The sequence below is a fragment of the Cryobacterium tepidiphilum genome (genome assembly GCF_003716325.1).
In the GTDB taxonomy this organism is placed as follows: Bacteria; Actinomycetota; Actinomycetes; order Actinomycetales; family Microbacteriaceae; genus Cryobacterium; species Cryobacterium tepidiphilum.
Genome location: NZ_RDSR01000002.1, coordinates 1 through 56524 on the forward strand (window position 1 = coordinate 1; position 56524 = coordinate 56524).

The window sequence follows — 56524 nt, forward strand, 5'->3', positions numbered from 1 at the left end:
CCCCGTCGTCGCGCGCCCCCGTCGTCGCGCGCCCCCGTCGTCGCGCGCCCCCGTCGTCGCGCGCCCCCGTCGTCGCGCGGGCTGAACGCCGCTGCGCGGGTTGAATTCAGCCCGCGCAGCTCAGGAGGAGGAGGAGGAGGGTCGGCTCAGGAGGAGGAGGAGGGGTCAGCTGAGCTGCACGGCCAGGTCGACGAACAGGGCCGCCGACCAGCCGAAGGAGGTGGTCGCGGTCAGGGCCTTCTGCCCGGTGAGCGGGTTGAAGTACTCGTGCGGTCCGCCGCCGTGCAGTACGAGCGCCACGGTGCGTTCGGCGAGCTCCGTCGCCTCGGACGCGAAGCCGGAGCGGCGAAGCCCGTCGACGAGCAGCGCGTTGATGTTGAGCCAGACCGGGCCCCGCCACATCCGCTCGGGTGAGAAGTCGGGGTCGGCGGTGGCGACGGTCGGCACGCCCCAGGGCGTGCCGAACTGGCGCGGGTCGGAGAGGGCGGCGACGAGCCCGTCGGTGAGCGCGGCCGGGAGGTCCCCGGTGAGCAGGGGCAGCAGGCTGACGGCCGTGTACGAGCGGATGCGCTGGTCGCCGGAGTGCGCGACGAACTGGCCGAGCGCCGGGTCCCACATCTGCAGCAGCCGTGCGAGCGTGGCATCGGAGCGCGCGGTGTGGCGGTGCGCCGCCTCCGCGTCGCCCGCCGCGGCGTAATGCCGGGCGAGCTCCCTGTCCTGCAGCACGAGGTAGGCGCCGAGGTCGGGCGTGGCCAGCGGCAGCGGCCCGTCGAAGATCGGGCTGTCGTCGAGCCCCGACGAGTAGGGGTGCCCGTACTCGGGCATGCCGTCGCCGTCGCTGTCGGCCTCGGCGAACCACCAGGCCTGGGAGCGCGCGATCGTGTCCCAGGCCGCGTCGGCCCAGGCTGGATCGGCGTCGGCGTCACTATCCGAAGCGGATGCCTCGAGCACCTTGGCGAGCGCCCACGCGGCCAGCGGTGGCTTGGTCAGCGCGACCGGCACGTCGGGGTCGGCGACGGCGGAGCCGTGCCGGCGGAGGGTCTCGAGGTCGTGCGGGGGCAGGTCATCGCTGGAGGCGAGCACGCCCTCGTCGTGCACCACGTCGGGAAGCTGGCCATTCGCGGACGGGAACCGGAACGCGAGGTCGAGCTGCTCCCGCGCCAGCTCCGGGTCGCCGTGGCGGAGGCCCACGGCGATGAAGTAGGCGTCCCACTGCCAGAGGCCCACGTAGCCGATCTTCGAGGGCACCACGGCGCGGGCGCTCCCCTGCCCCGGCAGCTCGACGATGTTGGCGCCGAGCACCCACCAGCAGAACGCGGTCATGGCCTGGAGGTCGTCGCGCACCCGCGGGCAGCGCGCCAGCCAATCGGTCCAGAGGGCCGCGGTCTTCTCCTCGTGGTCCGCATGCTGCGTCGAGGGAACGATCGTCGCGCGGTCGGCGAAGTCGATGAGAACGGATGCACCGGGGCCGATGGGCACCACTTGTGCCGCCGCGCCTCGCGGCGTGGCCCGGAGCTCCAGGCTCGCGTCCCCGGGCGTGCCGATGCTGAGGGCATGCGGCCCCGCGAACGTGAGGGTGGCCGCGCCCTCTCCGAATTCGATGCGGTGCGGCAGCACGCGCGTCACCGGCAGGGGCCGGCCCTGCCCGTCGATCACCGACAGCTCCTCGAACACGGTGCACTCCGCGAGGGAGCGCTCGTATTCGGCCAGGCAGATGCGGAGGCTCGTCGCGCCGAGTCCGGCGGCGCCGGGCTGGGCGAGCACCAGCACGCGGGAGCGCGGGAGGGTGAACGGGGCCGCGACGAGGTCGAGGAAGGGGCTGACCTGCGCGAGCGGGGCATCCGTTGTCTCGCCGGCGACGGGCGCGGTCATCGGCCGCCGAGGCCGGAGGCGGCCATGCTGCTGATGATCCTGCGCTGGCCGATGACGAACGCGACGAGCATCGGGATGGTGGCGACGGCGGACGCGGCCATCACCAGGCCGTAGTTGATGGAGCCGAACTGGCCGCGGAACGACGAGAGCAGCAGCGGCACCGTGAACAGGTCGGGGCTGTTCAGGAGCACCAGCGGGAACAGGAAGGAGTTCCACACGTCGAGGGCGACGATGATGCTGAGGGCCCCGAGGCCGGGGCCGAGGTTCGGCAGGATCACGCTCCAGAAGATGCGCCACCGGCCGGCGCCGTCGACGATGGCGGCCTCCTCGAGCTCCTTCGGCAGCGAGAGCACGAACTGTCGCATGAGGAACACGGCGAACGGGTTGACCATCATGGCCGGGATGATGAGCGACAGGTGCGAGTCGACCCAGCCCAGCCGGCTCATCAGCAGGTAGAAGGGGATCAGGGTGACCTGCTTGGGGATCATCTGCGTGGCGAGGAACACGATGAAGAGCACGCGGCTGCCGCGGAACCTGATGCGGGCGAAGGCGTAACCGGCCATCGAGGCCGTCACGAGGGTGCCGACGACCGCGAGCACGGTGATGTAGATGCTGTTCGCGTATGCCCGCGCGAACGGGGCGGCGTTCCACGCGTCGACGTAGTTGTCGAGCGTCCACGGCTTCGGCCAGAAACTCAGCGGGTCTTGCAGCAGCTGCGGGAGGGTCTTCAGCGAGGTGAGCAGCATCCACACGAACGGGAACACCATGGCGATCCCGACGATGATGAGCGCGAGGTGGATGAGCGAGTTGCGCGTGCGGATGCCGGCGAGGCCGGGCCGGCGGCGCTTCTCGAGTTCCGGCCCGGGTCCGGTGCCGTCGCCGGTGAAGCGGGCGCCGATGGCGGCGTCGGCACCGATGGGCGATTGCGTTGCGGTCATGCGGCACCGTCCTCGTAGTGAACGAACTTCTTCTGGGCGCCGAACTGGATCGCGGTGATCACGAGCGTCAGTGCGAGCAGGATGACGGCCGCGGCGCTGGATGGGCCGAACTCGAAGCGGCCGAAGCCGAGGTCGTAGATGTGGTAGACGATCGTGCGTGTGGCGTTGTCGGGGCCGGCGTTGGAGGTCAGCACGAAGACGACGTCGAAGGTCTGCAGCGAGCTGATGAACGCGATGACCGATGAGAAGAAGATGATGGGCGAGAGCAACGGCAGGCGGATGCTCCAGAACAGCGTGAACGCGCCGGCGCCGTCGATCTTCGCGGCTTCGATCACCGACGGCGAGATGTTCTGCAGGCCGGCGAGGAAGATGATGACGTTCAGGCCCATGGAGGCCCAGATCGACACGATGCACACCGAGATCAGGGCGAGCCGGGGGTCGCCGAGCCAGTCCGGTGGGGCGATGCCGAAGGTCTTCGCGATCGTGCTGCTCAGCACGCCGTCGGCGCGGAGCATCTGCTGCCAGATCATGGCGACGGCGACCGTGCTCGTGACGACAGGCGCGAAGAACAGCACCAGGTACAGCGTGCGGGTCTTCAGCTTCTCGAGGGCGACGGCGATGATCACGGCGAAGCCGAGGCCGATCGGCACCGTGATGAGTGCGATCAACAGGGTGTTGACGATGCTGCGCAACAGAAGCGGATCCTGCAGCTGCGCGACGAAGTTGTCGAAGCCCACCCAGGTGAGTTCGGTGAGGCCGTCCCAGGAGGCGAAGGCCAGCACCAGGCTGCCGATGAACGGCAGGAGCACGAAGATCGCCATGCCGACGACCTGCGGCCCGATGAAGAGGTAGCCCCACCGGCGGTCCCTGCGCCGCCAGGCGGACTCCTTCCGGAGTCCGCCTGACGTGGGCCGCTCGGTGAGGGAGCTGCGCACGGTGGTCATGAAACAGCCTTACTTGGCGCTCTTGCTGGCGATGAGGTCGGCGGCCTCGTCGAGGGTGGCCTGCGCGTCGCTCTTGCCCTCATAGAGCTTCAGCATAAGGTCGCTGACATCGGTGGAGAGGCCGGGAACCTTGGCCTCGGTCGCGTAGTCCTCGAAGCCGATGTCGCGCATGTCGAGGAACGTCTGCGCGTGGGCCGGGTAGTTGTCCTCGAGCACGACGTCGTCGGCGCCCTTGATCGACGGCACCGCGTTTCCGCCGCCCTGGAGGCGGAAGGTCTGGCCCTCGGCGCTCAGGAATTCCGTCCAGAAGGTGAATGCGGCATCCGTCTTCTTGGTGTTCTTGTTGATGGCGAGGTACGAGGTGGCGACGCCGGTGGGCGCGGCCTTGCCGTCGGGCGTGGGCCAGCGCACGATGTCGTAGCCCGAGCCGTCACCGGCGGACTTGACGGTGCCGATCGTGTAGCGGCCCTGCGAGAAGAAGCCCGCCTTGTGCGACACGAAGACGCTGTCGGCACCGGCGCCCTCGGGGAGCGTGTCGGCGACCACGAACGTCTTGTCGGCGAAGTTCTTGCCGAAGACGTCCATGGCGGCAACGGATGTCGGGTCGGTGTTGGCGACGAAGGTGCCTGACTCGTCGAAGGCGGTGCCGCCCTGCGAGGAGATCCAGCTCCAGTGCGTGGCCCAGTAGTTCCAGAACATGGAACCGGTGAGGCCCGCCTTGGCGAGCTTCGCGTTCATGTCGAGGTAGGTGTCGGTGGTCCACTTTCCTTCCTCGGCGAGCGTGGCCGGGTCCTCGGTGATGCCGGCGGCCTTGAGGGCCTCCTTGTCGTACCAGAGCACGTCGGGGTTCGAGTCGTTCGGGGCTGCGTAGATCTCGTCGCCGGTCTTGGCCGCGCCGTAGAGGCCCGGGAAGAAGTCGTCGGGCTTGGTCTTGCTGGCGTCGGACTCCATGAGCTTCGTCAACGGCATGAGAACCTTGGCGTCGACGAACTGGCCGATCTTGTCGTCACCGATGTAGAAGACATCCGGCGCCGTGTTGGAGGTCAGCTGGGCCAGCAGCTTGGAGTGGTAGTCGCTGTAGGAGGCGACGGGCTGGAGGACGACCTTGATGTCCTCGTGGCGCTTCATGAACTCTTCGTCGAATTCCTTGAAGCGGGTGAGTTCCTCGGGGGTTCCCCAGGTCGACCAGACGACGGTGTTCTGGTCGGAGCCGCCGCCAGCGCCGGAACCGCTGCACCCGGCGAGGGTGAAGGCCACGGCGGATGCGGCGAGGATGGCGAGGGCTCGTTTGGTAGTGACTGCACGCATGTGAATGCCTCTCAGAGCGGGAATGGTGAGTGCTTGTATTCTGTATACAAAATGCCGTCGTGTCAATAAGAAAATCTCGACTGCTCTCCTCCTCCCCGCGTCATCCTCGCCACGCGGGTTGAACGCCGCTGCGCGGGTGGTGTGCCACCCGCGCATCGGCGTTGAACGCGCGCGACGCGAAAAAGGGCGCGGGCCCGTGTCCGCTACCCGGCCCGGCCACGGATGCGCCGGGACACCTCGCTGGCGGTTCGGCCGACCTCGGCGGCGAGCTTGGGCCAGCGCTCCCGCGGCACGTCGTCGCTCCGGAACGTGACGGCGATGCCGGCGGCGGGCCAGCCGACGTGGTCGAGCACGGCGACGCCGACGGATGCGATTCCCTCGGTGATCTCCCCGTCCTCCACCGAGTAGCCCACCTCCCGGGTGCGTGCGAGGATGCTGCGGAGCTGCGAGTACCGGGTGGGCTCCCGGCCGTTGCGGTCGGTGAAGGCGGCCGGGCCGGGGAACAGGGCGCGCACCTGCGCCTGCGGCAGCGCGGCCAGCAGTGCCCGCCCGCTCGCCGTGAGTGGCGCCGGGAGCCGCACCCCGACATCCGTCACGAGCGAGGGCCGCCGCCTGGCCCGCTCCTCCACGATGTAGAGCACGTCGCGCCCGTGCAGCACGGCCAGGTGCGCGCTCTCCCCCACCCGGTCGACGAGCTGCGCGATGAGCGGCGCGCCCAGGCGCGACAGCGGCTGCTGCCTCGCAAAACCCGACCCGAGCTCGAAGGCGGCGACGCCGAGCCCGTATCGCCGCTCCTCGGGCAGGTGGGTGATGAACCCGTGCTCCTGCATGACCGCCAGCAGGTGGTAGACGCTCGAGCGCGGCAGCTCGAGCGCGGCCGCGATGGTCGACGCGGCGACCGGCCCGCGCTGAGCGGCGAGGTAGGCCAGCACGCGGAGGGTGCTGTCGGCTGCCGGAACCGAGGATGCCATTACTCCCCCTTGTCTGGGATACCAGACACATTAGTGCAGCGGATGCGCCTGCCGCCGTCCCCGACGGTGTGGGATCGGATCATGCCAACTCCTGTCACCGTCTCTGCCGGCCCGCTCTCGTTCGCCGACGTCGTCGCGGTCGCCCGCACCGGCGCCCAGGTCGCGCTCGACCCCGCGGCCCTCGACGGCGTGCGCGCCACCCGGGCCGTCATCGAGAACCTCGCCGAGGACCCGGAGCCGCACTACGGCATCTCCACCGGATTCGGCGCGCTGGCCACCACGTTCATCGCCCCGGAGCGCCGCGCCCAGCTGCAGACGAGCCTCATCCGCTCCCATGCCGCGGGCAGCGGCCCCGAGGTGGAACGTGAGGTCGTGCGCGCCCTCATGCTGCTGCGCCTGTCGACGCTGATGACCGGGCGCACCGGCGTGCGGGCCGAGACGGTCGAAACGTACGCCGCCATCCTCAATGCGGGCATCACGCCGGTGGTGCGCGAGTACGGCTCCCTCGGCTGCTCGGGAGACCTGGCGCCGCTCGCCCACTGCGCCCTGGTGGCCATGGGCGAAGGGGAGGTGCGCGACGCCGGCGGTCGCCTCACCGACGCCGGTCCTGCACTCGCTGCCGCCGGCATCCGCCCGCTCGAGCTGCGCGACAAGGAGGGGCTCGCCCTCATCAACGGCACCGACGGCATGCTCGGCATGCTCGTGCTCGCCCTGCACGACCTGGGCCGGCTGCTCGCGACGGCCGACATCGCCGCGGCGATGAGCGTCGAGGGGCTGCTGGGCACGGATGCGGTCTTCGCCGCCGACCTCGCGGGCCTGCGCCCGCAGCTGGGGCAGGCGGCATCCGCTGCGAACCTGCGCCGGTTACTGGACGGCTCGCCCATCGTGGCCAGCCACAAGGGGCCGGAGTGCACACGGGTGCAGGACGCATATTCGATGCGGTGCGCGCCGCAGGTGCACGGCGCCGCGCGCGACACCGTGGCGCATGCCGCACTCATCGCAGAGCGGGAGCTGGCGGCGGCCGTCGACAACCCGGTGGTCACGGTCGATGGGCGGGTGGAGTCGAACGGCAACTTCCACGGCGCACCGGTGGCGTACGTGCTCGACTTCCTGGCGATCGCCGCCGCCGACGTCGCGAGTATGTCGGAGCGGCGCACCGACCGCTTCCTCGACGTCGCCCGCAACCAGGGGCTTCCGCCGTTCCTCGCCCACGAGGCGGGCGTCGACTCGGGGCTCATGATCGCGCAGTACACGGCGGCCGGCATCGTCTCGGAGCTCAAGCGCCTGGCGGTGCCCGCCTCGGTCGACTCGATCCCGTCGTCGGCCATGCAGGAGGATCACGTGTCGATGGGCTGGGCGGCCGCGCGCAAGCTCCGCCGCGCCGTCGACGGCCTCGGCCGGGTGCTGGCGATCGAGGTCATGACGGCGGCGCGCGGCCTCGACCTGCGCGCGCCGTTGATGCCCGGCCCCGCAACGGGTGCGGTGGTGCAGGTGCTGCGGCAGCGGGTGGCCGGACCAGGCCACGACCGGTTCCTCTCGGCCGAGATCGAAGCCGCGGCGGAGCTGGTGGCGAGCGGCGCGGTGATGGATGCCGCGGCATCCGTCACCGGCCCGCTCAGCTGAACGAGGGCGCGATCAGCGACCGCCGGCCGTCCGTGTCGCCACGTGCTGCCCGCGCCGCCTCCGCCGGCCGCCGACCACGAGGGCGGCACCCAGGCTGAGCAGCAGGAGGGCTGCCGCCAGGAATGGCGCGCTCTCGGTGCCGGTGTGGGCGAGCTGGGCGCTGTCGTCGGCGGCGGGCGCTGTGCTCGCGGCCGGGGGAAGCACCCGGGCGCGGAGGACCTGGGCGATCGCCGTTCCATCGGCGTCGTATCCGTAGAGGGTGACCGCGGTGGCCGTGCCGATGAAGCCGTCGGCGGGCGTGAACTCCACCCGGTCGCCGCTGATGGCGTAGACGCCCTCGGGCACCCGGAGCGTGTCGACCCGGGCGCCACTGCCGTCGATGAAGTACAGGCCAGAGTCGGCCATCGGGTCAAAGGTGACGACGGATCCGAAGGAGGACTCGTCCTCCGCGGCGGGCACGACGTCGGCGCCGATCGTCACCGTGAGCGAGCCCTGGACGGTGAGGCCGGCGGCGTCGCTGATCTCATAGGGGACGGTAGTCGCCTGCCCGGTGAAGCCGGCCGCGGGGGTGAACGTGATCTGGCCGGCGTTCGGTCCGACGACGTACTCTCCTTCGCCGGGGACCGTCAGCGTCAGCCGGTCGGCGGCGAGGACGGCGCCGCCGACCGCGGGAGCGGCGAGCCGGAGGCTGCGGCGGTCGAGGGCGGTGCCGCCGTCGACGCCCGGGCGGTCGTTGCCGGTGACGTCGATGGTGACGGACGTGCCGGGAGCGGCGGTGCCGGTGTCGGCAATCGCGCGGGGGGCGACCGGTGTGACCGTGACCGTGAGCTCAGCCTCGGCGGCGGTCCCGTCGACATCCGTCACCCGGTAGCGTGCCGCGGTCGTCTGGCCGATGAACGAGGGTTCGGGCGTGAACGTCACGGTACCGTCGGATGCGACGCGGTAGAAGCCCTCGCCCGCGACCGTGAGGGTCGCGCCGGCATCGGAGACCGTGCTTCCGGGAGATCCGAGGAGCACGACGCTGCCCGCGTCGAGAGGCGTCGCGGCGTTGCCCGGCCGGTCATTGCCCAGCACCGGCACGCCGACCGCGCTGCCCTGGTCGGTGGATGCGGCATCCGCGACGGCCGTCGGCGACACCGCGGTGACCGTGACCGTTACCGTGGATGCCGAGACCTCTGCGTTCTCGTCGGCCACCTGGTAGCGGACCTGGGCGGCGCCGACGAAGCCGGGCGCGGGAGTGAAGGTGACGTCGCCCGTGTCGGTGTCCACGGTGAACGTGCCATTGGCGGTCACCAGGCTGGTCACCGGGTCACCGTCGGCGTCGAGCAGGCGGAGGGTGGTCGGGTCGAGAGCCGTTCCGCCGTCGACGCCGGGGCGGTCATTGTCGGCGGGGGCGATGGTCACGGCCACGTTCTGCTCGGTCGCAGCGGTGTCGGCGGTCGGGCGCGGAGCGACCGGGCCGACGGTCACCGTGATCGTCGCGTCATCCGTGCCGCCGTCGATGTCCGCGACGCGGTAGGTCACGGCCGTCGCGGTGCCGGTGAAGGCGGCCGCCGGCGTGAAAGTCACCGTGCCGTCGGCAGCCACGCGGTACACGCCCTCCCCCGCGACGGTCAGCGTCTCGCCGGCGTCGGAGACGACGCCGGCGGTGGAGCCCAGGAGCACCACGCCGGCCGGGTCGAGGCGCGTCGCGGCGTTGCCGGCCCGGTCGTTGTCCAGCACCGGAAGGGTCACGGCGCTCCCCTGGTCGGTGGATGCCGCGTCCGCGACAGCGACCGGCGCCACAGCGGTGACAGTCACGGTCAGGGACGAGGCGGAGACCTGGGCGTTCTCGTCGGCGACCTGGTACGGAACCGCGCTGGTGCCGACAAAGCCCTGCGCCGGGGCGAACGTCACGTCACCCGAGTCGGTGTCGACGGTGAACGTGCCGTCGGTGGTGACCACGGTCGTGACGGGGTCGCTGGTGGCGTCACGGAGGCGCACGGTGGCCGGATCGACGGCGGCTCCGCCGTCGACGCCCGGGCGATCGTTTCCGGCCGGCGAAGCAGTGACGGGGGTGTTCTGCTCGGTGGTGGCCGTGTCGGCGGTCGCACGGGGAGCGACGGGGTCGACGGTGATGGTCAGCGCGGCGTCATCCGTCGTCCCGTCGGCGTCCGCGACGCGGTAGGTCACCGGGGTGGCCGTGCCGGTGAACGACGGATCCGGCGTGAACGTGACTGTGCCGGTGGCGGCCACGCGGTACACGCCCTCACCCGAGACGGTCAGCGTTTTGCCCGCGTCCGAGACGACCGCGCCGCTGGAGCCGAGGAGCACCACGCTCGCCGGATCGAGGGGCGTGGCCGCGTTGCCCGGCTGGTCATTGCCCAGCACCGAGACGGTGCGCGCACTGCCCTGGTCCGTCGACGCGGCATCCGCTACTGCGACCGGTGCGACGGCGGCGACCGTCACGGTGAGCGTCGACTCGGCGAGCTGTCCCTCCGAGTCCGCGACCCGGTAGGTGACGGGGGTGACGGCGCCGGAGAAGCCGGCTGCCGGCGTGAATGCCACTCCCCCGGTCGACGGGTCGACGCTGAAGCTGCCGCCCGCCACAGACAGGCTCGTCACCTCGGTCGACGTGCCGGGGTCGATCAGTCGAACGGATGCGGGGACGATGACGGTCGTGACCGGGCGGCTGGGGTGCACGGTGTCGTTCGCCGCCGGGTCGAGCGTGACCGCGGTGTTCTGCCCGGTCGACGCCGTGTCGGGGTTCGCGGTCGGCGTCGGCAGTTCCACCTCGAGGGTGTAGTCCTCCGCCTCGCCGGAGTTGGCCTTGCTCGAGGCGAGGTCGATCTCACTGGCAACGAGCGCCGTGCGAAGGCGCAGGTAGGTGGGCGTGCCGGTGGAGTTCACCGTCGCGGTCGGCACCGTCCAGGAAAGCGGCGCCTTGGACGCGCTGCAGGAGGCGGTGTTCGAGCGTTCACCCGCGTCGGCGAAGTCGCCGTCCCGGTTCCAGTCGACCCATCCGGCGACGTATCCGCCCTCACAGCTGGGCGTGACGGAGTAGGTGTCGCCGGGGAGAACGACGGCACGGCCCAGGGCGGCGAGCGCGTCCTCGTCGTTCGTTGCGACCGTGGCGCCGGTGGTGTCTGCGGTGTCGTCGCCGGTTGCCGTCGTGCCGGCGGCCGCGTTGATCTCGGAATCGGTGACAGCGCCGAGGCGAACAGCGGGGGCGGACGGCGATGCGAGGCTCATCGACGAGCTGAACAGGCTCGTGGTCGCCGTTCCCGCGGGCAGGTCGCCGCCGGTCCAGGTGGTCTGCACGAGGTGGCCGGCGTCGCCGTAGCCGGCCGGCGCGTCGCCGTGGTCGGTGGAGATCATGACGCCCAGCGCGAGGGCGCTGATGCCGCCACCCTGCATCTCCACCTTGGCGGAGGAGGATGCGCCGTCGAGGAACAGCACGGTGGAGGGGCCGCCGCTCGCGCCGCAGTTGGCGTTGTTGCTGATGGTCAGCGTGTTCGAGGCATCCACTGTGGCGTTGGTGGTCGTCGAGGCCGCGCAGGCGGGCGCCTTGAAGCGGTCGATCAGGCGCCAGACCGCGCCGCCGGGCGCCTGGGCGGAGATGTACTCGCCGGTGCCGTTGAGCTGTTCGGCGTCGGCGATGACGAGTCCCTCAAGCGGGAAGGGGCTGCCGCCGGAGGACGCGGAGCAGTCGAACGGGAAGGAGACGGTGTCGGAGTTGTTGGTGGCCAGGCCGTTGACGAGGGTGTTGGCCGCGCCGGAACCGCCGACGTTGTAGAGGTCGTCGAGTCCATCGCCCGACCAGCTGGCCGAGCGATACGCGGTGAGGTGGTCGCCGGCGCTCGTGCCGGTGACCGTGCCGATGGTGCAGGTGAGCTGCACGATCTGGTCACCGAGGGTGAAGGTCTCGGTTCGGGTGGCCCCCGCGTTGTCGATGCCTGCGCCGTTGGCGCCCCACGTCATCCACTCGATCGCCCCCACGTAGCGGCCGCTGCCGCCCGTGGCCGTCTCGGCGGAGGCGCTCGCCGGCACCGCGACGAGGGCGGCGGAGGCGAGGAGCGCGGCAAGCAGCACGCGGAGCAGGGCCGGCATGCGCCGTGGGCGAGACGAACGAACAGAGGATGAGGCGAACGCCACGAATCTCTCCTGACAGCGAGTGGGTGGCCCGGGAGTGAACGCGCCGGCGCGGCAGGGGCCGGGGGTCCCTCCGATCTTGACAGTTGCGACAATCAACGGCCAGTTTCCCCGGTCCCCACTTACGGGGACATCCCTTTGGGGGGCAATCGCCGATCAGCAGGGGGAAGAACCGGTCAGGCAGCGTGCTCGAGGGCTAGCAGGGCCGCCTTCGCGTCGAGGCCGCCGATGTAGCCGCCCAGGCTGCCGTCGGTGCGGAGCACGCGGTGGCACGGCACCACGACGGGCAGCGGATTGGTCGCGCAGGCGCTGCCGACCGCCCGCACGGCGTTCGGATTCCCCACGATCCCCGCCACCTCCTTATAGGTCTGCGTGCGTCCGTACTCGATGGACGGCAGGTGCCGTTGCACCGTCTGCCGGAAACCGCTCGACAGCGCGAGGTCCAGCGGCAGGTCGAACGTCGTGCGCGCCCGGGCGAAGTATTCGTCGATCTGCCGTGCCGTCGCATCCAGCCGCCGTGGCGCGTCGAGGATACGGGGGCTCAGTCGGGCGGCGAGGGTCTCGAGCACCGCCTCGAACCCCTCCCGCTCGTACGCGACGCGCACGAGACCGCGGTCGGTGGCGGCCAGCAGCAGGCGGCCGACCGGGGTGTCCATCGTCGTGTAGGCGATGTCGAGGAGGCCTGCGCGGTCGGCGGATGCCTCGAGCCGGGCATGCAGGCGCTTCAGCTCCGCCGCGCCCGGGTCGCCGAGCCGCCCGAACAGCTCCCTTTCAAACGACTCCTCGTCCATGGCGGTCATCGTCCTTCCCCTTCCCGTGCGTCCACGCGCTCGTAGTGCGCGCGCAACTGGCGCACGCCGTCGGCCGCTGCCCGGCGGGCGGCCGCCGGCGTTCCGCCGAGGAGGCCGGCGACGACGTCATACGGCAGGCCACCCAGATAGTGGTACGCGACGCTCTGCCGCTGCTTCTCGGGCAGCGCCTTCACGGCCGCCCACAGGTCCAGGTCGCTTCCGTCGGGATGGCCGATTGCCGTCGCCTCGTCGGGCACCTCGCCGACCGGCAGCGGGCTCCGCCGCCGGGCTCGGGTCACGTCGATGGCCTTCCGGTGTGCGATCGTCACCAGCCATGCCTCGACGTTGGCCTCCTCGGCCAGTCCCGGGTATGCCCGCATCGCGGCGAGGAACGTCTCGGACCACGCGTCGTCGGCGTCGGTGTGCACGCCGAGCACCGCGCGGCAGACCCGCAGCACCAGTGCGCCGTGCACGGCCACGACCCTCTCGAACGGCTCTTTCATGTTCATCACCCGGTAGACGCGCCGGGTCACGGGAATGTGAGATCGACGATGCCGCAAGTTTCGCAGGTGCGGCCCTCGCGAGCACACCCAACGCCGCTTCTTTCCATTCAGTGGATGCCGCATCCCACTGGTTGGTATGGTCGAGCCATGACGAAAAGAGCGTTGTCGGTCGATCCGTTGTGGCCGCGGACGGGCGCCTGGCCCTCCCCGGACGAGTTCGAGCAGGATGCGCTCTTCGACGTCGCCCTCCTCGGCATCCCGACCTGGCGCACCTCGCTCTCGCACACCGGGGCCGGCGAGACACCGACGGCCGTGCGCGACGCGCTCCGTTACTACAGCGCCTTCCGCACGCCGGACCGCTCGGCCCCCGCCACCGGGAGGGCGATGGCCGACCTCCGCATCGCCGACTTCGGCGATGCGACGGAGCCCGACGGCGAGGAGGGCGAGGCTCGCGCCATCGCCCTCGTGGCGACGGCCGCCGCCCGCAGCAGCGTTGTGATCGCCCTGGGCGGAGACAACGCCCTCACGGTTCCGGCGGCCCTCGGCGCCTGGGGCGACCGCACGGCATCCGCCGGCCTCGTCACCCTCGATGCCCACCACGACATCCGCGACGGCGTGAGCAATGGCTCCCCCGTGCGGCGCCTGCACGAGGCGGGCCTCGACGGCCGGCGGATCGTGCAGATCGGCATCGGCGACTTCGTGAACTCAGCGGAGTACGCGGCCCGCGCAGCTGACATGGGCATCACCGTGGTTCACCGCGACGAGCTGCACCGCCGGCCGATGACGGATGTGATGGCGGAGGCGTTCGAGATCGCGGGCTCCGCCGGTGGCCCGATCCACGTCGACCTGGACGTCGACGTCTGCGACCGCTCGGTGGCGCCGGGCTGCCCGGCCTCCGTGCCGGGAGGCATCTCGGCCTACGAGCTCCGGCTGGCCGCGCGGGCCGCCGGCGCCTTCCCGGCGGTGGTCTCGGTCGACACGGCCGAGGTCGACGCGACGGCGGACACGGCGGACATGCGCACCGTGCGCCTCACCGCGCAGTGCGTGCTCGAAGTTCTGGCGGGCGTCGCGTCCCGCCCCTGACCCGCGCACCCTTCGCGAAACCGTAGTCGCGTTGCGTTGCGGCGGGGTGCCTCAGGCGACGCGGTCGCCGTCCTTCCAGACGCCCGCGACGAGCGGCACGCCGGGGCGGTACGCGAGGTGCACGTAGGAGTCGGCGCGCAGCCGCACGAGGTCGGCCCGCGCGCCGGCGACGATGCGGCCGACGTCGTCGCGGCGCAGGGCCGCGGCACCTCCGGCGGTCGCCGCCCAGAGTGCCTCGGCCGGCGTCATGCGCATGTCGCGCACGGCGACCGCGATGCAGAACGGCATCGACGACGTGAACGACGACCCGGGGTTGCAGTCACTCGCGATGGCGACAGTGACGCCCGCGTCGATGAGCCGTCTGGCGTCGGGATACGGCTGCCGGGTGGAGAACTCCACGCCCGGCAACAATGTGGCCACCGTCTCGCTGCCGGCCAGCGCCTGCACGTCGGCGTCGTCGAGATAGGTGCAGTGGTCGACGCTCGCCGCGTCGAGCTCGACGGCCAGCCGAACGCCGTCGCCCACGCCGAGTTGGCCGGCGTGCACGCGAACCCCCAGGCCGCGCGCTTTGCCGGCCGAAAGGATGCGCCGTGCCTCGTCGACGGTGAAGGCGCCGGTCTCGCAGAAGACGTCGATCCACCTGGCCCCGGGCGCGCAGGCGTCGAGCATTGCACCCGTCACGAGGTCGACGTACCCGCCCCGGTCGTCGGCAAACTCCTCGGGAACCACATGCGCTCCGAGGTATGTGACCTCCGATGTGAGCTGACCGGCGAGGCGAAGCAGGCGTGCCTCGTCCTCCACGGTCAGGCCGTAGCCGCTCTTGACCTCGACCGTCGTCGTGCCCTGGCCCAGCATTTCCCGCACCAACGAGCGCGCGCGGCGGAGCAGTTCCGGCTCGTCTGCGGCGCGGGTGGCCCGCACGGTACTGCGTATGCCGCCAGCTGAATACGGCCGACCCGACATGCGTGCCTCGAACTCGGCAGAGCGGTCGCCGCCGAAGACGATGTGGCTGTGGCTGTCGACGAAGCCGGGGATGACGGCCGCGCCGGCGGCATCCGTGGTCTCGTCGGCTGACGGAGCATCGGCGGCCCGGCCCACCCAGGCGATGCGCCCGTGCTCGATCAGCACGGCCGCGTCGGTGATGACCCCGAGGGCGCCGTGAGACCGGTCATCGGCCGGCTCGTTCGTGACGAGCTGGCCGATGCCGGTGATCAGGCGAGTGGTCACCTAGTGCTCCCACATGGGAACGCGAAGACCGCGTTCGCGGGCGACCTCGGCGGCGCGTTCGTAGCCGGCATCCACGTGCCGCATGACGCCGGTCCCGGGGTCGTTGGTGAGCACACGCTCGATCTTCTCAGCGGCGAGCGCCGTCCCGTCCGCCACGGTGACCTGTCCGGCGTGGATGGAACGGCCGATTCCGACGCCGCCGCCGTGGTGCAGTGACACCCAGGTGGCGCCGGAGGCCGTGTTGAGCAGCGCGTTCAGGAGCGGCCAGTCGGCGATCGCGTCGGATCCGTCGGCCATGGCCTCGGTCTCCCGGTAGGGCGAGGCCACCGAGCCGGAGTCGAGGTGGTCACGGCCGATGACGATCGGCGCGGAGACCTCGCCCGAGGCCACCATCTCGTTGAAGCGCAGCCCGGCGAGGTGGCGCTCCTTGTAGCCGAGCCAGCAGATGCGCGCCGGCAGCCCCTCGAAGTGCACCTTGTCCTGGGCGGCGGTGATCCAGCGGCGCAGGTGGTCGTCCTCCGGGAACAGCTCAAGCACGGCGCGGTCGGTGGCGGCGATGTCGGCGGGGTCGCCGGAGAGGGCGGCCCAGCGGAACGGGCCCTTGCCCTCGGCGAAGAGCGGGCGGATGTACGCGGGCACGAAGCCAGGGAACGCGAACGCCCGATCGTAGCCGCCGAGCTCCGCTTCGGCCCGGATCGAGTTGCCGTAGTCGAAGGCCTCGGCGCCGGCGTCCTGGAACTCGACCATGGCCCGCACCTGCTTGGCCATCGACGCGCGCGACTTCTCCGTGAAGCCCGCCGGGTCCGCCGCCGCGGCGGCCTTCCACTCGTGCACCGAGACGCCCTCTGGCAGGTAGCTCAGCGGGTCGTGGGCGCTGGTCTGGTCGGTCACGATGTCGATCGGCGCGTTCCGCCGGCGGAGCTCGGCGAAGACCGTGGCGGCGTTGCCGACCAGCCCGACCGAGAGGGGCCGCCGCTCGGACTTCGCGGCGATCACGCGCTCAAGTGCGTCGTCGAGGTCGTCGGTCATCTCGTCGAGGTAGCCGTGGTCAACCCGTCGCTGCAGCCGGGTCTCATCCACGTCGACGATGAGCACCACGCCTTCGTTCATCGTGACCGCCAGAGGCTGCGCGCCGCCCATGCCGCCGGCACCGCCGGTCAGGGTCAGCGTGCCCGCGAGGGTTCCGCCGAACTTCTTGGCGGCGACCGCCGCGAAGGTCTCGTAGGTTCCCTGCAGGATTCCCTGTGTTCCGATGTAGATCCACGAGCCGGCTGTCATCTGGCCGTACATCGTGAGGCCCAGCTCTTCGAGCTTGCGGAACTCCGGCCAGGTCGCCCAGTCGCCCACGAGGTTGGAGTTGGCGATGAGCACGCGCGGCGCCCATTCGTGGGTGCGGAACACGCCAACGGGCTTGCCCGACTGCACCAGCAGCGTTTCATCCGACTCGAGGCCCTCGAGGGTGCGCACGATGGCGTCGTACGCCTCCCAATTGCGGGCCGCCTTGCCTGTGCCCCCGTAGACCACCAGGTCCTCCGGGTGCTCCGCCACCTCGGGGTCGAGGTTGTTCATGAGCATCCGCAGCGGAGCCTCGGTCTGCCAGCTCTTGGCCGTGAGCCCGGTTCCTCGGGCAGCGCGAATCTGACGTGTGCCTTGCATCGTGTTCCTTTGTTCAGTGCTCATGGCATCGCGGCAAGACCGGTTCACGGCACGGGCTCGGCGGCAGCTGGGCGTCCCAATCCGCTTGAGAGTCGGGTGGACTCGCGTACGAGGAGTTCCCCGTAACGCTCGATGTCGCGAGGCTTGATCCGATAACTGGGCACCACGATACTGAGCGACGCGACGACGCGGCTCTCCGATCGGATGGGCGCGGCGATAGCGGTGACGTCGGCTTCGATTCCGCTAGCGACGACGACATAACCCGCCGTCGGAATCCTGTCGAGGAGCACCGCACCGGCTGCGGATGCGGACAGCGGAATGGTGCGGCCGACCCAGCTCGTGTGCCGCACAGAGTGCGTACCCTCGGCGATGGCGATGTACACGGCCGTCTGGTTGTGGCCAAGGACGCTGAGGTAGACCGACTCTCCGGCTTCCGAGACGAGGTCGGCCATTGCTTCCCGGCACATGACCACAAGCGCATCGCTGCTGAGCGATTGTGCGCCGAGCTGGATGATTCGGCTTCCAGGTCGATAGGTGCCGTCTTCATCCTTTCGCACGAATCCGCTCGTCTCGAGAGTGCGGAGCAAGCGGAATGCGGTACTCGCCGAAAGGTCGGTGGCACGGGCGCTGCTCGCGAGGTTGGCGCCGCCCTCGTCGCAGATGACCGCGAGAAGCGCGAGGGCCCGTTCTACGGTGCGGGTCGATGCTTCCGCCATCTGCATACTCTCCATCAAGCTCGAGTCCGAGGGGCGCATTCTTGGCCACCCTGCGTTTTCAACTAGTAAAATACACGTTTCATTGAATAGCAAGCGCCGAGACTGTCCACCGGCACTCCCGGCGCGTGTGGGCCGCGCTGGTCGACACGGATGCGCGGCTCGCCTGGCATTAATCCCGGCCGATGTCGGTGGCTCCTTGCAGACTGGAGCCACCCACAAACCCGAGGAGGCGAACACGATGATCGTCGTTGACTCATCCTGCCGGCACGACGTGCACGAGCTGTGTCACCTAGTGAGCTGCGAGTGCACCTGCCACGGCGAGAACGGCTGACGCCGCGACCCGGTCGCTGCGCTCCTGAGGCGACGGTCCTGAGGCGGTCCGCAGCGGGCCGGCCTCAGGCCAGGTCGAAGTCGAGGTAGTACGCGACGTCGGCGTCGGCGTGAACCGGTCCCCGCACAGCGGCACTCGGAGCCGACTGAACCGGCCGCTCCGGTTCTGCACCCGAGAATGTGAAGGCGTCGGCGTCGAGTCCATGCAGCTGCAGCCATTCGACGTGCTCGGCGTGGCTCGATCCGCTGGCGTGAACCGGTTGGTGCCGCGCCACGAGGTCACGCGCCATGGCCTTCGACCGCGAGGCCGCCTCGATGTCGCCCTCCGCCGCGTTGATGATCGACCCCTTCATCAGGATGTGGCACGAGAGGGTGAACTCCTCCACCCGGTCGAGTTCCGCCTCCGCGGCGAGGCGCCCCACGAGCTGGCGGATGTGCTCCAGGTGCTCGCAGCTGGCGCGACCCAGCGGATGGTCCCGTCCCATCTCGAGGAGAACGTTCACAAACGTGCAGGCCTCGTAGTCGTCTCGGTGGAACCAGTCGTCGAAGACGTCGAAGATCGCCAGGAGGCACTCCTCCGGCGTCGTACCGCGAGCGCGGGCCCCGGCCTCGACGACGCCGATGGTCCAGATGGCTTCCCGTCTCTGCAGGCACACCGCGGCCACATCGTCGCGCGATGCGAATTCTGCACTGAATTGCGCCGCGGTCACCTCCGCCTGGCGCCGGATCTCGTCCAGGGTCACATCCCGGATGCCTCGGTTCACGAACATCGGGTACGCGGCGGTGACGATGCGTTCTCGCACATCGGGCATGAGCTCCTCCTTAATCACGTCGTGCTCTTCGGGTGGGCCGATCGTGAGGCAGTGTCGCCGACGATTCGTCGGACAAGGTTGATGGCGGAGGCGAGCAGGTCGCTCACGCTTCCGGTGAAGTCCGCACTGAACCAGATGCGCGATGCGTAGCGGGTGACGCCCGTCGCGAGGGCGATGACCATGCGTGCCTCGTTCTCCAAGTCGCTCTCCGAGGCATCCGCCCGCGCACGGAGCCGGTCCATCACGATCTCGACGTACTGGTCTTCGAGGCGGCTGATCATGATGGTGCGCCGCTCGGTGAGCTCGGCGCTGCGGGAGATGAGCTTGTGGCGCGCGCGCTGCAGCTCGCGATCCGGCTGCTGATTGGCGAGCATCTCGGCGAACATGGTCATGAAGTCGCCGAGGATCTCCCCGTCGTGGCCGTTCACAAAGCGCTCGATGGCATCCTTCGACGGCAGCGACGGCGGTGTGCCCAGGATGACGCCTTCCTTCGACCCGAAGTAGTTGAAGAAGGTGCGTGGTGAGACCAGGCTGGCCTCGCAGATCATGTCGACGGTGACGTTCTCGTAGCCATGCTCCAGCGCGAGGGTGATCGCGACTTTCTCGATGGTTGCCTGTGACGCCGCCCGCTTGCGCTCGCGCAGTGACGATTCGGTCGAGACCGACGGTGCGGCGGGGGAAGAATCGGCCAAGAACGTCACTTTCCTCGTGCCGGTGCAGAACCGGACGTCACTGCAGACGGCGGATTTATGCAGTCTGTGCATGCAGTGTATAACCGCATGCGGAATTTTCGAGGGGTGTGAGAGATTCTCGCCGCCCCCTTGACATCGGTTTCATTCCGTGTTTTTCCCGTTGATCTTGCCCGGTCGCCGGCGTTCTGCAGTCGCGCCGCGGAAAGGTCTCATAAAATACCTCGTCACGTACTTTTTCCGAAGGATATGCATGGGCACCTTGATCTACGGTCCGACCGCCAAGGAGATTCGCATCGACGACCGCGTGCTGGCGCACCTGCAGGTCGTCATGATTGCAAAGCTCCGCCGCGCCGAGAGCTTTGCCTTCACCTGGGAGAAGTCCGCCGACGATGGCAGCGGTCACACCACCGTCTGGGTGCACCCCGGCATCGCCCTGGAGTTCGCGTTCCTCGGCTCGCGCCGTATCCCCCTCAACCGCGCTTGGGTGGAAGACCTCATGCGAACCGCGAACAACTCCTCAGGCCTGGAACTGGTGCCCGAGCCCGACAGCCCGGTGCGGTAGCGGAGCAATGACCGGGACGCCCGCAGCGGATGCCCCGCTCAGCGGGATTCGGGCATCACGTCGTGCATGTGGTGCTCGAGGTCGTGCAGGAAGTACCGTCCAAGCGACTCGATCGTGAACACGGCGCCGTCGCTGCGCCTGCCCTGCCGGCCCAGGTCGTCCGGCGAGACCGAGCCGAAGGCCTCCGCAGCGGACTCGGCGGCGTCCGCCAACTCGTCGGCCACCGCACCCGGGTCCTGCTCGTTGTACCGCTCGGCCTCCGCGGTCGCGTCCTGGTCCCAATTCGGGAACGGCGGGTCGTCTTCATCGAGGATGAGGTCGAGCCGGGTGGTGAAGACGCCGAGCACGTCGCGCACGTGCGCGGCGTATTCGAGCGGCGACCAGGTGTGCTCGTCGGGCCGCACCGTGACGTCGGCACGCCGGAGCACGGGCTGCCACGCGGCCGCGATCTCGAGGATGCGGGTGGGGATGTCGTCGAATCGCACCGAGGCGGCGTCGAAACCGCATTCCGGGCAGGGGCGCGCCAGCACCCAGGTCCAGTCCTTGCGGTCGGGAATGATGGCCATGCTCACAGCCTAGGGCCGCGCCGCCCGGTTCAGCCGGGGGATCTACGGCAGCGCCGGCGGCACCGTCACTTGGCGGGAGCCGGAGTCGCCGGCTTCTGGCACACCGCTTCCTTCTGCATGGCCTGCACCATCTGGCTTTCGGACCACGGCACTTCGATCAGCGGCGCGGATTCGCCCTTCGTGGCGGGCAGCTTGGAGGCGATGGAGGCGAGCCGCTGCGCGAGGTGCTGGGCGAGTGCGGCGCCCGAGCTGGAGTTGTTGAGCATGACCACCACGGTGAGGCCGCTCACCGGGTCGGACAACATGGCGGAGCTGAACCCGGGGATCGCACCCGACTCTCCCCGGAACGGCCCGATCTGCGCGGCGCCGAGACCATAGCCGAGCCAGGATGGCGCGTTCTTGCCCATGGACACCGTCGCCCACTGCTTCTTCTTCGTCTCGGGAGTCAGCAGCGTGCCTCCGGCGAGCGCCTCCGACCAGGTCTTCATGTCGGCGAGGGTGGAGATGACTCCCCCGGAGACGCCGGCCATTGAGGGGGACAGTTCCGTGACGTCCTCGACCGTGCCGCAGATGAGCGTGCCGTTCGGCTGGCGTGCCGTGGCGTAGCCGTGCGGGTGCGACCCGCGAATCTCCAGCTGGGCAGCGCCGGGGTAGGTTGTCGCGTCGAGGTGCAGCGGGTCGATGATGTACTTCTGGTACAGCGTCGGCCAGTCGCTGTGCGTGGCCGACTCGAGCGCCATGCCCAGCAACACGTATCCGCTGTTGGAGTCATGCCAGGCACTGCCCGGTGCGCCCACCCGGTCACTGGCAAGGGCGCTGGAGACGAGCTCGAGCGGCGGCCACTGCCGGGTGGGGTTGTTCACGAACTGCGCGGCGAGTTCCGGCCGGTAATCGGCGAGGCCGGAGGTGCCCTGGCACAGCTGACCCAGGGTCATGCCGTCGACACCGGGGGTGCGCTCGAGGTAGTCGGCGACGTGGTCGGTGAGTTTCACTGTGCCCTCGTCGACGAGCCGGAGCAGCACGGTGCAGGTCATCGACCGCGTGTTGGCGCCGATCCGGAAGCGCATGCCGGTGCCCATGGGCTCGGGGCCCTTCGTCGTCGTCATACCGTCGGCGACGACCCAGCGACCGGCCCAGGGCGCCCACACCCCGGCGATGGCACCGGATGCGCCGGCGAGCTTCATGGCGTCGGTCAGCGCGGCGTCGAGCCGGTCGGATGCCGCGCTGCTCAGCGTCGACCCCGCGACGGCGCCGTTCGTCGACGCGCCCGCCGACCCCGTGCAGGCCGTGAGAAGCAGGGAGAGCGAGGCGAGCACGGCGGTGAGGACGACGGATGGCCGGCGCTTCGCGCGGCGCCCGGATCCGGGCACGGCGTCGCCGTGCAGCGCTGGTGCCGGTACATCCCCCATATGAGGGAGCTTACCCGCGCTTCGGCCGCTGGGGCCCGGTCGGCCAGCTGTTATGAAATCGTGAGAATCACGGGGCGGTCACGGCTCCGGAAGGATATGCCGCTCCACGAATTCGTTCACGAAGGTGCGCTGCGGGTCGAGCCGCCCGGCGAGCGCGCGGAAGTCCGCCGCCTTGGGGTAGCGGCCCGCCAGGTCGCCGGCCGCGAACAGTTTGCCCCAGTGCGGGCGGGGCGAGAATGGTGCCAGCGCCGCCTCGAGGTCGGGCAGCAGTGCCTCCACCTCGGGCTGTCGTGGGTGCCACGTGAAGTGGAGGCACACGGCATCCCTTTCGTGACTGGGGCTCAGCCAGAGGTCGTCGGCTGCCACGGTGCGCACCTCGGTGACGAACAGCAGCGGCGCGATGCGGTCGGCCAGCGTGCGCACGGCCTCCAGCGCGGCCACGGCGTGCTGCCGCGGCACAAGGTATTCGCTCTGCAGCTCCTCACCGTTGGACGGCGTGAATTCGAGCCGGAAGTGCGGCAGGCGGTCGAGCCAGCGCCCCGGCACCCCGAGCTGTGGCGTGCAGGTGACGGCAGAGCTGCCGGGCAGCGGATGCCGCGCCTCGGTCGCGCGCATGGCGCCGGCGAGCTCCGCGGGCAGCGGGGCATCCCGATCGGGGCGCCGCTTCACCCACACCTGCTCGATCACCCCGGGTTCCTGCCACGTGGTGAACAGGCTCACGCTGTACGCCGAGCCCATGATCTCGTCGAAGCCGGCGGCAAGCGACTCCCAGGGCAGGCGCTCGAAGACGGTCTGTTCGATGCCGAAGCTCGGCTCGATGGCAAGCGTGAACCGCGTCACGATGCCGAGCGCGCCGAGGTGCACCACCGCCCCGGCGAAGTCGGGGTGGTCGCGGTCGAGGGCGAGCAGGTCGCCGTTGGCGAGCACCAGGTCCAGCGCCGTGACTGCCGTCGAGAGGTTGCCGGTGCGCACCCCCGATCCGTGCGTCGCCGTGGCCGTGGCGCCGCCGACGGAGATGTGCGGCAGCGACGCGAGCGTCGCGAGCGCGAACCCCGCCCGCTCCAGCACGCCGGCGAGTTCGCCGTAGCGCATGCCCGCGGCCACGCTGACCGTCTGCGCGTCGCGGTCGATCACCGGTTCGTCGACGATGGCGGCGGTGGAGACCAGGGTGTGCTCGGTGTCTGCGATGCGATTGAACGAGTGCCGGGTGCCGAGCGCCCGCACCTTCCCGCTGGAGGCCACCAGGCGCCGCAACTCGTCGACGCTCTGCGGGGAGTGCAACTCGGCCGCCGCGTAGGCGAGGTTGCCCGACCAGTTGGTGCCGGCATCCGTTGTCATCGCGGCGCACCCGCCGTCACGGCGTCACCGGCGACGACGTCTCGAGTGCCGCCGCGGGCCGGGCGGCGCTCGACATGAACCGGCGCACGTTCGGGTCGACGATGATGTCGTTCGGCCGCAGCGGCCGGGCCAGGTACAGGCCCTCCAACGTCGTCAGCCGGCTGAGGGCGACGTAGGTCTGGCCGGGGCTGAACACGCGTGAGCCCAGGTCGACGATGGCGCGCTCGTAGGTGGCGCCCTGCGACTTGTGGATCGTCACCGCCCACGCCAGCCGCAGCGGGAACTGCGTGAACTCCGCGACAACGTCCTTGCTGAGCTTCTTCGTCACCGGGTCGTAGTTGTACTTGTACTTCTCCCACACCGCCGGCTCGACCTCGTGCACGTCGCCGTCGATGTCGACGTACACATTGGCGTCGATGCGCGTGACCGTGCCGATGCTGCCGTTCACCCAGCGCGGGCCGCCGCCCTCGTGCGCCGAATCGTTGCGCAGGAACATCACCTGCGCCCCAACCTTCAGCTCCAGCGAGGCATCGGCGGGGTACGTGCGCCCGCCGAAGTCGCCGGTGACCTCCGCCTTCGCGGTCAGGGTGCGCCCCGACAGGCGTTTCAAAGCGGATGCGTTGATGCGGTTCACGGCGTCGTTGCGGGTGGCGAGGGTGATGGTGCCGTCTGTCGGGGCGGGGCGGGCGCCGGTGGCATTCAGCACCCCCGCCATCTCTGCGGTGACCTGGCCGTGCCGCACCGCGTTCAGGATGTGCTTGAAGTCGGCGTCGTGCTGGCGGTGGATCTCGCGCAGCTCGAAGATGCGCAGGTCGGCTTCCTGCCAGACCTTCGCGTCGAAGAACCACAGCGAGCGGTAGGTGTCGGCGAAGTAGGCGCGCTCGTCGCCATCGCCGGGTACCGGCGCGAGCTGGTACGGGTCGCCGAACAGCACGATCTGCACCCCGCCGAAGGTGTCGTGCGGGCGCGCGCGGGCCTGCCGGAGGCTGCGGTCGATGGCATCCATCAGGTCGGCGTTGACCATCGACACCTCGTCGATGACGAGGGTGTCGATGGTGTTGAGGAGTTTGCGCGTCTGGTCGTTCTGCTCGATCGTGTGGTCGGCGATGAGCCCGATCGGGAGTCGGAACAGGGAGTGGATCGTCTGGCCGCCGACGTTGAGTGCTGCCACGCCGGTGGGTGCCGCGATGACGATCTGCTTACTGGTGTTCCACGAGAGGTGGTTCAGCAGCGTCGACTTACCGGTTCCCGCCCGCCCCGTGACGAACACATTCTGCCGCGTGTTCTCGATCGCCTGGTACACCTCGGCCTGCTCGGGAGAGAGTGGGATGGGGGACACGGGGCGCACTTTCGACGGGGATATCCCACTGTAGCCGCCGGGGTCGTCGGTGGAGCGGTTATCCACCGACTTCGAGTGGCGGCGCGGCGACCATAGGATGTTGTGATGGCCGAGGGAACCAGCGCGCGAAAGCCGCCCCTGCTCCGCGCCATCCTCCCGTTCGTCCTGGTCGGCGTGCTCCTCGTCGTCGCCTTGTTCTCGGCCATCGGCGCGCTCAACCAGAACGTGTACAGCGCCGCGGGCTTCGTGCGGCAGTACCTCGATGCGATCGCACGGCACGATGCGGCCGGCGCTCTCGCGATCGACGGGGTGCTGGACGGCGCGCCGACCATGACCGGCGGCAAGGATTACCCGCACACACTGCTGCGGTCATCCGTTCTCGGCTCGCTCACCGGCATCGCCCTTGCCGACGAGACGGTGACCGGCGACGGGACGCACACGGTCACGTACAACTTCCGCCTCGACGGCAAAGAGAGCACCATGACCTTCACGGTGGAGGACGCGGGCCGGTACGCCGCGGTCTTCAACCGCTGGCGGTTCGCCGTCAGCCCGCTGGCGGTGCTGCAGGTGTCGGTGCTGCACGGCTCGACGTTCACGGTGAACGGGCTGACGCTCGACACCCGCGCCCACGAACCGGCGGAGCGGGCGGAGGAATTCTCGCACCAGGCGTCGTACCTGGTGTTCGCTCCCACCGCGTATGCCGTCTCCCACACCTCTCCCCTGCTCCAGGCGTCGCCGAACAAGGTGCCGGTCGTCGTGCCCGGCACAACGGCCGTCACGGTGGACGTGCAGCCGAACAAGTCGTTCGTGCAGCAGGTGCAGAACGAGCTCAACGGGTTCCTTGACGACTGCGCCAAGCAGACCGTGCTGAAGCCCACGAACTGCCCGTTCGGGATCGATATCGACGACCGGGTATTGAACGACCCGAAATGGTCCATCGCGAAGTATCCGCCCGTCACCCTGAGGGCGGGCGACGGAACCTTCGACATGCCGGACACCGAGGGACTCGCCCGCATCGTCGTGGACGTGCAGTCCCTGTTCGACGGGGAGGTGTCGACCCGCGACGAGAACGTGGAGTTCGCCGTGGGTCTCAGCGTGATCATCAACACCGACGGGTCGCTGCGCATCCAGCTTCACTAGCTTCGAGGTGCCGCCCGCGCCCTGCACGAGATGTCTCGCTACCCGTGCGTCAGGGGTCGCACATCGACGTTCGTGGCGCCTGGGAAGGTCTGATCGCGGCCCCTCACGGGTGATGGAGTCGGTCCGACGTACCGGCAGAGCGCTAGGAGCGGTCGTGGGCGGCGAGCCGGGCCAGGCGCGCGTTGTAGTCGGCGAGCTCGGCCTCCCCGGTGCGGTCCGCGTTGCGGTCGCGCCGCCGGGTCTCCTTCTCATCGCTCCGGCTCCACTGCACGGCCACGACGATCGCCAGGGCGATCGTCGGGATCTCCCCGACGCTCCAGGCGATGCCGCCGGCCACCTGCTGGTCGGCGAGGGCGTCGGTTCCCCAGCCCATCGCCCCGTACCAGTCGGCGAGGAACAGCCCCGTGGCGGTCATGATGGCGACGCCGAAGAACGCGTGGAACGCCATGGTTCCGAGCAGCAGCACCAGCCGGAACGGGTAGGGCAGCCGGAACGGGACGGGGTCGATGCCGATCAGGGACTGCACGAACAGGTAGCCCGTGACGAGGAAGTGCACCGTCATCCACTCGTGCCCGATGTGGTCGGTGGTCGCCCAGCTGAACAGCGGCGAGTAGTAGAAGACCCAGAGCGAGCCCACGAACAACCCGGCAGCCACGAACGGGTTCGCCAGGATGCCGGCGGGCTTGGAGTGCACGGCGAGGAGGATCCACTCCCGGGCGCCACGGCTGCCGTCCTTGCGCTTGCGTATGGCGCGCGCGGCCAGGGTGACCGGCGCACCGGGAACGAGCAGCACGGGGACCAGCATCGTCAGCGCCATGTGCATGAGCATGTGGGCCGAGAACAGGTACTGCTCGTAGACGATCACGCCGCCGCTGGTGATGTAGAACAGGGCGAGCATCCCGGCGATCCAGAGCACCGTGCGGTACACCGGCCAGCGGTCGCCCCGGCGGTGCAGCCGCCACACGCCGGCCAGGTAGAAGAAGATGCCGAACGCGCAGAACAGCACCCAGGCGATGTCGAAGTTCCACTCGGTGAAGTACCGGGCGAAGGTGAGGGGCGGCGGCAGCGGCTCGCCGGTGAGGATCTGGGCGGGCGTAGCGGCGGGGATGCTGCTTCCCACGACTTCCGTCACGGGCGGCGCGGTGCGGGCCAGCGCGGCGGCGACCCCGGAGGCGATGCCCATGAAGCCGAGCTCGGCCACGACCAGCCACCAGAAGGAGGCCGTCGCCGGTCGCTTGCTCCGCTGCATCCGCTCGATGAACACGCCGCGCTGCAGGGCGCCGAAGCAGCCCAGGACGATGAGCGCCGCCACTTTGACCAGCACGAGGATGCCGTAGGGCGTGAGGAGCTTGTCGAGCGTGCCGATGCGGAGCTCCGCGCTCACGTAGCCCGAGACCGCGACGACGACGAAGCAGACCAGGGCGAGCGTCGAGTACCGGCCGAGCACGTGCACGATGCGGCCGGCGCCGAGTTGCTTCCGCAGCAGGATGATGGTGAGCAGTCCGCCCAGCCAGACGGCCGCGAACACGAGGTGCAGGCCGAGGGCCGTGATGGCCTCGTTGTGGCCTTCGGCACCGGCGGCGTGGCCCTGCAGCGCCATGGGAACGAGCGCGAGCACGGCGAGGGCGGTTACGAAGACGATGGCGGTCTGATTGCGCACCGCGAAGCACAGAACCGTCACAGCCGCACCGACGAGCGTGATGCCGAGCCACGCCTGGCCGACGGCGATCTGGGAGAAGAACTGCCCGAACGTCGAATTGAAGCTCTCATCAAGGCTGATCGGCACGTTCGTCACCTGCAGGAAGGTGAAGAAACCGGTCATGGCGCTCGCGACCGTGAAGACGGCAGCGGATGCGGCCGCCACGTCGAGCGCGGCGCCGAACTCTGCCTCGCGGGGGCTCAGCGCGAAGCAGCTGAGCACGAGGGCGCCGATGGTGCCGGCCGCGCCGAGGTTCACCAGCAGCTTGGCGATCGGGAGTCCCCACCGCACCACGGCTCCCGGGTCGGCGAGGAGCTGCGGCGCGGCAGCGCCGCCGTAGGCGAGGCCGGCGATCGCGGCCAGCACGGCGACCAGGAGGAGCACGGCCGGACCGGCTACACGCACGATTCGAGGCACCTATCCAGCCTAACCGCACAGAAACCGGCTGCCGACCGTACGCAAACGGGGGTGCCGACTGAGTCGGCACCCCCGTTGTGAACGCGAAGACTACTTGGCGGCGGCCTTGAGCTTGCTGCCGGCGGTCAGCTTGACGCGGTGGCCAGCGGCGATCTGGATCTCTTCGCCGGTCTGCGGGTTGCGGCCGGTGCGCGCGGAGGTCTCCGTGCGCTCGACGCCGAGCCAGCCCGGGATGGTCACCTTGCCGCCGTTGGCGACGGTGTCGGCCAGCGTCTTGAAGAATGCGTTCAAGACACCGTCGACCGCGCCCTGGCTCTGGCCGGAGTCGGCGGCGATCTTGGCGACGAGCTCGGTCTTGTTCAGCGAATTTTCAGCCATTGAGTGTCCTCCTCGGACCTTGGTCTGTAGAAACAGTTTCATTCAGGGACGGGCAACTCTCGTGAGCTGGACCGCTGGTCGGTACGACCGCGTTGAATCTAGCAGAAATCCGCGGAATTCCGCGTATTCTCGCCGATTTTCGGGCCAGGTTGGCAGCCCGAAGGCCCGCCCCGTCGTCCCGAGTCGCGGACAACGCACCCTCCCGCGCGCTCGGAAGGCGCAAAGAGCCCTACTCACCAGATGCCGCGATCCCTCACCCGTACGATCCCCACCGCATCCGCCCTTAACCGAGAAAGGGACGAAGACCCGGAGGTCGTCGTCCCTTTCCGGCTGCTGGACTTACCAGCTGGACTTGGTGATGCCCGGCAGTTCGCCGTCGTGCGCCATCTCGCGGAAGCGCACACGGGAGATGCCGAAACGGCTCAGGTAACCGCGGGGGCGGCCATCGATCGCGTCGCGACCGCGCACACGCACGGGGGACGCGTTGCGGGGAAGCTTCTGCAGGCCCACGCGAGCCGCCTCACGCGACTCGTCGGTGCCGTTCGGGTCGACCAGGGCCTTCTTCAGCTCAAGGCGCTTCGCGGCGTAGCGCTCCACGATGACCTTGCGCTGCTCATTGCGGGCAATCTTGCTCTTCTTCGCCATTGTTAGCGCTCCTCGCGGAAGTCAACGTGCTTGCGCACTACGGGGTCGTACTTCTTGAGCACGAGACGGTCGGGGTTATTGCGACGGTTCTTGCGGGTCACGTAGGTGTACCCGGTGCCAGCCGTCGAACGAAGCTTGATGATCGGACGAACGTCCTGCTGCTTTGCCATTAGATCTTCTCCCCACGTGCGAGCAGGTCCTTGACGACCGACTCGATGCCACGGGCGTCAATGACCTTGATGCCCTTTGCCGACAGAGTCAGCGTGACGTTACGGCGAAGCGACGGCACGTAGTACGTCTTCTTCTGCACGTTCGGGTCGAAGCGACGCTTGGTGCGCCGGTGCGAGTGTGAGATGTTGTGTCCGAAGCCGGGAACTGCTCCGGTCACCTGGCAGGTTGCTGCCATGGTTTCCTCCAATACCGAAGGGCGAGTGCCCTTCCCAAGATCCCTTGTCGGCAGACTGGCGCCGTGACCTGGAACGGGTCCTAGGACCAGAATCAGGGAGAGAACGGCGGGTAGTCCGCAATGCACGCACGGATATGCGCAGCAGCGTCTAACGTTACGCGATCAGGAGGGTTCGCGCAACGTCGCCGCCGCAGCCGTGCAGGCGGCGCACAGGCCGAAGACGTCGACCACGTGCGCGGCTTGGGTGAACCCGTTCTCGGCGGCGACGGAGCGCGCCCAGGTCTCCACGGCATCCGCTTCGATTTCGACGGTCAGCCCGCAGTTGCGGCAGATGAGGTGATGGTGGTGGTCGGCGGTGCTGCAGGCGCGGTAGAGGCTCTCGCCCTCGGGCGATTGCAGCGAGTCCGCGTCGCCCTCCTGCGCGAGGTCGGCGAGGGCGCGGTACACGGTGGCCAGGCCGATCGGCGAGCCGCTGGCGTGCAGCGCGCCGTGCAGGCCCTGCGCGCTGACGAAGCCGCCGGCGTCGTCGAGGGCCGCGCGCACGGCCTCGCGCTGCCAGGTGTTGCGCTTCATGCCTTCCACCGTAACTGCAGGCCACGACGGATGCCGAGGGCGGCCAGGAAGAACGCGGCGGCTGTCAGCGAGATGGCCGGCCCTGCCGCGACCCCGGCGGCCCGGGACAGCACAACGCCCACGACCCCGCAGGTGGCACCGACGACCGGGGCGATGAGGAACACCTGCCGGGTTGTGGCGGCCAGCAGCCGCGCGGCGGCCGCCGGCGCGGCGATGAGTGCGATGGCGAGGATGGCGCCGACCGCGGGCATCGCCGTCACGACGGTGGCGGTGATGAGGGCGAGGGTCAGCAATTCGATCGGCCATTCCCGGTAGCCGGCGGCCCGGAAGCCCTCCCGGTCGAACGTGGAGAAAAGGATCTCCTTGCCGAGGAACACGATGACCAGGGCTGCGACGACGAGTACGCCGCCGGCCAGCGCGATGTCGCCGATGGACACGGTCAGGATCGACCCCACCAGGAACGACTCCACGTGCACCGGGAGCGACGGGTTCAGCGACTGGAGGAGCACGCCGAGTGCGAAGCCCGCGGTGAGCACGATACCGGCGGCCACCTGGCTGCCCTGTCGGCGCACCCGCTGGATGAGGGTCATCACCGCGACGATGACCACGCTCGCCACGGCGGCGCCGAGCGGGATGCTCACCCCCAGCATGGCGGCCGCGACGGCGCCGGGGAATGTCGCGTGGGTGAGCGCCTGGGCGAAGAAGGTGCGCCGGCGCAGCACGACGAGCGAGCCCACCAGTCCGCTCAGGGCGCCGATCACGACTGCGGCGAGCAGCGCCCTCTCGAAGTAGCCCATCAGCGCCCCTCCCCCGCGCGGAGGCTTGAGTCACGGATCACCCGGTAGCCGAGGGCCAGCAGGTAGCCCGCGACGAGCAGCAACACGACGGTCGCGCCGCTGGGCAGATCCACCCCGCCGTCGACGGATGCCGCGTACCCGGTCGCGAGTCCCAGCCACGCGCCGAGCATGGCGAACCCCGCGGCGATGAGGAACAGCGCCCTCAGGCGCACGGTAATGAGGCGCGCCACGGCCGCCGGAACGATGAGCACGCCGAGCACGAGCAGGTTGCCTACGGCACTGGATGCCGCGACGACCACCAGCGCGATCGCGATGTTCAACAGCAGGTCGAGCGTGAACACGCGGTAGCCCGCAGCGTCGGCGCCGGACCGGTCGAACGCCCGGAACACCTGTTCCTTGAGTGTGACGGCGACCAGCAGCAGTGCGATGCCGCACGCGATGACGGTCTGCACCACCTCGGCGTCCGTCACCGTCAGCAACCGGCCGAAGAGCAGCTGCTCGAGCTGTCCCGCGTAATCGCTCTGCCGGGAGACGACGATGACGCCCACGCTGAACGTGGCCGTGAGCACGATCGCGATGGCGGCATCCGCTGGAACGCGCGTGCGCACCAGAAGGGTGAGCACGGTCGCGGCGATCACCGCCGCGATCATCGCCCCGATGAAGAGCCCCTCCCGACCGCCCCAGACGAAGCCGATCGCTATACCCGGGAAGACGGAGTGGGTGAGCCCGTCGGAGATGAATTCCAATCCGCGCATATTCACGATGACCCCGACGACGCCGGCGACGAGGCTGAGCACGACGAGCACGATGAGCGCGCGGGCCATGAACGGGAGGGTGAACGCGCCGACGAGCGCGTCACCGATGACATCGAGCGGTCCCATGTCAGTGGCCGGTGTGCCCGGGGACGACGATGGTGTGCTCGTCCATCTCGACGCCCACCTCGCTGAACGCGCGTTGCACGTTCGGGAGGGTGAGCACCTCTTCGCGCGGCCCGAAGGCGACCTGGCCGCCGTTCAGCAGCAGCACCCCGTCGCACACCGCCCGCGCCAGGTCGAGGTCGTGGGTGGAGACCAGCACGGCGACGCCGTCGGCCTTCAGCTGGTTCAGGGTGGTGATCAACGCATCGCGGTTCTTCTGGTCGAGCCCGTTGAAGGGCTCGTCGAGCAGCAGCAGGCGCGGCCCGGCGGCGAGGGCGCGGGCCAGGAGTCCGCGCTGCTGCTGGCCGCCGGACAGGTCGCCGAACCGGGTCTTCGCCCGGTGCGCGAGCCCGACAGCCCGCAGCGCCTCGTGCACGGCCGTCTTGTCGCGGCGCCCCGGCAGGCGCAGCCAGCCGATGGACCGGTAGCGGCCCATCATGACCACCTGCTCGAGCGTGACGGGGAAGTGCGGGTCGAGCTCGTCGGCCTGCGGCACGTAACCGATAACGCCGGCCGGCGCGGGTGACTCCCCCAGCACCTCCACGCCGCCCGCCGTTCGAGGGATGAGCCCGAGAACGCCCTTCAGCAGGGTGGACTTCCCGGAGCCGTTCGGACCGATGAGGGCGATCGCCTCGCCGGCGCGCACGTCGAAGTCGATGCCGGCAAGCGCGACGGTCTGCCCGTAAGCGAACGCCGCGCCGCGCACCGACAGCACGAGGGCCGCATCACGGCGCCGTTTCGTCGCCAGCTCGGAGGGAGAGGTGGGGTGGGTCATCCGAGATCACCGAGCCTGTCTGGGAGGGGAAGGGGCGTGGCGCCCCACGAGGTCGTGATCCGCCGCACGTTGTGCACCTGGGCAGCGATGTAGGTGGCGCCGGCGCTGCCCGCCGGTCCGAGCGAGTCCACGTAGAGCGCGTCGGCACCCGAGTAGACGGCGACGTGCGCCTCCTCGGAGATGGTCTTCGCGGCCTTCGGATTGACGGATGCCTCGGAGAAGACCGCGTTCGCCCCAGTCTTCTTGATGGCGGCGACGAGGCGATCGATCTCGGCCGCACTCGGTTCGGCATTGTCATCGAAGCTCGGGATCACGGAGCCCACGTAGGTGATGCCGTAGGCAGCTGTGAAGTATCCCAAGGCATCGTGGTTGCTCACCAGCAGCCGCTCGTCGCGCGGCACCTGGGCGACGTCGGCGCGGATCCACTCGTCGAGGGCGCGGAGGTCGGCCTCGTACCGGGCAGCGTTGGCGTGGAAGACATCCGCCTTGCCCGGGTCGGCGGCCGCGAGGCCCGCGGCGATGTTTTCGACCATGACCACGGCGTTCGCCACGTCGGTCCAGACGTGGGGGTTGCCGTGCTCCTCGCCGTGCTCGGGGTCCCCCGTCTCGTCGGCGTGCATCACCTTTATGCCCGTTGAGGAATGTATGGTGCGGCCGCTGAATCCCGAGGCGGTGACGGAGTCGTCGAGCCATTCCTCGAGACCGACTCCGTTCTCGACGAGCACGTCTGCTCGGGCAAGCGCAGTGAGGTCGGCCGCCGAGGGATCGTAGCTGTGCGCGCTCTGGTTGGGCTGGATGAGCTGTCTCACCTGCACGCCGGCGGCGTCGCCGACCACGTGTCGGGTGAAGTCCGCGACCTGTGTGGTGGTGGCGACCACCTGCAGGTCGTCCTCGCCCGCGCTGGCGGACGGTTCGAGGGAGCAGCCGGCCAACCCCAGCGACAGCACGGCTGCGACAGCAACGACCGCCGGCATCCGTGAACTCACGCTGCGACGCTACGCCTATTGATAATGATTGTCAAAACCACCAGGGGCCCGTCGCTGCAAATCGGGGCTGCGCGGACTGAACGCCGCTGCGCGGGCTGAATTCAACCCGCGCAGCGGCGTTCGACTAGCGCACGCGGTAACCCCTAGGAACTGAGCTCCCCCAGGAGCGTCTCGGCCGCGTGGGCGAGCGCGGCATGCGCCGCGTCGCTCACGTGGTCGGGCTTCTTGTGCTGGTCGAGGAAGCGCAGGAACTTCTGCACCGCCTTTTCGGCGGACGCGGACCTGCCGTCTTCGACGGCGCGCGCCGCCTGGTCGGCCGCCGCCGTCAACTGCTTCCCGACCGGGCCGCTGACCTCGCCGGAGTCGACGAATCCGGCCAGCGTGCGCCCGAGCGCCGCCGCACTCCCCGGCAACCAGCGCTGGATCATCGGCACGTCGCGGAAGTCCATGTCGGATGCGAGGTAGAAGCTCGTGTACGCCGGCTGGTTGTACGCCGTGTTCTGGCGCGCGATCTCGGCACGGTACTGCGGGTCGTGCATAAGCGTGTGCAGCTTGTGCGTCGTCACCTCCGTGCTGAGGTAGATGCGAATGGCGCTGCTGTCCTCGGTGCGCACCAGCAACTCCTCGCGCCAGTCGCCGAACACGTCGGCGACGAGGCTCGGGTTACCCTTCGTGTCGTTGTTGGCACGCGTTCCCTCGGCCGTGAGCAGCCGGCCCCGCTGCCAGTCGTCGATCGTCGGCGTCTGGTCGCGGGATCCGTTCACGATCTGGGTAGTCATGTCGGCCGCCCACTTGATGCTCGCGTTCGTACCGGGGGCGCGATCGCCGAGCTTCTCCCCCGCGGCCGACCACAGCCCGATCGCCCAGGTCTCGAGACCCGGCACGGACGGGTCGACGTCGCCGATCATGCCGCGGCCGGTGTCGCGGCCCGAGTATGCGCCGTAGAGCACCTCGCCGGTCTTCGCGTCACGCAGGGCGTACCCATACGGCGCGTACGCGGCGCCCTCGTGCACGGTGAAGATCTCGAGGCCCGGACGGTTCGGGTCGATGTCGGTGACGTGCATGGCGTCGCCGTGCCCGAGCCGCGCCTCGGCTCCCGGATCGGCGCTCTGGGCGGGCAGCGTGTCGGTGGAGCTGTACAGCAGGGAGCCGTCGTCGTCGAGCGTGGCGGACCCGTACACGATCTCCTGCTTGCCGTCACCGTCGACATCCGCTGCGCTCAGCGAGTGGAAGCCCTGCGTGGTGATGCTGCCGTACACCGGATCGGTGCCGTCGCGCCCGTGCGGGGAGTCGTTGAACGGGTTCGTCATGGGCGTCCAGCCGCTGTCCACCTTCCACCGCGTGCTGAGGTGGCTGCCGTCCCAGTCGTAGGTGACGACGTTGGTTCGGGTGTAGTAGCCACGGGCGAAGACAGCCGACGGATGCGTGCCGTCGAGGTAGGCGACGCCCGCGAGGAAGCGGTCGACGCGGTTGCCCGGTTCGATCCTCGACATCGCGTAGTCACCCCAGCGCAGCCCGTCATCGGTGCGTCCCGGCTGGTACGGGATCGTCTCCAGCTCGGCGCCGGTGGCCCCGTCGAAGACGGAGAGGTACTCCGGGCCGTCGACGATGAAGCCCTCGAACTGGCGCAGCTTGTTGCGGGAGCTGCGGTTCGGCGCGTAGGTGTCCATGAAGTAGTCGGCCAGCGATTCGGCATCCGCGGTGGAGAGCGGGTAGTCGTAGCGCTTGTCGATGCCGAAGGCCTCCTCGAGCGTCGCCGGCCACTGGCCGGAGGCGACCTCGGGGTTGTCCTGCCAGGTCTGGAACATCCGGACGATGTGCTGGTAGTAGTCAGCACTGCTCATGCGGTAGTCGTCGGCGTTGCTGTAGCCGGCCTCGATGTCGGCCTTCGGCATGGTGATGTAGTGCTCGCCGGTGACGTTGCCGTCGGCGTCATACGAGGTGGTCTTGGTGCCCGGCGCGGTCTTGAACATCATCTCCGAGCGGCCGTCGCCGTCGAAGTCGTAGGAGAGGAACTGCGTGTAGTGCGCCCCCGAGCGGATGTTGACGCCCAGGTCGATGCGATTCAGCAGGCGCCCCTCGGCGGTGTACGTGTCGATGTAGGTGTTTCCCGTGTAGCCGACCTGGGAAACGTCCTTCGCGTTGGACGGGTACCACTTGACGATGTACTCGTACCGCCCGTCGCCGTCGACATCGCCGAGGCTCATGTCGTTGGCGGAATATGTGTAGCGCTCCCCCGCCGGGGTGACGCCGTCGGCGGGTTTCTGAAGGGCGAGCTCGGTGTAGCCCTGCGCCCAGGGCGCGACGGACTCGCTCCGGTCGACCTCGGTGCCGTCGATGATGGCGGCAACCGAATAGCGAGCCCCGGTGCTGCCGTCGGCATCGAGGAAGTTGGTGCTGTCGGTGACCTGGGCGATTCGCTCACCGTCGCGATAGACGGCGAAGTCGGTGCCGGTGAGGCCCGTCTCCGACGCGCCGGTCGCCTCGGTGCCGAGGAGCCGCCAGCTGAGGAACACTCCTTCCGACGTGGCCGCTGCGACGAGACCCCGGTCCAGGTACTCGAGCTGCACGCCGGCCGGCGCGCCGTCCCTGGCCGTCCCGGCCGTGCCTGCCGCCTGGCCCGCATGCGATGCGGAGGCGAAAGCCGGCCCTCCGGATGCGGTCGCCGGGGCGACCACGCTGCCCAGCGCGAGTGCCGCGCCGACCGGCAACGCCACCAGGGCGCATACCGTGGTTTTCTTACTGCGAATCATCATTGAATCCTTTCAGGAAAGCGCATTCCTGCAAAGGTAACGATCGGTCTACCCCCACGTCAAGGGTAGAACGAGTGTCGAGCGACCCTCAGCATCCGCCCGTCGCCGCGGCCGGCGGGGGAGAGCGGCCCGCCTACTCGAGCAGGAGCGCGGGCTCCTCGATGATGCTCGCGACATCGGCGAGGAACCGGCTCGCCACATCGCCGTCGACCACCCGGTGGTCGAAGCTCGCGCCGATCGTCGTCACGTACCGGGCCCGAACCTCGCCGTCGACGACCCACGGCTTCTGCTTGATCGTGCCGAGCGCGACGATGCCCGCCTCACCGGAGTTGAGGATGGGGGTCCCGGTGTCCATGCCGAACACACCGATGTTGGTGATCGTGATCGTGCCGCCCGCCATCTCGGCCGGCGACGTTTTGCCCTCCCTGGCCGTGAGGGTCAGCTGCTCGAGCGCCCGGGCCAGCTGCAGCAGGGTCATCTCGTGCGCGTCCTTCACGTTCGGAACGATGAGCCCGCGCGGCGTCGCGGCGGCGATTCCGAGGTTCACGTAGTGCCGCACGATGATCTCCTCGTTGGTGAACGTCGAGTTCACCATCGGGTTGCGGCGCACGGCCCAGATCATCGCCTTGGCCATGATGAGCAGGGGCGAGACCTTCACCCCGGCGAAATCAGTGGAGGTCTTCAGCCGCTTCACGAATTCCATCGTGCGGGTGGCGTCGACGTCGACGAACAGGCTGACGTGCGGCGCCGTGAAAGCACTCGACACCATCGCCTGCGCGATCGCCTTGCGCACGCCCTTCACGGGGATGCGCTCCTCGCGGTCCGAGGGCCACTCCGGTGTCTCGATGTTGCGGAACACGCTCACCTGCGACGCCTCGCGCAGCACGTCCTCGCGCGTCACATCGCCGATGGGCCCGGTCGGGGTCACCGTTGCGAGGTCCACGCCGAGGTCCTTGGCGAGCTTGCGAATGGGCGGCTTGGCGACGACCGGCCCCACGGATGCGATCACCGGACTCGCGACCGTCGTCGCGGTTCTGGCCGGGTCGGCTTTCGGGGCGGGAGCGGAGAGCGTCTCGTGGGCCACCGGCGACCCGACGTGGCGCCGCCGCCGCGTCGGCATGCTCGCGGCGCTGCCGCGGCCCACGAGCATCGCGCCGGAGGCGTCGTCGGCGGCTGCTCCGCCGGCGGCGGGGGTCGCCGGAGCGGCGGGGGACGCCGGTGCCGGGGCTGCCGGTGCGGGGGAGTCGGCAGCCGATGCGCCCACCGACGGGGTCGGCTCCTCGGGGGCCGCGCCCGCGGCATCCGTTGTGATGGTGATGATGGGGGTGCCGACGTCGACGGTCGTGCCCTCGGTGATCAGGATCTCGCCGACGACCCCGGCGTAGGGCGACGGCAGTTCGACGAGCGACTTGGCGGTCTCGATCTCCACGAGCACCTGGTTGATGCCGATGGTGTCGCCCGGGGCGACCCGCCACTGCACGATCTCGGCCTCGGTCAGGCCCTCGCCCACGTCGGGGAGGGTGAATTTCGACACGCTCATTGTGTGCCTTCCTTGCGGTTGGTCCGTCGGGTGTCGCCCATTGTGCCGGAAGTCGCCGGTTGAAGGGCGATTCCGGGCGCGAACGGCGCGGAGCGGAGGGTCATGGTCAATAGGCGAGCGCCCGGTCGACCGCTTCGAGCACGCGGTCGGGGCTGGGCAGGAAGTGGGTCTCGACGGAGGCCGGCGGGAACGGGGTGTCGAACCCGGAGACGCGCAGCACGGGGGCCTCGAGGGAGTAGAAGGCGCGCTCGGTCACGGTCGCGGCGATCTCCGAGCCCACGCTCACGAATCCCGACGCCTCCTGGGCGACCACGAGTCGGCCGGTCTTCGTGACCGACCGCAGCAGCGGGTCGTAGTCGATGGGGGAGAGGGAGCGGAGGTCGATGACCTCCATGTCGATGCCCTCGCCCGCCGCGATCTCGGCGGCCTGCAGCAGCACGCTCACCATGGCGCCGTGGCCGACGACCGTCACATCGGCCCCCGGGCGCACGACGCGGCTGGCGTGCAGGGGTGCGCCGGCCTCCTCGAAGTTCACGTCGCCCTTGGGCCAGTAGCGGCTCTTCGGTTCGAAGAAGATCACCGGGTCGTCCGACGCGATGGCCTCCTGCAGCATCCAGTAGGCGTCGTGCGGGTTCGACGGACTCACCACGCGCAGGCCCGGCGTGTGCGCGAAGTACGCCTCCGGGCTCTCCTGGTGGTGCTCGATCGACCCGATGTGGCCGCCGTAGGGAATGCGGATGACGACCGGCATGGTGACGCCGCCCTCGTGCCGGGTGCGCTGGCGGGCGAGCTGGGTGGTGATCTGGTTGAAGGCCGGAAAAACGAAGCCGTCGAACTGGATCTCGCACACCGGCCGGTAGCCGCGCATGGCGAGCCCGATCGCGGTGCCGACGATCCCGGCCTCGGCCAGCGGCGTGTCGAAGACGCGCTTGTCGCCGAACTCGGCGTGCAGGCCCTCCGTCACGCGGAACACGCCGCCGAGCGGGCCGATGTCCTCGCCCATGAGCAGCACCTTGGGGTCATCGCGCATGGCCTGGCGAAGGCCCGCGTTCAGCGCTTTGGCGAGGGGTAGGCGAGCGGATGCCGTGGCCTGGTCGTTCACGCGTGTCCCCCTTCGAACGAGGCCTCGTACCGCTCGAGCCAGGCTTTCTGCTCTTCGATGCGGGGGTGCGGGCCGGCGTACACGTGGTCGAAGATGACGTCGGTGTCTGGTCCCTCGATGGTGAGGGCCCGGCGGCGGGCGTCGGCCGCGAAATCGGCGGCCTCGGCCTCGACGTCGTCGAAGAACTGCTGCGAAGCGCCTTGGCCCTGCAGGTAGGTGCGGAACCGCACGATGGGGTCGCGGGCCACCCACGACGCCAACTCGTCGTCGGTGCGGTACTTGGTGGGGTCATCCGCTGTGGTGTGCGCCCCGACGCGGTAGGTGAGCGCCTCGATGAACGCCGGCCCCTTGCCCGCGCGCGCGTCGTCGAGCGACTTGGCGCTCACGGCGTAGCTGGCGAGCACGTCGTTGCCGTCGATCTGCGTCGACGGCATGCCGAAGCCGGCCGCGCGCAGGTAGAGCGGCGTGCGGGACTGCCGGGTCACGGGCACGGAGATCGCCCAGTGGTTGTTCTGCAGGAAGAACACCTGCGGCGTCTGGTAGCTGGCGGCATAGACGAGCGCCTCGTTGGCCTCGCCCTCGGAGGAGGCGCCGTCGCCGTAGTACACGATCACGGCCTCGTCGGTGTCGGGGTCGCCGGTCGCCGTGGTGCCGTCGAGCTGCATTCCCATGGCGTAGCCGGTCGCGTGCAGGGTCTGCGAGGCGAGCACCAGCGTGTACAGGTGGAAGTTGCCGTGCTCCTCGGGAACCCAGCCGCCGAGCGTCACGCCGCGCAGCATCCGCAGCACGTCGACGAGGTCGAGCCCGCGGATCATGCCGACGACGTGCTCGCGGTAGGAGGGGAAGATGTGGTCCTGCGGGCGGGTGGCGTAGGCCGAGCCGACCTGCGCCGCCTCCTGGCCGTGGCTCGGCACCCAGAGGGCGAGCTGGCCCTGGCGCTGGAGGTTCGCCGCCTCGATGTCGAAGCGGCGCACGACGGCCATGTCCCGGTAGAACCGGCGGTAATCGTCGTCGTCCAACCGGTCGAGGAACGGGAGGAATTCGTCTGCGGCGGCACTGGCCTGCAACGTCCCCTCCGGGGAGAGGAGCTGGACCGTGGACCCGGAGGCGTCGTTCTGCGTGGCTGCCACCGTACTAACCTAACCGCCGGGCCGGGTTGCCCTCTGGAAGGGACCCGACAATCTCTTCTGACATCTGTAGGAGTTTCTGCACAGCTTCTTCCTCACCGATCGAGAGACGGATGCCGTCGGCCGGGAACGGGCGCACGACCAGCCCGGCGTCGGCGAGGCGGGCCGCCACATCCGACGTCTCCGGCCCGGTGGGCAACCAGATGAAGTTGCCCTGGGGTCGGGGGATCTGCCAGCCGTGCGCGACGAGGTCTTCCCAGAGCCGGTCGCGACGCTCGGCGATCTGCCGCACCCGGTCCAGGAGTTCGGCCTCGTGGTCGAGGGAGGCGATCGCCGCGGTGGCGCCCGGGCCCGTGACCGAGAGCGGGATGGCCGTCGCGCGTGCGGCGTCGAGGATGGCCACGCGGCCGAGGGCGTAGCCGACGCGGAGGCCGGCCAGCCCGTAGGCCTTGGAGAACGTGCGGAGGACGACGAGGTTCGGGTAGCGGCTGAGCAGGAGCGTTCCGTCCACGGCGCCGGCATCCGTTACGAATTCGGCATACGCCTCGTCGAGGATGACCAGCAGGTCGTCGGGGACGGCTGCCATGAAGGTCTCGAACTCGTCGGCGGTGACGATGCTCCCGGTGGGGTTGTTCGGGCTGCAGACGATGACGGCGCGGGTGCGGTCGCCGATGTTCGCAGCTATCGCGGGCAGGTCGTGGCCACCGTCGGCACGGTTCGGCACCTGCACCCCGGTCGCTCCGGTGACGGTGACGAGGCTCGGGTAGGCCTCGAACGAGCGCCAGGAATACACGACCTCGTCGCCGGGCCCGGCAGCGGCGAGGAGGAGCTGGGCGAGGAGTGCGACCGACCCGGCCCCGATGTGTACCTCGTCGGCCGAGACCCGGTACTTCGCCGCGAGCTTCTCGCGAAGGGCGAGGGCGGTCGCGTCGGGGTAGCGGTTGATGTCCCGTTCGTCCTCCAGGGCTGCCAGCACGGCGGGCAGGGGCGCGAAGGGGTTCTCGTTGCTCGACAGCTTGAACGCCGAGGACGACGCGGGCTTGCCCTGACGGTAGGCGGGGAGGGCGACGATCTCGGGCCGGAGGCGAACCGGTGGGTCCACCGGGGAAAGGGTTCCGTCAGTCACCCTGCCGAGTCTATTCCGTGGGCATGCCCGGCTGGGCATGCAGCGGCGGAGCGCGTCAGCCGCTCATCCTCGCGCTCGAGCCGGTGAGCACGGCGTCCATGCGGGGGATCACCGTGACCTCGTGCTGTCGGGCGAGGAACAGGACCCGGGCCAGCACGAACGTCATCGCCACCAGTTCTCCGCCGGTTTCGGCGAGTGTGATCAGCCCGTGCCCGATGAGGGGCAGAAGGTCCCACACGGCGATCTCGAGCATGTCGAGCACCACGGCGAAGCAGGCGAGGAGCACCGTGAGGCCGAAGAAGACCCACGAGTCATGCCGCGCGGGCTTGGGGCTCCGAAGGTGGGTGATCACCAGCACGGAGCCCAGCACCACACCGAAGAAGGCCCACGAACACAATTCGCCGACGTCGTTCGGGCGTAGGCCGAGAACGGATGGCAGGTGCACGGTGTTGACGAGGAAGTGGCCGACGTTCTCGTGCAGCCGCAGGGAATCGTCGAGCATGAGCACCAGGAAGACGAGCGACCAGGCCAGGTACAGGGGCAGCTTGCGGTGGATCGCGAGGGCGAGGAGCAGGATCGCTGCGCCGCCGAGTTGCACGTATCCCACCCATTCGATGAGGGACTCGTCACGGGCGCCGTCCCAGAGGCGCGCCCGGAACAGGCCGACCGCCATGATCTGCCCGTATCCGTTGTGGGCGAGGTAATACAGGGCGTTCGCGAGCAGGAGCGCGACATCGATGGCGAGCAGCGCGACGAAGACCCCGAGAAGGGGCCGGAAATCAGCAAATCGCGCCCGCCATCCGGGTTGCGTGCGCGTGGTCGGGAGAGAATTCACCAGGCACTCCTTGTGCAGTGAAGCCGGCTGCCGCCCGGTCGGGTTTCTCGGGTGGTGGAGCTGGGTGACGCTCAGGGTACTCGGCGCAGGCCCGGAATCCTACCGTTTCTCGAGAAATACTCGGCTTTGTGACCTGTTCGGGTGTCATCGTCGCGGTGCGCAGGCCCGCACGCACTGCCATAGTGGGGTGATGGCCAGGTTCCTCATCCATTTGATCGTCACCGCACTCGCCCTCTGGGTCACGACCGCGATCGTGTCGGGCGTGCACCTCGTGCCGTACGCGGACGACACGACGGCCGTCGTGCTCAGCTACCTGCTCGTGGCACTGGTCTTCGGGATCGTCAACGCGATCATCGGCCGGCTCGTGCGTATCGTCGCCTTCCCGCTGTACATCCTCACGCTGGGTCTTATCTCGTTCATCGTGAACGGGCTCCTGCTGCTGCTCGTCGCCTGGATCTCGGAGTGGTTCGGATTCGGGCTCGTCATCGACGGGTTCTGGTGGGGCGTCCTCGGCGCCCTGGTGCTCGGCGTGGTCAGCTGGCTGCTCGGGATCCTGCTCCGGCCACTCACCCGGCGGCGCTGAGCGCCTGCCCCGTCGCATCCGTCTCGTCGGTGCGCACGCCTCGCCACAGGGTCACCTCGCCCGGATCGTTTCCGACGAGCGCGACGAGGTTCGCCCGGAACGATGCGATACGGGGCTCCGCGGAGGCGTCCTCGAGCCGCGCCGTCTCCTCGTAGGCGTCCATATTGTGCGCCGGGAGGTACTCGCCCTCGGGGAGTTCACCCGTGGTGAAAGCCTCCCGCCGCACGACGAGGTGGCGATTGTCTTCGCCGGTCACATCTCTGGGCGTGCCGCCGAGCGCGGGCACCAGGTCGTCGCTGTGCTCGGTCGCGATCATGGGCAGCTCGGGCGGAACGGCGACCTGGCCGGCGGGCGCTCCGAAGGTCGCCACCGCGACGGTGGTGAACCCGGCGGATGCCGCGACCTGCGCCGCGACCAGCCCGCCCTGCGAGTGCCCGACCTGCACGACCCTGTCGCCCGGGCGGATCCCCGCCTTCGTCATCGCCTGCACCGCCGTGCGGTACGAGCCGGACTGCCGATCCGCGACCGAGGCGACGTTCGACGTCAGGTCCCACGGCTCGCCGGACGCGGCGGCGCTCCAGTCGATGGTGCCCCCGGCGTAGACCACCCACACCGGCCGGGCGGTGCCATAGCGCTCGATCCTCACTTGTGGGGCGCCGGGTGCTGCCCGAGGAATGCGCCGGGCAAGGTCGGCCAGGCCGCGCGGGGGAGGGGCGCGATCCACCGCCGTGCGCCGCACCATCACGCGCGTCTCGCGCAGCATGCCGATCGGGTGCCCGAGTGCCAGCAGCCCGAGGGCGGACGTGGGCACCCCCAGCAGGCCAAGTCCTTCGTCTCCTGCGGAGAACGACACCGGGAAGGGCACGCCGGCCGCTCCGGCCGCGGCGTCATCGACCGACGACGCCAGCACCCGCACCGCCTGCACGAACAGGGGATCGCTGAGGATCTCGCGATGCTCGCTGAGCCAGTCCTCGGCGTCTCCTGCGCTCTCACCGCCTGGCCCTGGGCCGGGGTCGTGCCCGTCGCTTTCCCGCGCCCCCAGCCGCCAGCCGGGAACGAGCCAGCCCAGCACCGTCGAGATGAGGAGCGCCGAGCTCGCCGCCGGCAGCGCCAGCAACGCCACGAGGGGGGCGAAGCGCCCGACGGTGTAGGCCGTGAGCGCTGAGGTGCATCGCAACAGCAGGCCCAGGGTCCTCTCCGCGTTCCCGTAGTTCTCGGCGGCCTCGCGGAGCGAGTCAGCGAGGCGCCCGCTGCGGTCTTCCACCCCCACGGCCGCCTGTTCCGCCCGGAACACGGCGAGGTCGACGTCACCCGGCTGCCAGGCGGGCGCCGGGGTGTCGTCGAGCATGCGGATGCGTGTCAGCCGGTCGTGCCAGTCGACGGCGTCGCGCTGCAGGAGCCGCAGCTCGGCCGCTTCGGCGAGAAGTTCGTCGGTGGCGACCATCGTGCTGCCGCCTCCGGAGACCACCAGTGGGCCCCCGCGACCCGCGGATCCGCTGCCGGCGTTCCCGCCCGAGGCATCCATCAGCCGTGCTCCGAGAGCGCGGACAGCGCCGTCGCCGCCTCGTTCACCGCCCCGTCCAGGCTCCAGAGCAGCTGCCGCACCTCATCGCGCAGCCGGTCGCGTCGTTCGGCATACCGGCGTGCGGACTCGGAGCGCCAGTGCTCAGGGGCGGCCGGCTCGAGGCGATGCACGGCGTCGGACACCTCGCCCTGCAACGCGATGAGGAGCATCCGTTGTTCGTGGAGCGCGCGCCGCCGCTGGGCGCGCTGCCAGTCGTCATCGCCGAAGGGATCGACCACCGCGGCGCCTCCCTCCGATCAACCCGCTCAGAATCGCACGATGGGAGGCAGCGTTGCGCCGGAGGGGGATTTTTGGGGGGACAGGGGGAGGGGAGGGGCGCTGTGGAGGAACGAAACGTGCCCCACAATGGAGTAATGACTGTTGCGGCTGACGAGCTCGACCAGTCGACGCCGTTCCGGATCGCCTTCGTGTGCACCGGTAACATCTGCCGCTCGCCGATGGCGGAAATCATCATGCGCGACCTCGCCGCGCGGGCCGGCCTCGGGCATGTGATCGCCACGATTTCCGGCGGAACCGGCGACTGGCATGTGGGGGAACCCGCCGACCAGCGCACGATCGCGTCGCTGGCGAAGGCGGGCTATGACGGAAGCCAGCACCGTGCGCGCCAGTTCGAGCCGGCCTGGTTTCCGGGCCTCGACCTGGCCGTCGTCCTCGACCGCTCCCACGAACGCATCCTTCGCAACTGGGCGCGCACGGAACAGGACCGCCAGAAGGTGCGCCTGCTGCTCGATTTCGACAAAGCCCAAGCGCCCCTGCGCGATGTGCCAGACCCGTATTACTCCGATGGTGCGATGTTCGACGCGGTATTGGGCATGATTGAGAGAGCCAACCGGGCGCTCTTCGACCAACTCGCGCCCGCACTCAGACAGGGAGTCCGATGAGTCCACTACCCCCGCAGGTCATCAGCCCACTCGACGGCCGCTACCGCGCCGCCGTCACCGAGCTGGGTGAGCACCTGTCCGAGGCCGGCCTCAACCGCGCCCGCGTGCAGGTCGAGGTGGAGTGGCTCATCGCCCTCACCGACCGGCGGATGTTCGGCTCCGAGCCGCTCGCGCCGGAGCAGAAGGCGGCCCTTCGGCAACTGGTCGATGACTTCGGGCAGGACGAGATCGACGAGCTCGCGACCCTCGAGGCGACCACCCGCCACGACGTCAAGGCGGTCGAGTACCTGGTTCGCCGCCGGCTGTCGGCCCTGGGACTCGACCACGTCGCAGAGCTGACCCACTTCGCCGCCACCAGCGAGGACATCAACAACGTCTCGTACGCCCTCACCGTGCGCCAGGCCACCCTGGAGGTGTGGCTGCCCAAGTTCACGGCCGTCATCGACGCCCTCCGCAGCCAGGCCGCCGACTACCGGGCAGACGCGATGCTGGCCCGCACCCACGGGCAGCCGGCGACGCCGACGACCATGGGCAAGGAGCTGGCCGTCTTCGTGTACCGGCTGGAGCGCATCCGTTCGCAGATCGAGGGCACCGATTACCTCGCCAAGTTCAGCGGTGCGACGGGGACGTTCGCCGCGCATCTCGCGGCGGAGCCGGACGCCGACTGGCCGACGGTGTCGCGGGAGTTCGTCGAGGGGCTGGGCCTGACCTGGAATCCGCTCACGACGCAGATCGAGTCGCACGACTGGCAGGCCGAGCTGTACTCGCGCATCGCCCACGCCAACCGGGTGTTGCACAACCTGGCAACGGATGTCTGGACCTACATCTCGCTCGGCTACTTCCGGCAGATCCCCCAGGTCGGTGCCACCGGGTCCTCCACGATGCCGCACAAGATCAACCCGATCCGCTTCGAGAACGCGGAAGCGAACCTCGAGCTCTCCTGCGCGCTGCTGGACTCGCTGGCCGCGACGCTCGTGACATCCCGCCTGCAGCGCGACCTCACCGACTCCACGACGCAGCGCAACATCGGCGTGGCGTTCGGCCACTCGCTGCTCGCCATGGACAACATCCTGCGCGGCCTCGGTGAGATCGACCTGGACCGTGACCTCCTCGCGCGCGACCTGGATGCGAACTGGGAGATCCTGGGCGAGGCGATCCAGACCGTCATCCGCGCGGAGGTCACCGCGGGCCGCTCAAGCATTGAGGACCCGTACGCGCTCCTCAAGGAGCTGACGCGTGGCAAGCGGATCACCCACGAGGATCTTTCCGCCTTCGTGTCCCAGCTGGAGATCGGGGATGCGGCGAAGCAGCGCCTCCTGCAGTTGACTCCGGCTACCTATGTGGGGCTCGCCGACCCGCTCGTCGGCTACCTGCCCTGACCGGTCGCGTTCAGGCGCTCAGGAGTGGTTCTGCTCGTCGAGGTCGGACTTCTCTGCCGCGTCGGGCTTGGTGCCCAGTGCGAACATGGCGATGACCACCAGGACCACGATGAAGGTGATACCCAGCGAGATGACGGCCAGGGTCACCTGACGCGTGGTCAGCAGCACCACGAAGCCGACGAAGAGCGCCATGGCGGCCGAGAGAGCGAGGAATTCGGCCGGGCGCAGACGGTCGGACCGGCTGGGCGAGTGGTTGGAGGGAGTGGTCACAGGGAATCCGAATCGTTGGCGACGGCGGGGGAGACGAGCGTGTCCATCGTCCACTTGAGCGAGAGCCCCGCAATTCCAAGGTACACGCCGAGAACCACGAGGTAGGCGCCGAGGAGCCCCACGGCTGCGACAGCGTCGGCGGGGATGAGCAGGAAGACCACGGCCAGCAGCACGGTCGCTCCGCCGACGACCATCCAGTCTCGGGCTGTTGGCGACAGGCGCCGCATGCGCACGCCGCTGTACAGCTCGAGGAACCCGGTGACGATGCCCCAGACGCTCACGAGATAGAGGAAGTAGCCGAGGCCGCCGGTGTGCGTGACGAGCGCGAGCACGCCGACGACGATGCCCACGACGCCCTGCGTGGCGAACGTACCGCGCACCCGGGTGCCGACGAGGCTGGACCAACTCAGGATGCCCACGGCCAGCCCGCTCACGAGTGCGAACGCCCCGAAGACGAGCAGGCCGAAGGCGGGCGTGTGGTTCGCGGTGAACGGGATCGTGACGGCCGGGATCAGCGCGACGACGGCGCGGACGACCGGCACCAGCCAGTAACGGCGGCCGAGAGCGGATGCGGTGGGGGCGTTCGCCACAGCGGCGACCTCTTTCATGACAGGGTTTTCACCCCCCAGTCTACGGTCCCGCGGCAGGGCCCCGGCCGGGTGTCCTCAGGCGCCGGGCACCATGTCCGCAAAGCGGGAGAAGTGGCCGTGGAACGCGACGGTGACGGTACGGGTGGGTCCGTTGCGGTGCTTGGCGACGATGAGGTCGGCCTCGCCGGCGCGCGGGTTGTCCTTCTCGTAGGCGCTCTCGCGGTGCAGGAGGATCACCATGTCGGCGTCCTGCTCCAGCGATCCGGATTCACGGAGGTCGGAGATGGCCGGCATCTTGTCGGCACGCTGCTCCGGGCCACGGTTCAGCTGCGACAGGGCGATGACCGGCACCTGGAGTTCCTTGGCGAGCAGTTTGAGCGCCCGGGAGAACTCGCTGACCTCCTGCTGGCGCGACTCCACCCTCTTGCCCGAGGTCATGAGCTGCAGGTAGTCGATGACGACCATTTTGAGGCCCACGCGCTGCTTGAGGCGCCGGCACTTGGCGCGGATCTCGACGAGCGTCATGTTCGGGCTGTCGTCGATGTACAGGGGGGCGTCGTTGATGCGGCCGCGGGTCGACGCGATCGTCGTCCAGTCGCGGGAGTCGACGGTGCCCTTGCGCATGTTCTGCAGGGGTACGGATGCCTCGGCGGACAGCAGGCGCATGGCGATCTCACTGCGCCCCATTTCCAGGGAGAAGAAGATGCTCGGCATGTTGTTGGTGATGGATGCGGCCCGGGCGAAGTCGAGCGCGAGCGTCGACTTTCCAAGGGCCGGGCGGGCCGCCACGATGATGAGCTGACCCGGGTGGAAGCCGTTCGTGAGTTCGTCCATCTCGATGAAGCCGGTGGGCACGCCGGTCATCTGTCCGTCTTTGTGCTTGGCGGCTTCGATCTCATCGATCGCGGCGGTGACCGCGTCGGTCAGCGGAACGTAATCCTCGGTCTCGGTGTTTCCGGTCACCGAGTAGATCTCGGCCTGGGCGTTGTTGACGAGGTCGAGGACCTCGCCCTCGCCCGCGTAGCCCATCTGCACGATGCGGGTGCCGGCCTCGACGAGACGGCGCAACAGCGCCCGCTCGGCGACGATGCTCGAGTAGAAGCCCGCGTTGGCAGCGGTGGGAACCAGGCTCGTCAGCGTGTGCAGGTATTCCGCACCGCCCGCACGGGAGAGTTCACCGATCTTGGTGAGCTCGTCGGTGACGGCGATGACGTCGGTGGGCTCACCGTGTGAGTACAGCGAGAGGATCGCGTCGTAGATGATCTCGTGCTTGGGGATGTAGAAGTCGCTCCCGCGCACCGTCTCGACGACGTCGGCGACGGCGTCCTTGCTGAGCATCATGCCGCCAAGGGCGCTCTGCTCGGCGAGCAGGTCGTGCGGGGGAGTGCGCTCGGCCTGTCGCGGCTCCGCCGGCCTCTGGTCGCCCCGCTGGTCGGCCAACCCCAAGTGAGCAATCGACACGGTGGATGCCTCCCTTTCGAGCGTTGGGCGAGTTCTATCAGGAGCCACCGACAGTGATGGTCCGGCCGCGCACAGCGCTCGGCTGGGAGGGGCTTGCCCACAGTAGGGACCGCCCCGTGGCTCCCTCAACCGAGCCTGTGGATAACTCTGTGGGGAACCGGCGCGAAACGCCGGAAGTCATGTGCACACCCTGTGCACTTCGCTGTGGAGAACCTCGTGATTTGCTGAAGAAAAGCATCTCGGATCAGGGTTTTTATCAATCCACAGGTGTGTGTAAGAAGTAGTCTAAAGTCCGCATTGAAGGTTGCTTGAGTGCTTCTCACCTGTGCACAACCCTGTGAGTGAAGGGCTTGCTTTTCACCCCTTAACGGGGTGCAGCGATGGGTTCCGGAACCGGAACCCATCGCTGCACGAAGGGGTGCGAGAGCTACTTCGCGGCGACCACCTGAAGGGTGATCGTGGCGCTCAGCTCGTCACGCAGGCGAACGGTCGCCTCGTGCTCGCCGGTTGCCTTGATCGGGCTCAGCTCGATCTTGCGCTTGTCGACGCTGCCGAGGCCGGCGGCCGCAACCGCGTCCGCGACATCCGCTGGCTTGACGGAGCCGAAGAGGCGCCCGCCCTGGCCGGCCTTGACGACCAGCTTGACCTTGGCGTTCTCGAGGGTCGCCTTGAGCGCCTGCGCCTCTTCGAGGGTCGCGTGCTCACGGGCGGCACGAGCAGCCTTGATCTGGTCGATCTGCTTCTCGCCTCCCCGGGTCCACGCCACGGCGAAGCCCTGGGGGATCAGGTAGTTGCGCGCGTAACCGTTCTTGACGTCAATGACGTCGCCGGGAGCGCCGAGGCCGGTGACCTCGTGGGTCAGGATGAGTTTCGACATGTGGGCTCCTTACCGGCCGGACCCGGCGTACGGCAGCAGGGCCATTTCGCGGGCGTTCTTGACGGCACGGGCGATGAGGCGCTGCTCCTGGACGGAGACGCCGGTGATGCGACGGGCGCGGATCTTTCCACGCTCGGAGACGAACTTGCGGAGGGTGGCGACGTCTTTGTAGTCGATGACGCCGACCCGGATCGACTTCGCGGGGGCGGCGTTCTTTCCGCCCTTGGCTCCGCGGAGTGGCTTGCGGCGGTCGCCGCTGCTCTTTCCAGCCATGATTTCCTTTGCTTTCTTAAGTGTTGGTCAGCCGCGTCGCGGCTTAGAAGGGAGTCTCGTCGCCGTAGTTGCCCGGGGTGGCCCAGACGTCTCCGCCACTTGCGGCGGGCGCGCTGGGAGCCCAGGGCTCGTCGTTCCCACCTGCGGCAGGTCCGCCGCCGCGAGGGGATGACGAGGACTGCGCGCGCGTGATCGAAGCGGTGGCGTAACGCAGGCTCGGGCCGATCTCGTCGATCTCAAGCTCGATGCTCGTGCGCTTCTCACCTTCCTTCGTCTCATACGAGCGCTGCCGGAGACGCCCGGAAGCGATGACACGGGAACCCTTGGTCAGTGAACCCGCCACGTGCTCGGCGAATTCACGCCAGACGCTCGCGCGCAGGAACAACGCTTCACCGTCTTTCCACTCGTTCGCGGCACGATCGAACGTACGCGGAGTGGAGGCGATGGTGAAGTTGGCAACTGCCAGCCCGCCCTGCGTGTAACGCAACTCGGGGTCGCTGGTCAGGTTGCCCACCACGGTGATGACGGTCTCGCCGGCCATGGGCTACTTGTCGCTTGCCTTGTCAGCGGATGCAGCGCCGGCCGGTGCGGCAGCAGCCGGCTTGGCGGCGGCGACCTTCGACGCGGGCGAAGCGGCCTTGGCGGGAGCTTCGTCCTTGGCGGCGGCGGCCTTGGGGTTGGCGGCCTTGCGGGCTGCCTTCTCCTCGGCGAGCTTCGCGGCGGTCGCAACCTGGGCGATCGCGTCTTCGGCGCGAAGCACCTTGGTGCGCATGACCGCTTCGGAGAGCTTCAGCTGGCGGTCGAGCTCAGCGGTCGCGTCGGCGTTGGCGGTGAAGTCGACCACGGCGTAGATGCCTTCGGACTTCTTGTTGATCTCGTAGGCAAGACGGCGGCGACCCCAGACGTCGACCTTGTCGATCGTTCCGCCATCGTTGCGAACAACGTTGAGGAACTTGTCAAGGCTGGGAGCTACGGTGCGCTCGTCGATCTCTGGATCGAGGATGACCATCAACTCGTACTGATGCATGACTAACCCACCTCCTTCGGACTAAAACGGTTGCAGACTTTCTGCAACAGGAGGGTTGTGCATGTGCTGTAAGCGCAAGGCCGGGACTCCGGCACGCAGACAACTGACCAAGACTACCTGACGAGTGGCGCCCGCGCCACCCGTGCGCCCATGCGCCGCTGCGCCCGCTGGCGGTCATCCACCGAGAGAGACAGTTTCGGACGGGAGTGATCGGCGCGCCAGTCGTTCTCGTCCGGAACGGGCACCATCGCGCCGCTCATCGCTTCTCAGGCCGCAAACCCGCCTCCAGCAGCAGTGTCCGCAGCCTGACGGGGCTCAGCGCTGTGTTCCAGATCCAGCGCACCATGCCACGGTCCGGCGCTCGGAGGCGGTCTTCTCGGAGCTTCTCCTCCCAGACGACCTCCTCGATGGAGCGGCCCTTGAGATATTGGTTGCGGGTGTATTTGACCTTGCCGTCGAATTCGCCGAGAAGGACCCGCCGTCGCACATGGCGGTCGGCCTCCCACGTGAAGTCCGTGATATCGCGGTGCCCATCGGCGCTCCGGTATTCGACCTGCAAAACCGGTGCAGGCATCCCGGCGAGGAAGACATTCGCCCGGCTCGCCGACTCGCCCGGCGACGCCGCGAGCCCGTCCGCGAAGTCTGCGGCCATTCTTGCGGGCCGGCCGCCAGGAGCAGCCCCGAGCCGCAGCGCCGCCTCTGTGAGCTCATCCTTGAGCACCGTATCCGTCCCCGTCGTGCGCACCCACGTGGGCAACGGGCGCAGGCCTGCATCCAGAGCGACGACAGCGGATACGAAAGGGCTGACGCGGGCAAGATCGACCAGCGTCCGCAGGCGACTTGTCACAAGGAGACCGTCCACCTCGACCACGTCATCGTCACTCAGGGGCGTACGGTGCCACACGATTCCATTCTGCGATCTCCGCACGACCCCGCTCGGAACGATGAAGTGCACCTCGCGTGGCCAAGACCCGAGGACGGGGAGTCCCCACATTCGGGCAGCGGAGAAGTGCGACAGCACCGGCGAAGAAACGCGCGTGAGAACGGCCGCCTGGATCCGCAGCAGATAGCGGGCGTCGTCATCCGCTGACTGCCATACCGTCGAAGGCACATACACGCCGCGTGCCAACCGGAGCTTCTCGCCGCGCTCCCGCGCCCTCCGCAGCACCCGCCCGTCGAGGCCGACGAGCCCATGCTCGCGCGTCAGTTCCAGCTCGCTCGGATGATCCCACGTGTCCACGTCCCCATGTTCGGCCCCAGGCTCGCGACCGTCGCACGGGCGTCTCGAACTCGCGGAGAACACGGAGCCCCTGGCAGCTGTGGAGGACGAGTCGATGCACGTCCTCTTCACCGCTTCCCCAGGAGACGCTTCCGCAGCCCTCAATCTCACGATCGAGAGGGTTCCGGACGCGGTAGACCGGCACGCCGATCACCTTGGTCCGGAAGTGTCTACTTCAGGGGAGGCGCGGCTAACCGTCGAGGGCCGCGTTCGCCGCGTCCTGGGCCTTCTGCAGCCCCTCGGCGACGGGCACGCGTCCCGCGAAGACGTCTTCGAGGATCGGGCCGTAGGCACCGAAGGCCGCCCCGAAGTTCGCGCCCTGTGGCGCGGGGATGGTGCCGTTCTTCAGCACGTCGAAGAACTTCGAGGTGTCAACGCCCTGGTTCTCCCAGTAGCTGCGGTACACCGGCTGGGCATCCGTCACGGCGGGCACGGCCGCGCCGCTCGCGCCGACGAACTCGTTGCCCTCGGCCGAGCCCATCCACTCGAGCACCTTCTTGGTCGCCTCCGGGTGCTCGGTCGCGGCATTTCCGGCGGCGACGATGCCGTTCGTCACCGACACCCGGCCCTCCGGCCCGGCAGGGATCGACGCGACGCCCCAGTCGAAGTCGGCGCCATCGGCCACGTTCTTGAGGTTGTACAGACCGGACTGGAACAGCGCCATCTTGCCCTGGATGAACTGGTCACGGCTGAAGTCGCCGTTCTGATTGGTGTCGGCGGCCGAGGGCGCCACGTGATAGGTGTTCATCAGGTCGACCAGGTACTGGAACGCCTCCACGGTCTTCGGGTTGGCGAAGGTGAAACGATCGCCGTCCTGGTAGGTGCCGCCGTTGGAGCCGATGTAGTTGATGTAGATCGCCTGCAGGTCATTGCCGGCGTTGTAGCCGTACTGGGTGACGGATGCGGGGTCGAAGTCGGCGTCATCCGCTGTGTGCCCGGCGGCATCCTTTGTGAGCTTCTGCAGCACGGGAACGAAGGTGTCGGCGGACGCGTCGGGGCTCCAGGTGAGGTTCTCGAGCGAGGCCGGGTCGATGCCCGCGTCTTTCAGCAGCGCCTTGTTGTAGTACACGGCGATACCGGCGTCGGAGAGCTGCGGAACCCCCCACAGCGAGCCGTTGCGGGTGAACTGCTTCACGACGCTCGGCGCCCACGCCGACTTCGCGTCGGAACCGAGGGTCTTGTCGATGTCGAGCAGGTCGCCGTTGTCGGCGTAGTCGGCGAAGTAGGAGTTGTTCACCCAGAAGATGTCGGCGGCGCTCTTGCCGGCCACGTCCGTGCGCAGCTTGGTCCAGTAATCGGCCCACGGCACGACGGTGAGCTTCACGTCGATGTCCGGGTTCTTGTCTTCGAACGCCTGGAACGACTGCTCATAAGCGGATGCCACCTGCTCGTCCCACACGCGCACGGTGACGGTCGTGTCGCCCTTCGCTCCGGCCGCACCCCCGGTGTCCCGGGAACCGAGGACAGCCACTCCTGCACCCACCGCCCCCACGATGACGACCGCGGCGGCGACGGTGATGGCGATGACGGTGGAGCGCTTAGCCATGGGGATCCTTGAGTGGTGCGGTGTGCGGGTGGCACACAATCGGTCAGGGCGGAAAGGTCATGCGGGGCGGCGGCCTATTTGAACCCGGTGATGGCGATGGAGCGCACGATCTGCTTCTGGAAGACCAGGAAGAGCGCGAGCAGCGGCACCACGGCGAGCGTCGTTGCCGCCATCACGAGGGTCCAGTTTCCGTTGTATTGGCTCTGCAGGCTTGCAGTCGCCACGGTGATCGGTCGCCAGTCGTTCCCCGTGGTGATAACCCGGGGCCAGAGAAAACTATTCCACTGGCTCACGACGGTGATCAACGTGACGGTCGCGATGATCGGCCGGCTGAGCGGCACAACGACCTCGACCAACACATCCAGGGCGTTCGCGCCGTCGAGCCGGGCCGCATCCACGAGGTCCTGCGGGATGCCGCGGAAGTACTCCCTGAGCAGGAACGTGGCGTATGGGCTGGCGAAGGCGAACGGGAGCACCAGGCCCCAGAAGGTGTTCCGCAGTCCCAGCTGCGCCATCATCAGGTACAGCGGGATCACGAGGACGATCGCCGGGATCATGAGCGTCGACAGGTACACCCAGAACAGTGCGTCGCGCCCGGGGAATCGCATCCGCGCGAATGCATAGGCCGCCATGATCGAGAAGAGCAGTTGGCCGGCCACGAGCAACAGGGCGGCGAGGACCGTGATCACGATCGCGCGTCCGAACTCCGTGCGCCCGGTGAGCAGCACCCCGAAGTTCTCCAGGGTCACCGGGTCGGGCCAGGAGAGCGAGCTCCGCCTGGCGAACTGCTCCGGGGTCTTGAACGCCGTCATCACGCTCAGCACGAAGGGCGCCAGTGTGAGGGCCGCGCCGGTGAGCAGCACCAGGTAGACCAGGAGGGTCCTAGTCCATTTCATAGGTGATTCTCCGTTGGAAGTACAGCTGCTGGGCCAGCGTGATGGCCACCAGGATCACCAGGAGGATGACGGCCATCACGGCGGCGCGGCCGAAGGAGAAGGACTCGAACGCTTCGTAATAGATGCGCGCGGCCACGACATCCGTTCGCCGCTGCGGGCCGCCGCCGGTCAGCGCATAGACCTGGTCGAAGATCTGGAACGTGGAGATGACGGAGGTGACCAGCACGAAGAACATGGTGGGGCGCAGCAGCGGCAGTTTCACGTGCCAGAACAGCGCCGCCGGCCCCGCGCCATCGAGCCGCCCCGCCTCGAGCAGGTAGGCGGGGATATTGAGCAGACCCGCCATGAAGAACAGGGTGACGTAGCCGACGTTCGTCCAGATCACGACCGCGCACACCGCGGGCAGCGCGAGCTGCGGCTCCGACAGCCACTCCACGCGATGGCCGATGATCGCGTTCAACGCGCCGCCGGTGGGCGCGAAGATCCACTTCCAGACCACGCCGAGGGCGAGGGGGGCGCAGATCCACGGCAGCACGTACAGCGTGCGCAGAACCCCCGAGCCGGGCAGCCCACGCGTGAGCAGCGTCGCCGCGAACAGCCCGAGGACCGTCTGCACCGGGATCACGATGACCACGAAGACGAGCGTCACCAGCAGCGAGTTGGCGAAGACGCCGTCAGTCAGCACCGATCTGTAATTGTCCAGTCCCACCCAGCGGGCGGGGGAGATAAGGTCCCAGCTCTGAAAGCTCAGCCAGATGACGACGAGCACCGGCAGCACCAGGAAGCACGCGACCCCGAACAGGCTCGGCGCGAGAAACGCGTAGCCGGCGATGGCGTTCCGGCGTCGGGCGCGGCGAAGACCGGGTCGCTGCACGGTTGCGGCGCGCTGCCGGATGCCGTCGCTAACGGCCACGCCCGTCCCACCAGGCCTGCAGGCGGCGGGTGGCCTCCTCCTCACCGAGCGGGCCGTCGTCGAGGCGCTGCTCCAGCAGGTACCGATACGCCTCGCCCACCTCCCGACCGGGCTTCAGTCCGAGGATGCGCATGATCTGCTCCCCGTCGAGGTCGGGGCGCACCGCCGCCATCTCCTCCTGCTCGGCGAGGGTGGCGATGCGTTCTTCGAGGTCGTCGTAGGCGAACCCGAGTCGGTCGGACTTGCGCCGGTTGCGCGTGGTGACATCCGACCGCGTGAGGATGTGTAGCCGCTCGAGCTGGTCACCCGCGTCCCGTACGTACCGCCGCACGGCAGAGTCCGTCCACGCACCCTCGGTGTAGCCGAAGAAACGCAGGTGCAGCTCGATGAGGCGCGCCACCGCATTGATGGTGTCGTTGTCGAACCGCAGTGCGCGAAGGCGCCTGGTCGCAAGCTTCGCGCCCACCACGTCGTGGTGGTAGAAACTGACCACGCCGCCCGGTTCGAGCTTGCGCGTCGCCGGCTTTCCGATGTCGTGGAGCAGGGCTGCCAGCCGCAGGATGAGGTCGGGGGAGTCGAGCCGGCCCCGCGCCTTCTCGTAATCGATCGCCTGGTCGAGCACGGTGAGCGTGTGCTGGTACACGTCCTTGTGATGGTGATGCTCGTCGATCTCCAGGCGCAGCGCGGGCAGTTCGGGCAGCACGATAGCGGCCAGTCCGGAATCGACCATCAGTTCGAGTCCCCGGCGCGGGGCGTCGGCCCGCAACAGCTTCGCCAGCTCCTCAGAGACGCGCTCGGCAGAGATGTGACGGATGCTGTCGGCCATCGTCTCCATCGCGGCCGCGGTGTCGTCGTCGAGTGCGAAGCCGAGCGAAGCCGTGAACCGGGCCGCCCGCATCATGCGCAGGGGGTCATCGCCGAACGAGACCTGTGGGCT

53 protein-coding genes and 1 pseudogene (1 of these 54 cut by a window edge) are annotated in these 56524 nt (G+C 69.1%); 7 read left to right on the top strand and 47 right to left on the bottom strand.

Translation table 11 applies throughout. The features are described 5' to 3' along the window. Positions 1-165 precede the first annotated feature (165 nt). From EEJ31_RS01390 to EEJ31_RS01410, 5 genes are all read right to left on the bottom strand, one after another. On the bottom strand, positions 166-1872 hold the full coding sequence (locus tag EEJ31_RS01390; protein ID WP_123044509.1) for an amylo-alpha-1,6-glucosidase: 1707 nt from the start codon (positions 1870-1872) through the stop codon (positions 166-168). After that, positions 1869-2810, bottom strand: coding sequence for a carbohydrate ABC transporter permease (locus EEJ31_RS01395; protein WP_123044510.1), 942 nt, complete (start codon positions 2808-2810; stop codon positions 1869-1871). The genes EEJ31_RS01390 and EEJ31_RS01395 overlap by 4 nt, the downstream gene beginning before the upstream one ends. Beyond that, entirely contained in the window at positions 2807-3754 is a 948-nt protein-coding gene (locus EEJ31_RS01400; RefSeq protein WP_123044511.1) for a carbohydrate ABC transporter permease, read from the bottom strand. The genes EEJ31_RS01395 and EEJ31_RS01400 overlap by 4 nt, the downstream gene beginning before the upstream one ends. Before the next feature lie 9 nt (positions 3755-3763). Then, positions 3764-5062 carry an ABC transporter substrate-binding protein gene (locus EEJ31_RS01405; RefSeq protein WP_123044512.1) on the bottom strand — a complete coding sequence of 433 codons (1299 nt, stop codon included), beginning with the start codon at positions 5060-5062 and terminating at the stop codon, positions 3764-3766. 203 nt (positions 5063-5265) lie between these two features. Beyond that, on the bottom strand, positions 5266-6033 hold the full coding sequence (locus EEJ31_RS01410; RefSeq protein ID WP_123044513.1) for an IclR family transcriptional regulator: 768 nt from the start codon (positions 6031-6033) through the stop codon (positions 5266-5268). A gap of 81 nt (positions 6034-6114) precedes the next feature. On the opposite strand from EEJ31_RS01410, the gene hutH reads away from it, so the two are divergent. Then, the gene (gene hutH / locus EEJ31_RS01415; RefSeq protein WP_123044681.1) at positions 6115-7656 is read left to right on the top strand and encodes a histidine ammonia-lyase; all 1542 of its coding nucleotides are present in this window, start codon (positions 6115-6117) and stop codon (positions 7654-7656) included. A 12-nt stretch (positions 7657-7668) separates the two neighbouring features. On the opposite strand, the gene EEJ31_RS01420 is transcribed toward hutH, so the two are convergent. The 3 genes from EEJ31_RS01420 to EEJ31_RS01430 form a co-directional block, all read right to left on the bottom strand. After that, the gene (locus EEJ31_RS01420) at positions 7669-11745 is read right to left on the bottom strand and encodes a CshA/CshB family fibrillar adhesin-related protein (protein ID WP_123044514.1); all 4077 of its coding nucleotides are present in this window, start codon (positions 11743-11745) and stop codon (positions 7669-7671) included. 218 nt (positions 11746-11963) lie between these two features. Beyond that, positions 11964-12578: a methylated-DNA--[protein]-cysteine S-methyltransferase gene (locus EEJ31_RS01425; RefSeq protein WP_123044682.1), complete on the bottom strand. Its 615-nt coding sequence runs from the start codon at positions 12576-12578 to the stop codon at positions 11964-11966. Between the two features lie 5 nt (positions 12579-12583). Beyond that, positions 12584-13087, bottom strand: coding sequence for an RNA polymerase sigma factor (locus tag EEJ31_RS01430; protein ID WP_199727246.1), 504 nt, complete (start codon positions 13085-13087; stop codon positions 12584-12586). 141 nt (positions 13088-13228) lie between these two features. Between EEJ31_RS01430 and EEJ31_RS01435 the strand changes: the two genes are divergently transcribed. Next, positions 13229-14164, top strand: coding sequence for an arginase family protein (locus EEJ31_RS01435; RefSeq protein ID WP_123044515.1), 936 nt, complete (start codon positions 13229-13231; stop codon positions 14162-14164). Positions 14165-14215: 51 nt separating this feature from the next. Here EEJ31_RS01435 and hutI read toward each other — a convergent pair whose 3' ends face one another. The 5 genes from hutI to EEJ31_RS01460 form a co-directional block, all read right to left on the bottom strand. After that, positions 14216-15391 carry an imidazolonepropionase gene (gene hutI, locus EEJ31_RS01440; RefSeq protein WP_123044516.1) on the bottom strand — a complete coding sequence of 392 codons (1176 nt, stop codon included), beginning with the start codon at positions 15389-15391 and terminating at the stop codon, positions 14216-14218. Beyond that, complete coding sequence (gene hutU, locus EEJ31_RS01445; protein ID WP_123044517.1) at positions 15392-17047, bottom strand: urocanate hydratase; 1656 nt, start codon at positions 17045-17047, stop codon at positions 15392-15394. A 44-nt stretch (positions 17048-17091) separates the two neighbouring features. Then, positions 17092-17763, bottom strand: coding sequence for an IclR family transcriptional regulator (locus EEJ31_RS01450; RefSeq protein WP_123044684.1), 672 nt, complete (start codon positions 17761-17763; stop codon positions 17092-17094). A 395-nt stretch (positions 17764-18158) separates the two neighbouring features. After that, the gene (locus EEJ31_RS01455) at positions 18159-18905 is read right to left on the bottom strand and encodes a TetR/AcrR family transcriptional regulator (RefSeq protein WP_123044518.1); all 747 of its coding nucleotides are present in this window, start codon (positions 18903-18905) and stop codon (positions 18159-18161) included. A gap of 14 nt (positions 18906-18919) precedes the next feature. Then, positions 18920-19597 carry a TetR/AcrR family transcriptional regulator gene (locus EEJ31_RS01460; RefSeq protein WP_158603875.1) on the bottom strand — a complete coding sequence of 226 codons (678 nt, stop codon included), beginning with the start codon at positions 19595-19597 and terminating at the stop codon, positions 18920-18922. Positions 19598-19847: 250 nt separating this feature from the next. Between EEJ31_RS01460 and EEJ31_RS01465 the strand changes: the two genes are divergently transcribed. Continuing rightward, positions 19848-20159, top strand: a complete 312-nt coding sequence (locus tag EEJ31_RS01465) for a DUF7882 family protein (protein ID WP_123044520.1) — start codon at positions 19848-19850, stop codon at positions 20157-20159. A 38-nt stretch (positions 20160-20197) separates the two neighbouring features. Here EEJ31_RS01465 and EEJ31_RS01470 read toward each other — a convergent pair whose 3' ends face one another. From EEJ31_RS01470 to EEJ31_RS01485, 4 genes are all read right to left on the bottom strand, one after another. Continuing rightward, the gene (locus EEJ31_RS01470; protein WP_123044521.1) at positions 20198-20725 is read right to left on the bottom strand and encodes a DinB family protein; all 528 of its coding nucleotides are present in this window, start codon (positions 20723-20725) and stop codon (positions 20198-20200) included. A 65-nt stretch (positions 20726-20790) separates the two neighbouring features. Then, the gene (locus EEJ31_RS01475) at positions 20791-22134 is read right to left on the bottom strand and encodes a serine hydrolase domain-containing protein (RefSeq protein WP_123044522.1); all 1344 of its coding nucleotides are present in this window, start codon (positions 22132-22134) and stop codon (positions 20791-20793) included. 78 nt (positions 22135-22212) lie between these two features. After that, complete coding sequence (locus tag EEJ31_RS01480) at positions 22213-23472, bottom strand: D-arabinono-1,4-lactone oxidase (RefSeq protein ID WP_123044523.1); 1260 nt, start codon at positions 23470-23472, stop codon at positions 22213-22215. Positions 23473-23488: 16 nt separating this feature from the next. Beyond that, positions 23489-24811: an ATP-dependent DNA helicase gene (locus tag EEJ31_RS01485; RefSeq protein ID WP_123044524.1), complete on the bottom strand. Its 1323-nt coding sequence runs from the start codon at positions 24809-24811 to the stop codon at positions 23489-23491. A gap of 105 nt (positions 24812-24916) precedes the next feature. Between EEJ31_RS01485 and EEJ31_RS01490 the strand changes: the two genes are divergently transcribed. Continuing rightward, the gene (locus EEJ31_RS01490) at positions 24917-25951 is read left to right on the top strand and encodes a hypothetical protein (protein WP_123044525.1); all 1035 of its coding nucleotides are present in this window, start codon (positions 24917-24919) and stop codon (positions 25949-25951) included. Positions 25952-26093: 142 nt separating this feature from the next. On the opposite strand, the gene EEJ31_RS01495 is transcribed toward EEJ31_RS01490, so the two are convergent. The 16 genes from EEJ31_RS01495 to EEJ31_RS01570 form a co-directional block, all read right to left on the bottom strand. Continuing rightward, positions 26094-28067 carry a cytochrome c oxidase assembly protein gene (locus EEJ31_RS01495; RefSeq protein WP_123044526.1) on the bottom strand — a complete coding sequence of 658 codons (1974 nt, stop codon included), beginning with the start codon at positions 28065-28067 and terminating at the stop codon, positions 26094-26096. 90 nt (positions 28068-28157) lie between these two features. Continuing rightward, complete coding sequence (locus tag EEJ31_RS01500) at positions 28158-28445, bottom strand: HU family DNA-binding protein (protein WP_123044527.1); 288 nt, start codon at positions 28443-28445, stop codon at positions 28158-28160. A gap of 339 nt (positions 28446-28784) precedes the next feature. Further along, on the bottom strand, positions 28785-29090 hold the full coding sequence (rpsN, locus tag EEJ31_RS01505) for a 30S ribosomal protein S14 (protein WP_123044528.1): 306 nt from the start codon (positions 29088-29090) through the stop codon (positions 28785-28787). Positions 29091-29092: 2 nt separating this feature from the next. After that, the gene (rpmG, locus tag EEJ31_RS01510; RefSeq protein ID WP_011187086.1) at positions 29093-29260 is read right to left on the bottom strand and encodes a 50S ribosomal protein L33; all 168 of its coding nucleotides are present in this window, start codon (positions 29258-29260) and stop codon (positions 29093-29095) included. Beyond that, positions 29260-29496, bottom strand: a complete 237-nt coding sequence (gene rpmB, locus EEJ31_RS01515; protein WP_123044529.1) for a 50S ribosomal protein L28 — start codon at positions 29494-29496, stop codon at positions 29260-29262. The genes rpmG and rpmB overlap by 1 nt, the downstream gene beginning before the upstream one ends. Before the next feature lie 162 nt (positions 29497-29658). Continuing rightward, a complete protein-coding gene (locus EEJ31_RS01520; RefSeq protein ID WP_123044530.1) occupies positions 29659-30069 on the bottom strand; it encodes a Fur family transcriptional regulator in 411 nt (136 codons plus the stop codon). Further along, positions 30066-30866, bottom strand: coding sequence for a metal ABC transporter permease (locus tag EEJ31_RS01525; protein ID WP_123044531.1), 801 nt, complete (start codon positions 30864-30866; stop codon positions 30066-30068). Before EEJ31_RS01525 ends, EEJ31_RS01520 begins: the two co-directional genes overlap by 4 nt. Next, positions 30866-31747 carry a metal ABC transporter permease gene (locus EEJ31_RS01530; RefSeq protein WP_123044532.1) on the bottom strand — a complete coding sequence of 294 codons (882 nt, stop codon included), beginning with the start codon at positions 31745-31747 and terminating at the stop codon, positions 30866-30868. Before EEJ31_RS01530 ends, EEJ31_RS01525 begins: the two co-directional genes overlap by 1 nt. A 1-nt stretch (position 31748) precedes the next feature. After that, the gene (locus EEJ31_RS01535; protein WP_123044533.1) at positions 31749-32558 is read right to left on the bottom strand and encodes a metal ABC transporter ATP-binding protein; all 810 of its coding nucleotides are present in this window, start codon (positions 32556-32558) and stop codon (positions 31749-31751) included. Beyond that, positions 32555-33544: a metal ABC transporter substrate-binding protein gene (locus EEJ31_RS01540; RefSeq protein ID WP_233563672.1), complete on the bottom strand. Its 990-nt coding sequence runs from the start codon at positions 33542-33544 to the stop codon at positions 32555-32557. Before EEJ31_RS01540 ends, EEJ31_RS01535 begins: the two co-directional genes overlap by 4 nt. Positions 33545-33687: 143 nt before the next feature. Then, entirely contained in the window at positions 33688-36297 is a 2610-nt protein-coding gene (locus tag EEJ31_RS01545) for a rhamnogalacturonan lyase (RefSeq protein ID WP_123044535.1), read from the bottom strand. Positions 36298-36430: 133 nt separating this feature from the next. Beyond that, positions 36431-37837, bottom strand: coding sequence for a dihydrolipoamide acetyltransferase family protein (locus EEJ31_RS01550; RefSeq protein ID WP_123044536.1), 1407 nt, complete (start codon positions 37835-37837; stop codon positions 36431-36433). 106 nt (positions 37838-37943) lie between these two features. After that, positions 37944-38939, bottom strand: a complete 996-nt coding sequence (locus EEJ31_RS01555; protein WP_267897602.1) for an alpha-ketoacid dehydrogenase subunit beta — start codon at positions 38937-38939, stop codon at positions 37944-37946. Beyond that, on the bottom strand, positions 38936-40069 hold the full coding sequence (locus EEJ31_RS01560; RefSeq protein ID WP_123044537.1) for a thiamine pyrophosphate-dependent enzyme: 1134 nt from the start codon (positions 40067-40069) through the stop codon (positions 38936-38938). Before EEJ31_RS01560 ends, EEJ31_RS01555 begins: the two co-directional genes overlap by 4 nt. 4 nt (positions 40070-40073) lie before the next feature. Continuing rightward, on the bottom strand, positions 40074-41231 hold the full coding sequence (locus EEJ31_RS01565) for a histidinol-phosphate transaminase (RefSeq protein ID WP_123044538.1): 1158 nt from the start codon (positions 41229-41231) through the stop codon (positions 40074-40076). A 16-nt stretch (positions 41232-41247) separates the two neighbouring features. Continuing rightward, complete coding sequence (locus EEJ31_RS01570; protein ID WP_123044539.1) at positions 41248-42027, bottom strand: hypothetical protein; 780 nt, start codon at positions 42025-42027, stop codon at positions 41248-41250. A gap of 190 nt (positions 42028-42217) precedes the next feature. Between EEJ31_RS01570 and EEJ31_RS01575 the strand changes: the two genes are divergently transcribed. Next, complete coding sequence (locus EEJ31_RS01575; protein ID WP_123044540.1) at positions 42218-42610, top strand: phage holin family protein; 393 nt, start codon at positions 42218-42220, stop codon at positions 42608-42610. On the opposite strand, the gene EEJ31_RS01580 is transcribed toward EEJ31_RS01575, so the two are convergent. Both EEJ31_RS01580 and EEJ31_RS01585 read right to left on the bottom strand, forming a co-directional pair. Then, on the bottom strand, positions 42594-44135 hold the full coding sequence (locus EEJ31_RS01580) for an MDR/zinc-dependent alcohol dehydrogenase-like family protein (protein WP_123044541.1): 1542 nt from the start codon (positions 44133-44135) through the stop codon (positions 42594-42596). The two genes, EEJ31_RS01575 and EEJ31_RS01580, sit on opposite strands and share 17 nt — an antisense overlap. Further along, positions 44135-44413, bottom strand: a complete 279-nt coding sequence (locus EEJ31_RS01585) for a hypothetical protein (protein WP_123044542.1) — start codon at positions 44411-44413, stop codon at positions 44135-44137. Before EEJ31_RS01585 ends, EEJ31_RS01580 begins: the two co-directional genes overlap by 1 nt. Before the next feature lie 135 nt (positions 44414-44548). Between EEJ31_RS01585 and EEJ31_RS01590 the strand changes: the two genes are divergently transcribed. Both EEJ31_RS01590 and purB read left to right on the top strand, forming a co-directional pair. After that, entirely contained in the window at positions 44549-45076 is a 528-nt protein-coding gene (locus EEJ31_RS01590) for a low molecular weight protein-tyrosine-phosphatase (RefSeq protein ID WP_123044543.1), read from the top strand. Then, the gene (gene purB / locus EEJ31_RS01595) at positions 45073-46455 is read left to right on the top strand and encodes an adenylosuccinate lyase (RefSeq protein ID WP_123044544.1); all 1383 of its coding nucleotides are present in this window, start codon (positions 45073-45075) and stop codon (positions 46453-46455) included. The genes EEJ31_RS01590 and purB overlap by 4 nt, the downstream gene beginning before the upstream one ends. 18 nt (positions 46456-46473) lie before the next feature. On the opposite strand, the gene EEJ31_RS01600 is transcribed toward purB, so the two are convergent. The 12 genes and pseudogenes from EEJ31_RS01600 to EEJ31_RS01655 form a co-directional block, all read right to left on the bottom strand. Continuing rightward, a complete protein-coding gene (locus tag EEJ31_RS01600; protein WP_123044545.1) occupies positions 46474-46725 on the bottom strand; it encodes a hypothetical protein in 252 nt (83 codons plus the stop codon). After that, on the bottom strand, positions 46722-47333 hold the full coding sequence (locus EEJ31_RS01605; RefSeq protein WP_123044546.1) for a DUF308 domain-containing protein: 612 nt from the start codon (positions 47331-47333) through the stop codon (positions 46722-46724). The genes EEJ31_RS01600 and EEJ31_RS01605 overlap by 4 nt, the downstream gene beginning before the upstream one ends. A 57-nt stretch (positions 47334-47390) precedes the next feature. Continuing rightward, the gene (gene dnaB / locus EEJ31_RS01610; protein ID WP_123044547.1) at positions 47391-48776 is read right to left on the bottom strand and encodes a replicative DNA helicase; all 1386 of its coding nucleotides are present in this window, start codon (positions 48774-48776) and stop codon (positions 47391-47393) included. A gap of 427 nt (positions 48777-49203) precedes the next feature. Further along, complete coding sequence (gene rplI / locus EEJ31_RS01615; protein ID WP_123044548.1) at positions 49204-49653, bottom strand: 50S ribosomal protein L9; 450 nt, start codon at positions 49651-49653, stop codon at positions 49204-49206. A 9-nt stretch (positions 49654-49662) separates the two neighbouring features. After that, complete coding sequence (gene rpsR / locus EEJ31_RS01620; RefSeq protein WP_123044549.1) at positions 49663-49926, bottom strand: 30S ribosomal protein S18; 264 nt, start codon at positions 49924-49926, stop codon at positions 49663-49665. A gap of 43 nt (positions 49927-49969) precedes the next feature. Next, on the bottom strand, positions 49970-50467 hold the full coding sequence (locus tag EEJ31_RS01625) for a single-stranded DNA-binding protein (RefSeq protein WP_123044550.1): 498 nt from the start codon (positions 50465-50467) through the stop codon (positions 49970-49972). Positions 50468-50587: 120 nt separating this feature from the next. Then, positions 50588-50953, bottom strand: a pseudogene (gene rpsF, locus EEJ31_RS01630) (30S ribosomal protein S6); the annotation flags it as partial. A gap of 256 nt (positions 50954-51209) precedes the next feature. Continuing rightward, positions 51210-52193 carry a type IV toxin-antitoxin system AbiEi family antitoxin domain-containing protein gene (locus EEJ31_RS01635; RefSeq protein WP_123044552.1) on the bottom strand — a complete coding sequence of 328 codons (984 nt, stop codon included), beginning with the start codon at positions 52191-52193 and terminating at the stop codon, positions 51210-51212. A 229-nt stretch (positions 52194-52422) separates the two neighbouring features. Further along, positions 52423-53778 (bottom strand): ABC transporter substrate-binding protein, encoded by a 1356-nt coding sequence (locus EEJ31_RS01640; protein ID WP_123044553.1) that lies wholly within the window; start codon positions 53776-53778, stop codon positions 52423-52425. Between the two features lie 74 nt (positions 53779-53852). Continuing rightward, positions 53853-54674 (bottom strand): carbohydrate ABC transporter permease, encoded by an 822-nt coding sequence (locus EEJ31_RS01645; RefSeq protein ID WP_123044554.1) that lies wholly within the window; start codon positions 54672-54674, stop codon positions 53853-53855. Continuing rightward, positions 54661-55587, bottom strand: a complete 927-nt coding sequence (locus tag EEJ31_RS01650; protein WP_233563674.1) for a carbohydrate ABC transporter permease — start codon at positions 55585-55587, stop codon at positions 54661-54663. The genes EEJ31_RS01645 and EEJ31_RS01650 overlap by 14 nt, the downstream gene beginning before the upstream one ends. Beyond that, on the bottom strand, positions 55577-56524 hold the 3' portion of the coding sequence (locus EEJ31_RS01655; protein ID WP_123044555.1) for a CCA tRNA nucleotidyltransferase. Its footprint extends 483 nt past the window's final position; only the last 948 of its 1431 coding nucleotides appear in the window; the start codon falls outside the window, past its right edge; it ends in the stop codon at positions 55577-55579. Before EEJ31_RS01655 ends, EEJ31_RS01650 begins: the two co-directional genes overlap by 11 nt.

Coding starts and splice junctions, on each gene's coding strand:
- EEJ31_RS01390 (WP_123044509.1), bottom strand. CDS start 1,872: ATGACCGCGCCCGTCGCCGGCGAGACAACGGATGCCCCGCTCGCGCAG.
- EEJ31_RS01395 (WP_123044510.1), bottom strand. CDS start 2,810: ATGACCGCAACGCAATCGCCCATCGGTGCCGACGCCGCCATCGGCGCC.
- EEJ31_RS01400 (WP_123044511.1), bottom strand. CDS start 3,754: ATGACCACCGTGCGCAGCTCCCTCACCGAGCGGCCCACGTCAGGCGGA.
- EEJ31_RS01405 (WP_123044512.1), bottom strand. CDS start 5,062: ATGCGTGCAGTCACTACCAAACGAGCCCTCGCCATCCTCGCCGCATCC.
- EEJ31_RS01410 (WP_123044513.1), bottom strand. CDS start 6,033: ATGGCATCCTCGGTTCCGGCAGCCGACAGCACCCTCCGCGTGCTGGCC.
- hutH (WP_123044681.1), top strand. CDS start 6,115: ATGCCAACTCCTGTCACCGTCTCTGCCGGCCCGCTCTCGTTCGCCGAC.
- EEJ31_RS01420 (WP_123044514.1), bottom strand. CDS start 11,745: ATGCCGGCCCTGCTCCGCGTGCTGCTTGCCGCGCTCCTCGCCTCCGCC.
- EEJ31_RS01425 (WP_123044682.1), bottom strand. CDS start 12,578: ATGGACGAGGAGTCGTTTGAAAGGGAGCTGTTCGGGCGGCTCGGCGAC.
- EEJ31_RS01430 (WP_199727246.1), bottom strand. CDS start 13,087: ATGAACATGAAAGAGCCGTTCGAGAGGGTCGTGGCCGTGCACGGCGCA.
- EEJ31_RS01435 (WP_123044515.1), top strand. CDS start 13,229: ATGACGAAAAGAGCGTTGTCGGTCGATCCGTTGTGGCCGCGGACGGGC.
- hutU (WP_123044517.1), bottom strand. CDS start 17,047: ATGCAAGGCACACGTCAGATTCGCGCTGCCCGAGGAACCGGGCTCACG.
- EEJ31_RS01450 (WP_123044684.1), bottom strand. CDS start 17,763: ATGGCGGAAGCATCGACCCGCACCGTAGAACGGGCCCTCGCGCTTCTC.
- EEJ31_RS01455 (WP_123044518.1), bottom strand. CDS start 18,905: ATGCCCGATGTGCGAGAACGCATCGTCACCGCCGCGTACCCGATGTTC.
- EEJ31_RS01465 (WP_123044520.1), top strand. CDS start 19,848: ATGGGCACCTTGATCTACGGTCCGACCGCCAAGGAGATTCGCATCGAC.
- EEJ31_RS01470 (WP_123044521.1), bottom strand. CDS start 20,725: ATGGCCATCATTCCCGACCGCAAGGACTGGACCTGGGTGCTGGCGCGC.
- EEJ31_RS01475 (WP_123044522.1), bottom strand. CDS start 22,134: ATGGGGGATGTACCGGCACCAGCGCTGCACGGCGACGCCGTGCCCGGA.
- EEJ31_RS01480 (WP_123044523.1), bottom strand. CDS start 23,472: ATGACAACGGATGCCGGCACCAACTGGTCGGGCAACCTCGCCTACGCG.
- EEJ31_RS01490 (WP_123044525.1), top strand. CDS start 24,917: ATGGCCGAGGGAACCAGCGCGCGAAAGCCGCCCCTGCTCCGCGCCATC.
- EEJ31_RS01500 (WP_123044527.1), bottom strand. CDS start 28,445: ATGGCTGAAAATTCGCTGAACAAGACCGAGCTCGTCGCCAAGATCGCC.
- rpsN (WP_123044528.1), bottom strand. CDS start 29,090: ATGGCGAAGAAGAGCAAGATTGCCCGCAATGAGCAGCGCAAGGTCATC.
- rpmG (WP_011187086.1), bottom strand. CDS start 29,260: ATGGCAAAGCAGCAGGACGTTCGTCCGATCATCAAGCTTCGTTCGACG.
- rpmB (WP_123044529.1), bottom strand. CDS start 29,496: ATGGCAGCAACCTGCCAGGTGACCGGAGCAGTTCCCGGCTTCGGACAC.
- EEJ31_RS01520 (WP_123044530.1), bottom strand. CDS start 30,069: ATGAAGCGCAACACCTGGCAGCGCGAGGCCGTGCGCGCGGCCCTCGAC.
- EEJ31_RS01525 (WP_123044531.1), bottom strand. CDS start 30,866: ATGGGCTACTTCGAGAGGGCGCTGCTCGCCGCAGTCGTGATCGGCGCC.
- EEJ31_RS01530 (WP_123044532.1), bottom strand. CDS start 31,747: ATGGGACCGCTCGATGTCATCGGTGACGCGCTCGTCGGCGCGTTCACC.
- EEJ31_RS01535 (WP_123044533.1), bottom strand. CDS start 32,558: ATGACCCACCCCACCTCTCCCTCCGAGCTGGCGACGAAACGGCGCCGT.
- EEJ31_RS01545 (WP_123044535.1), bottom strand. CDS start 36,297: ATGATTCGCAGTAAGAAAACCACGGTATGCGCCCTGGTGGCGTTGCCG.
- EEJ31_RS01550 (WP_123044536.1), bottom strand. CDS start 37,837: ATGAGCGTGTCGAAATTCACCCTCCCCGACGTGGGCGAGGGCCTGACC.
- EEJ31_RS01565 (WP_123044538.1), bottom strand. CDS start 41,231: ATGCCCAGCCGGGCATGCCCACGGAATAGACTCGGCAGGGTGACTGAC.
- EEJ31_RS01575 (WP_123044540.1), top strand. CDS start 42,218: ATGGCCAGGTTCCTCATCCATTTGATCGTCACCGCACTCGCCCTCTGG.
- EEJ31_RS01580 (WP_123044541.1), bottom strand. CDS start 44,135: ATGGATGCCTCGGGCGGGAACGCCGGCAGCGGATCCGCGGGTCGCGGG.
- EEJ31_RS01590 (WP_123044543.1), top strand. CDS start 44,549: ATGACTGTTGCGGCTGACGAGCTCGACCAGTCGACGCCGTTCCGGATC.
- purB (WP_123044544.1), top strand. CDS start 45,073: ATGAGTCCACTACCCCCGCAGGTCATCAGCCCACTCGACGGCCGCTAC.
- EEJ31_RS01605 (WP_123044546.1), bottom strand. CDS start 47,333: ATGAAAGAGGTCGCCGCTGTGGCGAACGCCCCCACCGCATCCGCTCTC.
- rplI (WP_123044548.1), bottom strand. CDS start 49,653: ATGTCGAAACTCATCCTGACCCACGAGGTCACCGGCCTCGGCGCTCCC.
- rpsR (WP_123044549.1), bottom strand. CDS start 49,926: ATGGCTGGAAAGAGCAGCGGCGACCGCCGCAAGCCACTCCGCGGAGCC.
- EEJ31_RS01625 (WP_123044550.1), bottom strand. CDS start 50,467: ATGGCCGGCGAGACCGTCATCACCGTGGTGGGCAACCTGACCAGCGAC.
- EEJ31_RS01640 (WP_123044553.1), bottom strand. CDS start 53,778: ATGGCTAAGCGCTCCACCGTCATCGCCATCACCGTCGCCGCCGCGGTC.
- EEJ31_RS01645 (WP_123044554.1), bottom strand. CDS start 54,674: ATGAAATGGACTAGGACCCTCCTGGTCTACCTGGTGCTGCTCACCGGC.